35 protein-coding genes and 1 riboswitch are annotated in these 45,686 nt (G+C 58.0%); of the genes, 16 read left to right on the top strand and 19 right to left on the bottom strand.

Annotated elements, in window-relative coordinates:
• Nucleotides 1–1,037: 1,037 nt before the first annotated feature.
• The 5 genes from EKL30_RS17835 to EKL30_RS17815 all read left to right on the top strand — a co-directional run bounded on the left by EKL30_RS17835 (nucleotide 1,038) and on the right by EKL30_RS17815 (nucleotide 6,639).
• The gene (locus tag EKL30_RS17835) at nucleotides 1,038–2,336 is read left to right on the top strand and encodes a CaiB/BaiF CoA-transferase family protein (protein WP_126708608.1); all 1,299 of its coding nucleotides are present in this window, start codon (nucleotides 1,038–1,040) and stop codon (nucleotides 2,334–2,336) included.
• Nucleotides 2,336–2,557 (top strand): acetyl-CoA carboxylase biotin carboxyl carrier protein subunit, encoded by a 222-nt coding sequence (locus EKL30_RS17830; RefSeq protein WP_126708607.1) that lies wholly within the window; start codon nucleotides 2,336–2,338, stop codon nucleotides 2,555–2,557. The genes EKL30_RS17835 and EKL30_RS17830 overlap by 1 nt, the downstream gene beginning before the upstream one ends.
• Entirely contained in the window at nucleotides 2,554–4,170 is a 1,617-nt protein-coding gene (locus tag EKL30_RS17825; RefSeq protein WP_126708606.1) for an acyl-CoA carboxylase subunit beta, read from the top strand. The genes EKL30_RS17830 and EKL30_RS17825 overlap by 4 nt, the downstream gene beginning before the upstream one ends.
• 23 nt (nucleotides 4,171–4,193) lie before the next feature.
• Complete coding sequence (locus tag EKL30_RS17820) at nucleotides 4,194–5,567, top strand: acetyl/propionyl/methylcrotonyl-CoA carboxylase subunit alpha (protein ID WP_126708605.1); 1,374 nt, start codon at nucleotides 4,194–4,196, stop codon at nucleotides 5,565–5,567.
• An 88-nt stretch (nucleotides 5,568–5,655) separates the two neighbouring features.
• The gene (locus tag EKL30_RS17815; protein ID WP_158618439.1) at nucleotides 5,656–6,639 is read left to right on the top strand and encodes a tripartite tricarboxylate transporter substrate binding protein; all 984 of its coding nucleotides are present in this window, start codon (nucleotides 5,656–5,658) and stop codon (nucleotides 6,637–6,639) included.
• A 47-nt stretch (nucleotides 6,640–6,686) separates the two neighbouring features.
• Here the strand turns inward: EKL30_RS17815 and EKL30_RS17810 are convergent, their stop codons facing one another.
• Nucleotides 6,687–7,379: a GntR family transcriptional regulator gene (locus EKL30_RS17810; protein ID WP_126708603.1), complete on the bottom strand. Its 693-nt coding sequence runs from the start codon at nucleotides 7,377–7,379 to the stop codon at nucleotides 6,687–6,689.
• Between the two features lie 789 nt (nucleotides 7,380–8,168).
• Between EKL30_RS17810 and EKL30_RS17805 the strand changes: the two genes are divergently transcribed.
• Nucleotides 8,169–9,035, top strand: a complete 867-nt coding sequence (locus EKL30_RS17805) for a DUF2971 domain-containing protein (protein WP_126708602.1) — start codon at nucleotides 8,169–8,171, stop codon at nucleotides 9,033–9,035.
• A gap of 405 nt (nucleotides 9,036–9,440) precedes the next feature.
• On the opposite strand, the gene EKL30_RS17800 is transcribed toward EKL30_RS17805, so the two are convergent.
• Together EKL30_RS17800 and EKL30_RS17795 are read right to left on the bottom strand one after the other, a co-directional pair.
• On the bottom strand, nucleotides 9,441–13,382 hold the full coding sequence (locus EKL30_RS17800; protein WP_126708601.1) for a DUF3683 domain-containing protein: 3,942 nt from the start codon (nucleotides 13,380–13,382) through the stop codon (nucleotides 9,441–9,443).
• 100 nt (nucleotides 13,383–13,482) lie between these two features.
• Nucleotides 13,483–14,004, bottom strand: a complete 522-nt coding sequence (locus tag EKL30_RS17795; protein ID WP_126708600.1) for a YqaA family protein — start codon at nucleotides 14,002–14,004, stop codon at nucleotides 13,483–13,485.
• A 100-nt stretch (nucleotides 14,005–14,104) separates the two neighbouring features.
• On the opposite strand from EKL30_RS17795, the gene ilvA reads away from it, so the two are divergent.
• Nucleotides 14,105–15,613, top strand: a complete 1,509-nt coding sequence (gene ilvA, locus EKL30_RS17790) for a threonine ammonia-lyase, biosynthetic (protein WP_126708599.1) — start codon at nucleotides 14,105–14,107, stop codon at nucleotides 15,611–15,613.
• 21 nt (nucleotides 15,614–15,634) lie between these two features.
• Nucleotides 15,635–17,182 carry a hypothetical protein gene (locus tag EKL30_RS17785; RefSeq protein ID WP_370246286.1) on the top strand — a complete coding sequence of 516 codons (1,548 nt, stop codon included), beginning with the start codon at nucleotides 15,635–15,637 and terminating at the stop codon, nucleotides 17,180–17,182.
• A 6-nt stretch (nucleotides 17,183–17,188) separates the two neighbouring features.
• On the opposite strand, the gene EKL30_RS17780 is transcribed toward EKL30_RS17785, so the two are convergent.
• Together EKL30_RS17780 and EKL30_RS17775 are read right to left on the bottom strand one after the other, a co-directional pair.
• Nucleotides 17,189–18,367: an ABC transporter substrate binding protein gene (locus EKL30_RS17780; protein ID WP_126708597.1), complete on the bottom strand. Its 1,179-nt coding sequence runs from the start codon at nucleotides 18,365–18,367 to the stop codon at nucleotides 17,189–17,191.
• On the bottom strand, nucleotides 18,364–20,400 hold the full coding sequence (locus tag EKL30_RS17775; protein WP_126708596.1) for a SpoIIE family protein phosphatase: 2,037 nt from the start codon (nucleotides 20,398–20,400) through the stop codon (nucleotides 18,364–18,366). The genes EKL30_RS17780 and EKL30_RS17775 overlap by 4 nt, the downstream gene beginning before the upstream one ends.
• 176 nt (nucleotides 20,401–20,576) lie before the next feature.
• Here EKL30_RS17775 and EKL30_RS17770 point away from each other — a divergent pair, with 176 nt between their 5' ends.
• The gene (locus EKL30_RS17770; protein ID WP_126708595.1) at nucleotides 20,577–23,051 is read left to right on the top strand and encodes an MFS transporter; all 2,475 of its coding nucleotides are present in this window, start codon (nucleotides 20,577–20,579) and stop codon (nucleotides 23,049–23,051) included.
• On the opposite strand, the gene alr is transcribed toward EKL30_RS17770, so the two are convergent.
• From alr to EKL30_RS17755, 3 genes are read right to left on the bottom strand one after another with little or no spacing between them, the layout of a single operon-like run.
• On the bottom strand, nucleotides 23,011–24,135 hold the full coding sequence (alr, locus tag EKL30_RS17765; RefSeq protein WP_126708594.1) for an alanine racemase: 1,125 nt from the start codon (nucleotides 24,133–24,135) through the stop codon (nucleotides 23,011–23,013). The two genes, EKL30_RS17770 and alr, sit on opposite strands and share 41 nt — an antisense overlap.
• 4 nt (nucleotides 24,136–24,139) lie before the next feature.
• Nucleotides 24,140–24,577 carry an ATP-binding protein gene (locus tag EKL30_RS17760; protein ID WP_126708593.1) on the bottom strand — a complete coding sequence of 146 codons (438 nt, stop codon included), beginning with the start codon at nucleotides 24,575–24,577 and terminating at the stop codon, nucleotides 24,140–24,142.
• Between the two features lie 18 nt (nucleotides 24,578–24,595).
• Nucleotides 24,596–26,371 (bottom strand): uracil-xanthine permease family protein, encoded by a 1,776-nt coding sequence (locus EKL30_RS17755; RefSeq protein ID WP_126708592.1) that lies wholly within the window; start codon nucleotides 26,369–26,371, stop codon nucleotides 24,596–24,598.
• A gap of 119 nt (nucleotides 26,372–26,490) precedes the next feature.
• On the opposite strand from EKL30_RS17755, the gene EKL30_RS17750 reads away from it, so the two are divergent.
• Entirely contained in the window at nucleotides 26,491–26,823 is a 333-nt protein-coding gene (locus tag EKL30_RS17750) for an STAS domain-containing protein (protein ID WP_126708591.1), read from the top strand.
• Here the strand turns inward: EKL30_RS17750 and EKL30_RS17745 are convergent.
• From EKL30_RS17745 to phoB, 5 genes are all read right to left on the bottom strand, one after another.
• Complete coding sequence (locus EKL30_RS17745; RefSeq protein WP_126708590.1) at nucleotides 26,809–27,798, bottom strand: biotin-dependent carboxyltransferase family protein; 990 nt, start codon at nucleotides 27,796–27,798, stop codon at nucleotides 26,809–26,811. The two genes, EKL30_RS17750 and EKL30_RS17745, sit on opposite strands and share 15 nt — an antisense overlap.
• Complete coding sequence (gene pxpB / locus EKL30_RS17740) at nucleotides 27,795–28,526, bottom strand: 5-oxoprolinase subunit PxpB (RefSeq protein ID WP_126708589.1); 732 nt, start codon at nucleotides 28,524–28,526, stop codon at nucleotides 27,795–27,797. The genes EKL30_RS17745 and pxpB overlap by 4 nt, the downstream gene beginning before the upstream one ends.
• Before the next feature lie 15 nt (nucleotides 28,527–28,541).
• Nucleotides 28,542–28,973, bottom strand: a complete 432-nt coding sequence (locus tag EKL30_RS17735) for a VOC family protein (RefSeq protein WP_126708588.1) — start codon at nucleotides 28,971–28,973, stop codon at nucleotides 28,542–28,544.
• Between the two features lie 226 nt (nucleotides 28,974–29,199).
• Nucleotides 29,200–30,495, bottom strand: a complete 1,296-nt coding sequence (phoR, locus tag EKL30_RS17730) for a phosphate regulon sensor histidine kinase PhoR (protein WP_126708587.1) — start codon at nucleotides 30,493–30,495, stop codon at nucleotides 29,200–29,202.
• A gap of 37 nt (nucleotides 30,496–30,532) precedes the next feature.
• On the bottom strand, nucleotides 30,533–31,234 hold the full coding sequence (gene phoB, locus EKL30_RS17725) for a phosphate regulon transcriptional regulator PhoB (protein WP_126708586.1): 702 nt from the start codon (nucleotides 31,232–31,234) through the stop codon (nucleotides 30,533–30,535).
• 281 nt (nucleotides 31,235–31,515) lie between these two features.
• Between phoB and ubiE the strand changes: the two genes are divergently transcribed.
• The 6 genes from ubiE (at nucleotide 31,516) to EKL30_RS17695 (ending at nucleotide 37,242) form a co-directional block, all read left to right on the top strand.
• Complete coding sequence (gene ubiE / locus EKL30_RS17720; RefSeq protein ID WP_126708585.1) at nucleotides 31,516–32,316, top strand: bifunctional demethylmenaquinone methyltransferase/2-methoxy-6-polyprenyl-1,4-benzoquinol methylase UbiE; 801 nt, start codon at nucleotides 31,516–31,518, stop codon at nucleotides 32,314–32,316.
• A 204-nt stretch (nucleotides 32,317–32,520) separates the two neighbouring features.
• On the top strand, nucleotides 32,521–33,513 hold the full coding sequence (locus tag EKL30_RS17715) for a Tim44 domain-containing protein (RefSeq protein WP_126708584.1): 993 nt from the start codon (nucleotides 32,521–32,523) through the stop codon (nucleotides 33,511–33,513).
• Nucleotides 33,514–33,694: 181 nt separating this feature from the next.
• A complete protein-coding gene (locus EKL30_RS17710) occupies nucleotides 33,695–34,333 on the top strand; it encodes an SCP2 domain-containing protein (protein ID WP_126708583.1) in 639 nt (212 codons plus the stop codon).
• A gap of 2 nt (nucleotides 34,334–34,335) precedes the next feature.
• Nucleotides 34,336–35,895 (top strand): ubiquinone biosynthesis regulatory protein kinase UbiB, encoded by a 1,560-nt coding sequence (ubiB, locus tag EKL30_RS17705; RefSeq protein WP_126708582.1) that lies wholly within the window; start codon nucleotides 34,336–34,338, stop codon nucleotides 35,893–35,895.
• Between the two features lie 11 nt (nucleotides 35,896–35,906).
• A complete protein-coding gene (locus EKL30_RS17700; protein WP_126708581.1) occupies nucleotides 35,907–36,758 on the top strand; it encodes a ferritin-like domain-containing protein in 852 nt (283 codons plus the stop codon).
• Between the two features lies 1 nt (nucleotide 36,759).
• On the top strand, nucleotides 36,760–37,242 hold the full coding sequence (locus EKL30_RS17695; protein WP_126708580.1) for an adenylyltransferase/cytidyltransferase family protein: 483 nt from the start codon (nucleotides 36,760–36,762) through the stop codon (nucleotides 37,240–37,242).
• 770 nt (nucleotides 37,243–38,012) lie between these two features.
• On the opposite strand, the gene EKL30_RS17690 is transcribed toward EKL30_RS17695, so the two are convergent.
• From EKL30_RS17690 to EKL30_RS17665, 6 genes are all read right to left on the bottom strand, one after another.
• Complete coding sequence (locus tag EKL30_RS17690) at nucleotides 38,013–39,362, bottom strand: TolC family outer membrane protein (protein ID WP_126708579.1); 1,350 nt, start codon at nucleotides 39,360–39,362, stop codon at nucleotides 38,013–38,015.
• Nucleotides 39,363–40,043 (bottom strand): protein-L-isoaspartate O-methyltransferase, encoded by a 681-nt coding sequence (locus EKL30_RS17685; protein ID WP_126708578.1) that lies wholly within the window; start codon nucleotides 40,041–40,043, stop codon nucleotides 39,363–39,365.
• 130 nt (nucleotides 40,044–40,173) lie between these two features.
• A complete protein-coding gene (gene thiD / locus EKL30_RS17680) occupies nucleotides 40,174–40,995 on the bottom strand; it encodes a bifunctional hydroxymethylpyrimidine kinase/phosphomethylpyrimidine kinase (RefSeq protein WP_126708577.1) in 822 nt (273 codons plus the stop codon).
• 8 nt (nucleotides 40,996–41,003) lie between these two features.
• Nucleotides 41,004–41,801: a thiazole synthase gene (locus EKL30_RS17675; protein ID WP_126708576.1), complete on the bottom strand. Its 798-nt coding sequence runs from the start codon at nucleotides 41,799–41,801 to the stop codon at nucleotides 41,004–41,006.
• A gap of 155 nt (nucleotides 41,802–41,956) precedes the next feature.
• A complete protein-coding gene (locus tag EKL30_RS17670; protein WP_126708575.1) occupies nucleotides 41,957–42,877 on the bottom strand; it encodes a cobalamin-binding protein in 921 nt (306 codons plus the stop codon).
• A 7-nt stretch (nucleotides 42,878–42,884) separates the two neighbouring features.
• Entirely contained in the window at nucleotides 42,885–44,774 is a 1,890-nt protein-coding gene (locus EKL30_RS17665; RefSeq protein ID WP_126708574.1) for a TonB-dependent receptor domain-containing protein, read from the bottom strand.
• 108 nt (nucleotides 44,775–44,882) lie between these two features.
• Nucleotides 44,883–45,051, bottom strand: a riboswitch (cobalamin riboswitch).
• Nucleotides 45,052–45,686: the final 635 nt, after the last annotated feature.

Raw genomic sequence — 45,686 nt, 5'->3', positions numbered from 1 at the left:
GGCGCTCGCGGGCAGCTTGCCCTTAGGGACCCCTATCGGTTCTTTCTTCTGGTCTCGTGCCATGGCTTGTCTCCTTTAAGACAATCATAGACCCGAACACAAAATTTCCGACACTCTCCGTGCTTCGCCGGGCTACCCGGCCGTTCCGTTGTCCTCGGGGCGGGCGAAGAACTCGTGGGGTCAACAGCCCAAGGGACTGTTGACAAGCGCCCCACTCAGACAGCTTCGCCCTTTTTTCCCCGATGCCAACGGCCCGCCCGGCTTGCTCAACCTTTCGCCCAGCCCCCGCGGACCCTCTGCACCTGGGGGCAATGATCATTGGACGAACCCGGTCATCGGCGTGAGGGCCGGGGATCCAGTGGCAGGGTGGGGGAGGCTCGGCGGCGTCTGGGCTTGCCCTAGCCAGTGTGGTCGGGCACGCGTCTCCATCTTGTGGCCAGGATTATGGGTCGAACTCACTTGTCAGCCCTCGGACGGGATGATGCCGCGGCGTGAATCTCGAATCCAGTGTCAGTGCTTCGGGGCAGGCGAACTAAGCGGTCGCCAGGGCTGGGATCTTGGACCTGGGAGCCCCGGCAACGAGACCGCAAACGCCTTGAGCAGCCCCGGCGCCAAGCATAGGTACCGGTTAAGGACTCAGAAGGCATATCGCGAGATATCTACGGTTCTCGCTCTCGTCTTCCCTTTGCTCTCCCGCACCTCAGCGGCGACGCTTTCTGTCGCGGCATCTTAAGTAATCTTTCTTTCATTGACGACACCGTGTCCGGTGCATCGTTGGACAGCTCGTTCGCCTCGTTTAACGCTATCCCTGCCTGATGGATACGCCGGGCGCTTCAACGCGAAGCGTGGCAGCGCTTTGACGCCCATCGCGGCGCCACGTTTGGCGCCCGTTCCGTCCTCTTTCTCCCAAATAAAAGTTTGTCACAACTTAATAGCAAAAATGTATACAGTTTCGTTGACACTATTTGTTCGGTGATTGTAGACTCAGCGAAAAGACGCAAAGTTAATTGTGACTGTCACGCGGGTGGAACAGAGACATGAATAAGCAAGGAAGCGATAGCGGCGAAGGGCGCAACGGGCCGTTGTCGGGCTATCGGGTGATTGAGCTGGGGTCGACGGTGGCGGGGCCGTTTTGTGCGCGGCTGATGGCTGACTTCGGGGCTGAGGTGATCAAGGTCGAACAAAAGCAGGGCGATGCCGTCCGTTATATGGGTAACCAGAAAGACGGCCGCTCGCTGTATGGGGCTTCGATACTGCGCAACAAGAAGATCATCTCGGTGGACCTGCATCAGGAGAAAGGCCGCGAGATAGTTCGCAAGTTGTGCGAGAAGGCGGATATTGTTATCGAGAACTTCAAGCCTGGCACGCTGGAACGCTGGGGCATGGGTTATGAAACGCTATCGGCGGGGAACCCTGGCTTGATTCTCGTGCGTATCAGCGGTTATGGACAAGATGGTCCTTACAGCCAGCGTCCGGGCTATGGCGTGGTGTGTGAGGCCTTCAGCGGGGTGCGCGAGGTCACGGGTGATCCGGATCGTCCGCCGGCGCGGGTCGCGGTATCCATGACGGATTACATCACCGGTTTGTATGGTGCCTTCGGTGCAGTGATGGCCGTATTAGAGCGCCAGCGTACGGGCCGCGGGCAGGTCATTGATTCTGCGCTCTACGAGGCCGCATTCAGCTTTATGGAGCCACACATCCCGGCCTTTCAACAGTTGGGCTTGATTGCCCGGCGTTGTGGATCGCGCCTGCCGGGTCACACGCCGAACACCTTGTTCCCGACGTCGGATGGGCGCTACATCCATATTACGGCCGGTTCCCAGAGCATTTTCAAGCGTTTGGTCGCGGTCATGGGCATGACCGAACTGCTGGACGACCCGCGCTACGCCTCGCCGACTGCGCGCGCACAGAATGAAGACGCGACGGAAGCCATTGTCAGCGAATGGACCTCGGCGCGCACGCTTGAGGAACTGGAACGGCTTCTTGGCGAGGCCGGTGTGCCGGCTTCGCGAATTTTCAATATGGAGGACATCTTTGCGGATCCTCACTATCAGGCCCGCAACATGATTGTCACGCCCGAGGATCCCGAGCTTGGGCCGGTGGCCATGGCGAACGTTGTGCCGCGAATGTCGAGTACGCCAGGAGCGGTTCGCTGGGCCGGGCGCGACATCGGTCAGGACACCGATTCGGTCTTGGCCGAGCTGCTGGGACTGACGCCTGAAACGCTCGACGCCCTGGCAGCGCAAGAAATTATTTACAGAGCAGACGAAACCGAACAGGTCGAGTCCCAACAAGGCTACGCCGCCATTCGGCAGGCAGTCAAGGAGACGCAGTAATGCCACAAATCGAAATTATTTCGCCCGTCACGGGAACCGTCTGGAAGATCGAGCGGGCCGTGGGCGATACCGTCAGCGAAGGCGACGTCATCATGATATTGGAATCCATGAAGATGGAGATCCCCGTCGAAGCCCCCGAGTCGGGTGTGCTGACATCGTTGAGCGTAGAGCCGGGTAACAGTGTCGATGAAGATCAAGTGTTAGGTAGGGTAGAAGCATGAAATATTCCCATGAATCGGTAGCGGCGCCTTCCTTGGGGTCGCAAGCGCCCACGCCAGACGAAAAGTTTGCCGAACTCAAGTTCCGCCGCGCGGAGTCAATGAAGATGGGTGGCCATGCTGCCATCGAACGTCAGCACCACGCTGGCCGGCTTACCGTTCGCGAGCGCATCGAAAAACTGGTTGATGCAAGCAGTTTCCGCGAGGTCGGCACCTTGGCCGGCACAGGCACCTATGACGAAAGCAAACGCCTGGTCTCGGTCACGCCGGCTCCCTATGTCGCCGGGCTGGCCAAGATCGATGGCCGCGCCGTCGCGATTGGGGGCGAAGACTTCACTGTCCGGGGCGGAACGACCTTTGGCAGCGCTCGTCGCAAAGGTGGCCAGGGTGGCTTCATTGAAGATTTGGCGCATCACTACCGCATCCCGCTGGTAAATTTGATCGACGGCGCCGGTGGCAGTGTCACGTCGCTGAAGCGGCGCGGCCATAGCGTGTTTCCGGGCGTACATGGTTTCGAGCAATCGGTGCAGCTGCTTGGCGAAGTCCCGGTCGCGTCGGCTGTGCTGGGAACTGCCGCAGGGGGACCGGCCGGGCGCGCAATTCTGTCGCACTTCTCGGTCATGGTGCGGGGCACTAGCCAGATTTTCGCTGCCGGCCCTCCGGTAGTGAAACGGTCATTGGGCCAAACCATAGACAAAAATGATCTGGGCGGCACCAAGGTGGCCGTCGATATAGGCGGCACCATCCATAACGCAGCGGATTCCGAAGATGAAGCGCTTGAGCAGATTCGACGTTTTCTAAGCTTTATGCCCAGTAATGTATGGGAATTGCCGCCCGTCACCGAGTGCAACGATCCGGTCGACCGCATGGACGAGCGCTTGGCGTCCATCGTGCCCGAGAAACGCACCCAGGCCTACAACATGCACCGTCTGGTGCGGATGGTGTGTGACGAGGAGTCCAGCTTCGAGATCCAGCCGAGTTACGGTAAGTCGGTGATCACCATGCTGGCCCGATTGAACGGGCGCCCGGTGGGGTTCATCGCCAATAATCCCATGGTCTACGGCGGCGCCATGGACGTGCACTCGGCACGCAAGCAGATTCATTTCATGGAATTGTGCGACACCTTCCACATTCCACTGGTGTTCTTCGTGGATGTACCAGGTTTCATGGTCGGATTGAAAGCCGAGCAAGAAGGCACCCTGCGCGAAGGTATGCGCGCGGTTTATGTTGCCGGTCAGCTGCGTATACCGACCATCACCCTGGTGATTCGCAAGTGCTACGGTATGGCGGGCATGGCCACTTGCAACAAAAACGACGTCGACCTCAAGCTGGCCTGGCCTTCGGCCGAGTGGGGTTCCCTGCCGGTTGAAGGAGGGGTGGCCGCGGCTTTCCGTAAAGACATCATGGCGGCGCCCGATCCTGCCGCGCGCGAAAAGGAGATCGAGGCCGAGTTCAAACCCTATGCGTCCCCGTTCAGGACCGCGGAAGCGTTCGCCGTCGAAGAAATAATCGACCCACGTGAGACGCGTCCCGTGCTGTGCGAGTTTATCGAATTGGCAGAAAAAAGGCTGCGCTCCGACGTCGGTCGCAAAGCGCGTTATGGCGTGCAGCCCTGAGCGTTTCTTGCAAGGATATCAACATGGCAGATAAATTACTGATCGCTAACCGAGGCGAAATTGCGTGTCGCATCATTCAAAGCTGTAAGCGCTTGGGGATACAAACCGTCGCGGTTTACTCCGAGGCTGACAGCAGTGCGCGACATGTGGAGCTGGCCGATGAATCCGTCGCCATTGGCCCGGCGGCGGCGCGCGAAAGCTACCTTAAAGTAGACGCCATCCTGGAGGCCGCACGCCGTTGCGGGGCCACCGCGGTGCATCCTGGCTATGGTTTCCTGTCGGAAAACGCCGAGTTTGCCTCGGCGGTCATGCAAGCCGGGATGGTTTGGGTGGGGCCTTCGCCCCAGAATATTATCGATATGGGTGACAAGGAGCGCGCTCGCGCCATTGCCAAGGCCGCCGGCGTGCCGGTACTGCCGGGAAGCACCCGCTTTTATCCCGACGCGATGGACAGTTTGGCCGAGGCCGGCGAGGAAGTCGGCTTTCCGTTGCTGGTCAAGGCGGCCGCCGGCGGAGGCGGTATTGGCATGCGACAGGTAGATAGCCCTGACGTTCTTGACGCTGTGGTGAGATCTACGCAGTCTATGGCAGGCAAGGCCTTTGGCGACGCAGGCGTATATTTGGAACGCTTCGTACCCCATGCGCGGCACATCGAAGTCCAGGTGTTTGGATTCGGCGACGGCACCGCCATCCATTTGCACGACCGGGAATGCTCCGTGCAGCGACGCTTTCAAAAAATTATCGAAGAAGCGCCGGCCCCCGAGCTGCCCGACGCGGTGCGTTCCGAACTGCATCGCGCCGCCGTCTCGCTTGCGTGCACGCAAAAGTACAGTGGCGCGGGCACGGTTGAATTCATCTACGACCGCGACCGCGAGACCGCCTACTTTCTCGAAATGAACACTCGCATCCAGGTCGAGCATCCGACCACCGAGATGGTCACTGGTATCGATATCGTCGCCTGGCAGCTCTTGCATGCGCTTGGCAGACTCGACAAGATTTCTCAGGATGACATCACCATCAAGGGGCATGCCGTCGAGTGCCGTTTGTACGCAGAAAGGCCGGAGAAAAACTTCTTGCCTTCGCCGGGTCTCATCACCGCGCTGAATTGGCCGGAAACCGATGCATCGTTGCGCATCGATTCAGGGGTGCGGGTAGGAGACCGCATTACAAGCTTCTACGACCCAATGATCGCCAAGCTTATCGCCCACGGCCAAGTTCGCCAGCAGGCGATCGAGCGTTTGATCGCTGCGTTCGAGGGTCTGGTGGTCGAAGGTCCCGGGACCAATGCAAATTTCCTTGCGGAGGTAATGAAAGATGCGCGCTTCCAAGCGGCCGATGTCACGACCGGCTACGTCGATCAGTACTTTATGAAGCGCAAGGCGCTGGCGGCAAACTAAGCGTTCAGCGTCAGGCGCGATGAACGGCTCTTCAAGCTGGCGTCCGACGAAGTACAAAACGCAAAATTTATAGATCATGGAGACAAAAATGTTCAAGAATCTAAGTAAGCTGGCGCTCGCTATCAGCCTGTCGGTGATGGGCGCAAGCGGCGCGGTGGCCGCCGATGCGACCGCGGACTACCCCTCCAAGCCGATCAAGATGTATATCGGCTTCTCGGCCGGCAGCGCCACCGACATAGTCGGACGCGTCATCGCCGAAGGCTTAGCTAAACGGTTGAATCAACCAGTCGTTGTCGAGAACAAGGTCGGGGCGGGCGGCTCTATTGCGGCCCAGGATACCGCAAGGGCCCCTCGGGACGGCTACACCCTTCTTACTGTATCGAGCGCCATCGCCGTGAATCCGGCTGTGTACCTGAGCGCGGGCGACGTGATCGACAAGTTGCAGCCCATTGCCTTGATCGGCTACCTGCCCACCGTGCTTATGGCTTCAAGCAAACTGCCCGTTAATACGGCGCAAGAATTCATTGCCTACGCAAAGAAAAATCCTGGCATCGTGAACTTCGGTAGCTCTGGGATCGGCGGGTCGACGCATATGGCGATGGAGGCTCTTTCTAGCGCTACCGGGACAAAGTTGGTGCATATTCCCTATAAGGGAAACGGCCAGGCGAGCGCTGCACTGCTGGGAAACCAAATCGATGCAATGATAGAAACCATTCTGCTTGCGGCGCCGGTTATCACGTCGAATCGGGCCAAAGGCCTGGCTATCTCCGGCAAGAAGCGTTCACCGCTCATTCCGAACGTGCCCACCTTTAGCGAGGCCGGCATACCTGAATACGACCGCAGCCTGTTTTTCGGAGTGATGGCGCCTGCCGGTCTGCCCGCTGGCTTGGTCGAAAAACTCAATAAAGAAATCAACCTGGTCTTGAAGGATCCGGCGATTCGCGAGCGGCTAACACAGGCCGGCGGCCTGACGCTTCAGGAAGGTAGTGCGGAAGACTTCAAGAAGACGTTGGAAGAGGAAGTTGCATTGTGGAAGCGTGTTGCGGCTGGCGCTGGCATTAAACCGCAATGAAGATTACCGGCGGCGAGCGGCGCAGCGGTCTGTTTTTTTTGCGCCGTTCAAATCAGGAAGCTACGGTAGTGGATAAACGTTTCTCGTGAGCTCCGAATATTATTGCGTTTAAGACGCTCTGCCTGTTCGGCGTCGCCGGCCACCATGGCTTGCAGGATTTCCTGATGCTGCTGTCTGCCGGCTTCGGCACGGCCGGGAACGAGTACCAGGCGCCGGATCAACACTCGGGTGCGGTCGAACAGGCTTTCCATTTGGGCAGCCAGCACGGCGTTGTCTGCCGCGGCAATGGCTGTTTCGCGGAATGAGTTCACGCATTCGACATAGAAGTCCAGGTTTCCCGCTTCGATCGCGTGTTTTGCCGGATGTCCAAAATTCTTGGATAGCTCGTCCCATGCGCCAGGCTGTGCTTTCTCGGTGGCGAGCCGTACGGCGAGTGCCTCGAGGACTTCTCGCACTTCGAAAAGCGAGAGTATTTCTTTTTCTTCGAGGCGGCTGACGACTGCGCCGCGGTTGGGGATGCGTTCGATTAGCCCACGGTCTTCGAGCACACCGAAGGCCTCGCGGATGCGGGGCCTGGATACTTTGAATTCGTCGGTGAGCATGGCTTCGCTGAGTTTGAAGCCGGGCGGGAGTTCTTGGTTGACGATGCGGGTGCGAAGAACTTCGACTATGTCTTCCATGCTGACGTTAGAAGCGTTGCTGCGGACTTTGACTGGCGCGCCGGTTTTGGTTTCTGCCATATACTTCCTTCAGGATAACAACAGTTTTATATACAATATTGTATACAAATATGCCGCTATGTGGTAAAGGAAGTTTCACTTCGTTGTCGTTCTTGCAACGGTTTGGGTTTCTGCCGTCGGTATTGCCGCTATGGGAAGTGGTCTTTTCTGCATAGGCTTTGCTTGTTTGCGAGGTCGTCTTTCTACATCGGTTTTGCGTCTTTGCGCCGGTGCAGAGGGTTTGCGGGGGCTGGGCTCAAGCTCGCTGCGGCCCGCGCTACGCCGGGCTTCCCGGCCGCGCCATTGTCCTCGGGGCGGGCGAGGAACTCGTGGGGTCAACAGTCCACAGGACTGTTGACAAGCGCCCACTCAAACAGCTTCGCCCTTTTTTCCCCGATGCCAACGGCGCGGCCGGCTTGCTCAACCTTTCGCCCAGCCCCCGCAAACCCGCTGCACCTGGGGGCAATAATCATTGGACGGCTCGGTAATCTGCGTGAGGACCGGGTATGCCGCGGCATGTTCGGTGAGTCGCGGCGCCGTCAGTGCATGCGGAGGACATTGTAGGCGGCGCAGCTCTCTGCACGCTTGAGCTTTGCCTCGGCCCTGGCGATGCCAAGAGGACATAAAGCAATTTCGCCTCGCAATTTCTTTTAGGTGAAAAATCTCGATGCGAAGCGGTGGCCACTTGGTACGATGAAATAAGTTAAAGCTGCCACGCTGCTAGACTTCAGAAATTGGATAGGCGCAGGGCGTTCTACGGCCTCGCTCATACTAACGTTCGTTCTGTGCAATATAAGAGATTACTGAATAATGAATTCGCTGGACGTTGCAATAGAACCGTTGACGTGCTTCAAATACCGAAGTGGGGAGGCAGCCTTACGCTGTTTAGAAGAGGGTTCTCTATATTTCGCCAGACCGGATTCGTTGAATGACACCCTAGAGGCCAAGTTCGATTACGCTGAACCAGAGGAGTTCCAACGCGTGTTCGGACAGACTATGTCAGAAATTAGTCAGCGGCGCGGCGGTTCAGCTTTGTTTTATGACCCAGATGTGCTCCCAGAAATGAGCCAGGCTAATGCAACTGAGAACCAGCGGCTTCGTACGTTCTGTGATGGAATGGGAGTTTTTTCAGCTGCCCGCCGTCCTGACCACCAAGCCATGTGGGCCTATTACGCGGAGAATGGGCGAGGCGTGTGCTTTGAGCTGGCTTGGACCCATGAGTTAATGGATAAATACCAATTATGGCCGGTTGATGTGCTTTATAGCGGACAGCCTCGTCTACACAATCGTGCGCACGATTGGAGAAAAGCCTTTCTTGAACTTGCAGAGGAGCATCCGGGCGCTACCTTGGATGAACTGCGTCAACTTTCCCTAGAGGAAAATGCGCGACGAAAATGGGGTATTGCAACCGCGGCGCGAGCAGTATCCACCAAGCATACAGACTGGGCACATGAGAACGAAGTACGTCTGCTGGCGCCAAAATTTGGAGCTATCCCGCTACTTGCCGAGGTGTTGAAGTGCGTACACTACGTTCGTACCGACGGTGGCGAGTGGGGTCCGATCATGCAGCAGCTGTACACTAATTATCCGGCAGTCGAACATGTATATTGGCAATTCAGCCACGGCGCGCTAAACGCAACTGCAACCCCGATGGAGTTTCGGCTGATTCCCGTCTAGGATGAAACGGCCGGCTCAGCCATATGCAGTTTTCTGCCTCGGTTTGTTGGGCGTTCTGACGATCGGCGTGAGAACGGGTTTATGCCGTGGCATGAGTCTTAAATGGAGGTGTCTGTGCTTGGCGCCGGGGCAGGCGAAGTAAGCGTGCGCCGGGCACAGGTTCCAGGCCGGGAGACAAGACCGCGCTGTGTGAGCAGCACGCTTGCAGACAGTCCAGTGGACTGTCTGCGCTGCGAGTTCGCGGTCGCCCGGGCTGGGGCCTGGGACCGGGGAGTCCCGGTATCGGGACCGCAAACGCGTTGAGCTAGCCCCGGCGCCAAGCATAGACACCGGTTAAGAACCCAGAAAGCGGTTAAGGGACCCACCAGGCATAAAGGCAAGCCCCTATGCCTGGGTGAACACTCCTTACACGAGTACGCGCTCGATCCCACCCGCGTTAGCATCTCGCACGTAGTCCTGCATCCAATCGGCGCCTAGAATATGTCGCGCCATCTCCACAACTATGTAGTCCGCCTCCATCGCCGTGTCGCCTTCGAAACGGGATAGGCCCTGCAGGCAGGAAGGACATGACGTCAGTATCTTGACTTCACCGTCAAAGCCATCGGCACGGATCGCCGTCGAATTCTTCGCGAGCTCTTCTTCCTTCCGGAAGCGGATCTGGGTCGAAATGTCGGGGCGGGACACCGCCAGCGTGCCCGATTCACCGCAACACTTGTCGGCCTTGATCGTCGTATCGCCCACCAGAGCCTTGACCGTCTTCATCGGCTCCTGCAGCTTCATCGGCGAGTGGCAAGGGTCGTGATACATGTAACGTACCCCTTGCACCCCGTGAATTTCGATGCCTTTTTCCAGCAGGTACTCGTGGATATCGATCAACCGGCATCCAGGGAAAATCTTTTCGAATTCGTAGCCGGCAAGCTGGTCGTAGCAGGTACCGCAGCTGACTACCACCGTCTTGATATCCAGGTAGTTCAGTGTGGTCGCCATACGGTGGAACAGGACCCGATTGTCGGTGATGATTTTCTCGGCCTTGTCCGTCATGCCGTTGCCGCGTTGCGGGTAGCCGCAGCATAGATAGCCTGGGGGCAGAACGGTTTGCACGCCGGCATGCCACAGCATGGCTTGGGTTGCCAGGCCGACCTGCGAGAACAGGCGTTCCGAGCCGCAGCCGGGGAAGTAGAACACGGCCTCGGATTCGGGCGTGGTGGCGGTCGGGTTGCGGATGATGGGGACGTAGTTGGCGTCTTCGATATCCAGCAGCTTGCGCGCGGTTTGCTTGGGCAGGCCGCCAGGCATCTTCTTATTGATGAAGTGGATGACCTGTTCGCGCATGGGTGCTTTGCCCACTGTTGCTGGGGGCGCGGCGACCTGTTTCTTCGCCGGGGCGGCAAGGAAATCGTGGGCCAGGCGCTGGACTTTGTAGCCAACATCAACCATGGCCGTGCGAGTCGCCTTGATAACGCGTGGGTCTTTGGCGTTAAGGAAGAACATCGCCGCGGTGGTGCCGGGATTAAACGATTTTTTGCCCATGCCGCGCAGCAGCGAGCGCATTTCCATGGAAACGTCGCCAAAGTCGATGTCCACCGGACAGGGGTTGTAGCACTTGTGGCAGACGGTGCAATGGTCGGCGACGTCTTCGAACTCTTCCCAGTGCTTAAGGCTGACGCCGCGCCGGGTTTGTTCTTCGTACAGGAAGGCTTCGATCAGCAACGATGTCGCAAGGATCTTGTTGCGAGGCGAATACAGCAGGTTGGCGCGCGGCACGTGGGTGGCGCATACCGGTTTGCATTTGCCGCAACGCAGGCAGTCTTTGATGGCGTTGGAAATCGAGCCGATTTCGCTGCGCTGCATGATCAGCGATTCGTGGCCCAGCAAATTGAAGCTGGGGGTCCAGGCATGACGCAGGTCGGCGCCGGGCATCAGCTTGCCTTTGTTGAATCGGCCTTGCGGATCGATGCGCTCTTTGTAGTCTTGGAAGGGCTGAAGTTCGGCCTGGGTCAGGTATTCATATTTGGTCAGGCCTATGCCGTGTTCGCCCGAGATCACACCATCGAGATTGCGCGCGATTTGCATGATGCGTGCGACGGCTTCGTTGGCCTCGCGCAGCATTTCGTAGTCGTCGGAGTTGACCGGGATATTGGTATGGACGTTGCCGTCGCCGGCGTGCATGTGCAGGGCCACAAATACACGGCCTTTCAGGACGCGATCGTGAATGGCTTGTATTTCGGCCAGAACGGCGGCGCAGTCTGCGCCGGCGAAGTAGCGCTCCATCAGGGCGCGCACTTCAGTTTTCCAGGAAATGCGGATGCTATGGTCCTGAACGACGTCGAACACGCGGGCATCGGCTTGACGGGCAAGTCGCTGGGCAAGGACAGGCCCTAGCTCATCGAGCCCCAAGCTGCTTAACGCGTCCAGGCTTTGGGCCAGCGGCGCATCCAGGTTTTCCAACAGCCATGACCAGCGTTGGCGCACGGCCTGCAGGGTTTGCACGGCGTCTTTGGTACGGCTGGCCAGAACTTCTTCACGGGTGTGGTCCGCGTCTTCATGGTCCAGGATTTTGCCGATGGGCAGGTCGCCTTGCAGGAACGCTTCCAGCTGATCGAGCAAACGCAGCTTGTTGCGTGTGGACAGTTCGATATTGATGCGTTCGATGGCGTCGGTGTATTCGCCCATGCGGTTCAATGGGATGACGACATCTTCATTGATCTTGAAGGCGTTGGTGTGGCGTGCAATGGCGGCGGTGCGGGCGCGGTCGAGCCAGAATTTTTTGCGGGCTTCAGCGCTTACCGCCACGAAGCCTTCGCCGTGGCGTGTGTTGGCGATGCGTACGACTTCGCTTGCGGCGATGGCCACTGCGTCGGCGTCATCGCCCACGATGTCGCCAATCAGGACCATTTTGGGCAGGCCGCCGCGTTTGCTTTTGGTGGCGTAGCCGACGGCGCGCAAATAGCGCTCGTCAAGGTGTTCAAGCCCTGCCAGCAAGGCGCCGCGCGCGCGCCCCGGGCCATCGAGGTAGTCTTTGACTTCGACGATGGACGGCACGGCATCACGTGCCTGGCCAAAGAATTCCATACAGACGGTACGGGTGTGCGCCGGCATGCGATGCAGAATCCATCGCGCCGAGGTGATCAGGCCATCGCAGCCTTCTTTTTGTACGCCGGGCAAGCCGGAAAGGAATTTGTCGGTGACGTCTTTGCCCAGGCCCGCCTTGCGAAACCGTGAGCCTTCAATGACCAGTGTTTCGCTGCGCAGTGGCAACGAACCGGGCAGCGATTTGCCGTCGGACCATTCCAGCAGGAAGCGCGCTTCGGCCGCGTCGTGGATTTTGCCGAGGTTGTGATCCAGACGAGTGACATCCAGCCAGTTGCCCTGTGGGTCGACCATGCGCCAGCTGGCCAGGTTGTCGAGTGCCGTGCCCCATAGAACGGCTTTCTTGCCGCCGGCGTTCATGGCGACATTGCCGCCCGCACAGGAGGCGTCGGCTGAGGTGGGGTCGACGGCAAACACGTAACCGGCGTCCTCGGCGGCTTCGGCAATGCGGCGGGTGACAACACCGGCTCCGGTGTGCACGGTGCGCACGGGTTCGCTTACGCCAGGCAGCTGGCTGACTTCAACGGCGCCCAGATTGTCGAGCTTTTCGGTATTGATGACCGCCGAGCGCCACGTAAGCGGAATGGCACCGCCCGTATAGCCGGTGCCGCCTCCGCGCGGGATGATGGTCAGTTCAAGTTCGATACAGGCGCGCACCAGCGCAGCCATTTCGTTTTCAGTGTCGGGGGTGAGCACGACAAAGGGGTATTCGACGCGCCAGTCGGTTGCGTCGGTGACATGCGATACACGCGACAGCCCGTCAAACTTGACGTTGTCTTTGGCGGTGATGCGCGACAGGGTGCGTATTACCTTTTTGCGCAAGTCGCGGGTGCGGGCGAATTCGCTTTCGAAGTCAGCAACGGCAGAGCGGGCGGCAGTCAGCAGGCGGGCGACTTTGCTGTCGCGGGTCGCCACGCTGGTGTCGCGCCGGTTATCAACTTCGCCCAATCGGTGGTTCAGTGCCTGGATAAGTAGCTGCTGACGTTTGGGGTTGTCGAGCAGGTCGTCCATCAGGTAGGGGTTGCGTCGCACCACCCAGATATCGCCCAGCACTTCGAATAGCATGCGCGCGGAGCGCCCTGTGCGGCGTTCGCCGCGCAGCTCGGAGAGCATTTGCCACGCTTCTTGCCCCAGCAGGCGCAGAACGATCTCGCGGTCTGAGTAAGACGTGTAGTTATAAGGAATTTCACGCAAACGAGGCGTAGCGGCAAGGGGAGCCTTGGCGGCAAGCAAATGACTGGCGAGGGGGGCGTTCATGTCGTGGAAAAAAGGAGGGCCCTTAAAGACATAGTGTAAGGGAGAACGTGGAGTTTAATCCAATCGGCCTATAGGCGGCGCCACTTATGGCTCAATTCGACTAATGGGCGGCCGGAAAAAACCACAGCAGGGCGGCTGTCATAAGGGCGTAACGCAGGAATTTGCCGATTGCCATGTAGGCAACGCTGGGCCAGAACGGTAGCCGCAGCCAACCGGCCACGGCGCAAAGCAGGTCGCCTATGACGGGGACCCAGGAAAAGAACAAGGCGGGAGGGCCGATGCGGTGCAGCCAGTAACTGATGTAGTCGTGCCAGCGCCCGCCAGCCTTCTTGTAGACCTTTTCCGGATGGTTCAGGCGCCAATGCTCGTACGCTTTTTCAGCGCCGAGGCCCATGCCATAACTGATCGCCCCGCCGGTGGTATTGCCGAGTGTTGCAACCAGGATCGCGGCCCAGAACATGTGCGGGGCAATTTTTATGAAGCCGAATACGGCCGGTTCGGACCCCAGCGGTAGCAAGGTCGCCGACACGAGGCTGACGATGAAAATCGCGCTCAGGCCTACGCTTGGCAAGGCCAAGGTAAGAAGTAACCAGGCTATCGACGAATGCATCCATGCTTCCATAGCGCGCTAGTGTATCGCTGAAATCGCCGGATGGGAGCCGCTTTTATGCACTATCACTATGGTATTCTGCTCAATTACCCTTTATTACCTATCTTCAACCATGTCAGCAGACTATCTGAAACGTATCCTCAATTCGAAGGTATACGACGTTGCTATCGAGTCACCTCTAGATTTTGCCCCGCAAATTTCGGCTCGAATTAATAACAAGGTGCTGCTCAAACGTGAAGATACCCAGGCTGTTTTCAGTTTCAAGCTGCGCGGCGCCTATAACAAAATGGCGAACCTCAGCCAAGCCGACCTGAAGCGCGGCGTTATTGCCGCGTCGGCTGGCAACCATGCCCAGGGCGTGGCGCTGTCGGCCAAACGGCTGGGCTGCCGTGCCGTCATCGTCATGCCGGTCACCACGCCGCAAGTCAAAATCGACGCGGTGCGTCTGCTGGGCAGTGAGGTCGTGCTATTCGGCGATAGCTTTTCCGATGCCGCCGAACACGCCCGGGAACTGGAAAAGAAAGAGAAGCTGACTTTCGTGCATCCATTCGATGATCCGGACGTGATCGCCGGGCAAGGCACAGTCGCCATGGAAATTTTGCGTCAGCATACGGGTCCCATTGATGCCATTTTTGTGGCAATTGGTGGGGGCGGCCTGATCTCCGGCGTTGCCGCCTATGTAAAGCAGTTGCGCCCGGAAATTAAAATTATTGGTGTGCAAACGGTGGATTCCGACGCCATGGCGCGCAGCGTCAAGGCGGGCAGGCGTATCACCTTGCACGATGTCGGCTTGTTCTCGGACGGTACGGCGGTTAAGCAGGTGGGTGTTGAAACCTTTAGGCTTACCAAAAAATATGTCGACGATTTCGTGCTGGTGGACACCGACGCGATTTGCGCGGGCATAAAGGATGTGTTCCAGGATACCCGCAGTGTGCTCGAGCCCGCCGGAGCCCTTGCCTTGGCGGGTGCCAAGCGCTATGCCGCCGAACACAAATGGAAGGGCAAAACCTTGGTCGCCATTACGTGCGGCGCCAACATGAATTTTGACCGCCTGCGTTTTGTGGCCGAGCGCGCCGACGTCGGCGAAGCACGCGAAGCCTTGTTTGCGCTGACGTTGCCCGAGAAACGTGGCAGCTTCTTGCGCCTGTGTGAAGCGATAGGCAATCGCAGCGTAACTGAATTCAACTATCGTATTTCGGATCCGGAACAGGCCCATGTGTTTGTGGGTTTGCAGATAAATTCTGCGGCAGAGCCCGATAAGCTTGCTAGCAGTTTCAAGAAGAAAGGCTTTCCCACGCTGGACCTGACCGGCAATGAAATGGCCAAGACGCATTTGCGTTATATGGTCGGCGGCCGCTCAGCGCTGGCCGAACACGAATTGCTGTTCAGGTTTGAGTTCCCCGAGCGCCCCGGCGCGCTGATCAAGTTCCTGGGCGCCATGAGCCCGGACTGGAACATCAGTCTTTTCCATTACCGCAACCAAGGCGACGATTACGGCCGCATCTTGGTCGGCATACAGGTTCCGCCGTCCGACAAGAAAGCATTCAAAGCCTTTCTTGACGGGCTGGGCTATCCGTACTGGAACGAGTCCGAAAACCCGGCTTATCAGTTGTTCCTGTAAGGCGAGGGCGGCGTGACCGATATGCGTCAGGTCGCCGATGTCGCCGCCAACAGTACGCTCGCCGTCCACGACGCTTGCGCCGCCCTTGCTTATCGCGCTCGTCTGGGCCTTGAAATGGAAATGGTGGTGGCGCATGCCGGGACGGGTGTCAGTCATCCGGTCGAATCCTACTTTGACGCCTTAAGCCGTGTTAAACAAGACCGCGGCGATGCCTGTCGTGCCGAATGGCTGTCAGGCCGGTGCGTGGGGATCGAGACGCCGACGGCCCATTGCGGACTCGATAATGGTTTCAATCTTCTCGAAACTGCGACCGCGCCAGTCGATGCCGGCCCCTTGAGCCTGGAGCGCTTGGATGCGCAGGCGCACCAGGAACTTGCCGATACGCTGGACGCCTTGCAGCATGAGCAGGCGTGTGTGCTGAACGTAGCGCAACATCCGGATTGTCCCCGCGACCCCGACTGGTATGCGCGAGTGTGCGTGCCGCGTCCTATTTATCAGGAATTGGTGTCGTATCGAGGTTGGCATCACTGGGTAGGCATTGATGCCAAAGCGCAAAACGGACCCAATACGTCGGCGCCTGTTTTACATGCCGCGCAGTCGCTTAATGTGGTGCTAGGCCTGGCCGCCGCCAGTATTGCCTTATTTGGCAATAGCCCGCTGGAGTCGGGGTCAGCCACAGGCCTGAAGGAAAACCGCCTTACCATCTGGCCGCGCGTATTCAAGCCCGCTCGTTTTGCCGGTGACGCGTTATTAACAGAATATCCCTCGCGGCCATTCCGCGATCTGGGGGATTATTTTCGGTGGATGTTCCAGCCCGGTACCGTAACGCGCAGCTTGCCGCTGGACCATCGCTATGACTACAAGTCGGCGCCCACGGTGATTCCGGATCGGGACCCCAGCCTGACAGAAGTTTTGCACGCTGCACGTTGGCCAGGACGTCGCAGCGATAATGGGCAGGAAGCGGTGCTGATTCCGCACGCCATGCATTTCGAGCACTCGCAGATTGCGCAATTCCTGGATGCGCGATGGCGCTATCGTCTGCATACTCTGCCTGCCATGCCTGAGCTGCTCGCGGCGTGGCGCGAAGAAGGTGGGCTGGAGTCGCTCTTTGCCGCTTGCGGTGTCGACGGATACATTGAGGGCCGGGCGGCGGGGGCGGGATTCGCCGACGCCTGCCTGATTCGTGAAGCAGGCGCCGCGGTTGCGCGCCATGTGCTGATAGGTCCATCTGCCTTGCAACTGGGCATTTTGGGCAACCTGGAAGAGGCTACGCAATTGGTGCAAGACTGGGGCTGGCAAACCTTGGGAATGTTGCGTCAAGCGGCGATGCAGCACGGCATGGCCGATGCCCGGGTGCGAGCGCTATGTTCAGATGTACTGGCGGTTGCCCATGCCGGCTTGCCGGCGCATTCCAGGCAGCATTTGGCTTACGCCGACCACGTTTTGGAGTCTGGACGCAGTGCTGCCGACCGATTGCTTGACACCTGGAACAGCGTATCGCAATACGAAGACCGCTTGCAGCGCCTATTACCCCACCATGCTGCCCTGCACCCGAGTCTATTTATCTGACGACCATTATGGCGAGGTCTCATAGACTTCGTCGGCGGCAAGCAAGATATCCACGGGCGGGTCAAAGCCTATGATGCGCGCCGTAGCCAGATTAAGCGCGATTTTAGGCGGGTCTATCCAAAGCTGACTAAGCTGGCGCGGTTTGGCACCGTGAAATATTCGGGCCATGGTTTCAGCGTGAAACAGGCCGACATACGAGACGTCTGCCTGCGCCAGGCTCAACAAGATGCCTTGTTCGACGTCTTTGGACCCACCCATCGAAAAACTGGGGATCTTGGCATGTTCGAGCGTGTCGCCAATCGCGACGATTGAACTTCGCGTGACGCCGCGATGCGAGGTGACATAAACGGCGTCGACATGCTGCCTGGCCAAGTCCTGGTAACAATGCAACGCGTTTGCGATGGCTGTTTCGGTCGATACGCTGCTGGATGGCGCCAGGCAGTGCACCACCTTGAAGTCCAGTTCCCGGCTTACCTGTTCAACCGCTGAAACCGCCGCGTAGGTGCGTCCGGCTTGACTGTCTTCGTACACAATGCCCAGCGTCTTAAACGGCACGATTTCGTGGAATAGCCGCAATTGCCGTTCGTAGCGCTCAGGTTCGATGCGCGCGTGCAGATTATCGCGGCCACTGTCTTGGGCGTTATCGGAAATTCCTGCGCCTATGGCGTCGCTGGTCGAGCCCACTATCGTGGGAACCAGGGGTCCGAGGCTGCGCATATCCTGTCCGGCCCAGGTGCCCATGGCGATGGTCAGGTCAATGTCGGCTCGTTGCTGGATGCGTTTTGCGTAGGCCGCCCGCATGGGTTCGCGCTTTTCTGCGTCGAAGTTGCCCGGCTGCCAATAGGCGTCTTCCACGAATTGCAGATGCGGACTATCGGTATTGCTGGCCAGCCATTTCCATAAATCCGCGCCGGACAGGTTTTGCGGTCGATTTCCTTCGAAGCGCAGCCATCCCAGGCTTTGCAGGCCATCGGCGATTTCGCCCAGCGTCAGCGGGTAGTCGGCGTAGTCGCCGCTTTCTACATAAGCAATGCGCCAGCGCGTCCCATCGGGCTTGCTGACCGGAGTGGTCGGGAAGACCTGAGAGTGGGCCGCGGCCGATGCGACGGTCGATTGGGCCTGCGACGCGGGCGCGAGCAACTGACTTGTCGCGATGAGAAGTACAAGCGTAAGGATGTGAATCATGGCGAAGACCTTTTTACGGCGATCAGGGTGATGTCGTCAGACTGCTCGGTTTGCTGGACGAACTGCTGCACGTCTTGCAAGACGCCGTCAGCCAGTTCCTTAGCGCCGCTATGGTGCACGTCTTTGAGTTGCCGGAATAATCGTTGTTCTTCATAAAGGCTGCCGTCCGGCCCTACCGCTTCGGTGATGCCGTCGGTATAGCCCAGGAGAGTTTCCCCGGGTTCCAGTCGTGTCGAGAATGTGCGATAGGTTAATCCGTCTTGTACGCCGCAGGCAGGGCCGCTGCGTCCTTCAAGCAGTCGCAGTTCGCCATGGCTTGTGACGACGCACAAGGGCGGGTGTCCACCGTTGGCCCACTCCAGGTCGCCGGTGGCCAGGTCCAGAACCGCAAGCACCAGGGTCACAAACATGACGTTGGGATTGTTTTCAGACAGGCGGTTATTGACGCGTTCCATGAGTCGCGCGGGGTCGCTTTCGTCTTCGGCGGACGCCCTGATCAGGGTGCGGGTGACGGCCATGAACAGGGCGGCAGGAACGCCCTTGTCGGAGACATCGCCAATGGCAAAGCAAAGGCGGCCGTCGGCCAGGAGGAAATAATCGTACAGGTCGCCGCCGACTTCCTTGGCGGGAATCATGGTGGCGTACAGGTCGATCTTTTCCAGTACTGTTGAAGCCAGCGGGATAGGCAGCAAACCCATCTGGATATCGCGCGCAATATTCAGCTCGCTTTCAAAGCGCTCGCGACTGGAGGTCTCGCGCAGCAGGCTCACGATTTTCTCGCGTAGCTGCTGGTCCATGAATATAAAGGTTGCAGCCAGGCGCCCGACTTCGTCTGGCTGCATGGCAGGCAAGCGCTTGATATGCTCGGGAATTGGGCTGGCGGTGCTCAGGTCTTGTTCGGGCAAGGCGCGTGCGAAGTCGCTAAGCTGTTGCAGTGGCCGAGTCAGGCGGACTGAAAGCGCCCAGGCGACGCCCAGCGACGCGAGCAGCACCAGCAAGAACACCCAGCCCAGACGGTTACGCAGATCTGTCGCCGCGCGCGTCAAGTCTTCGGCCGGCACGGCGGCGATGATGGTCCAGCCCAGCGGCTTGAAGTGGGCTGCACTGATCTGCCATGGTTTCGGGTCGCCCGCTGGATCAAAGTGCAACGAGAGGATTTGGCCGTCGGCGGGGGCGGCGGCCAGTAACTGGCGCAAGGTTTTTCCGTTTGTCGCGTCCTGCGCGTCAAGTAGTCCGGTCTGGGCAGCGGGCAATGGGGAAAGCAAAGTGTCATCGGCCTTTACGATGAAGGCGAAGCCCGACTCTGCCAGGCGCAGGGAATTCATGACTTCGCTGATGGATGCCTCCATCTCTTTGCGCCGCAAGTCGAACTGAGTGACGATCGCTTGCGCATCGTCCGTAACGGCGAAAATCCAGTCCCAGGGTTCGAAGTGGCCGAAATAGGCATAGCGCAGTTGGCTTTTGCCCGGCTCTTCTTTGCCGGCGTCGCCCGACGTGGCCAGGCGATAGATGCCAAAGCTCTGACCCGTGGTGCGCGCCTCTTGGTAGGCCGTTGCGGCGAGCGCGTTGCCCTTGAAATCCTTGATATTCGACAGATTCACGCCCCGCATATCGGGGTTGGCGCTGGCTATCGCCGTCAGCTTGCTGTCGAATACGAAGCTGTAGCGTTGCTTGTGAACCCCTTGACGATCGATCCAGTCGCGGGCCAGATCCTGCGCGGCCGACTGGCTGAGTGTGCCGCTTTCGACTTGGCGGGCATACATACTGAGTACCGACTCCAAGGTCGCGCCTAACTGCACCAGGTGTTCGCGGCCGTTACGAACCGTGGAAATTTTGTCGCTAAGCAAGCTGCCCCAGCGGGCTTCGCTGTCTTTCATCAGAAGGTTCAAGACGTTGCGTACGGCGACTTCTTCACTGGCGACTACCGTGCTGGTCACGTCGCGCTGGGTTACCAGCATGACGACCGCCGCGCCCGCCAAGAGGGTGATGCCGACGAGTAAGAAGATTTTGCTGCGCAGCGAGGTCAAACGCATAGTGGGAACGCTTTATTGAACAGGTGTCGTGCCCGGAAAGGCGCAGGTGGTTTGGCAAGCCGTCGTCGATTCGCCCACGCAACATAAGGAGCGTACATTTGCATGGAATTGTAAATTACTATTGCGGCTATCGTTCATAAAAGGGCGGGCCTAGTAATCCGCAACTGTCACGCAACATGAATAAGAAAATAATGACGCCGGCATCCAGGCGCCGCCCGGTGCGCGACATTATGCTGGCATGCCTGCTGGTGCTACTACTGGCCCAAGGGTTGATCGGATCGCTCAGCCTGTCGGCACTGAATAGTCTGATTGCCGATAACACGGCGGCCCGCGTCGAATTGATGGCGCGGCAGACGTCGGCGCAGATCCAGAGGGGACTCGATGTAGGCAAGCCGCTGGGCCAATTTTTTGGCCTGGACCGGTTGCTGGGCGAGTTGGAGACCACCGTTCCGGATTTGCTCGGTGCCAGCGTTGTGCTGGCCGATGGCCGGGTTCTGGCATCCAGGGGCCAACCGCCAACCGCCAAACCGTTGTTGTCTACCTTGCATGCAAGCGACGGTCAGGATCAGCAAGAGGGTATACGCCCGTCGTCCGGCACGGCCCAGCGACGCGATGGCAACCGTTTGCAATTTGCTGTGCCACTGGAGCAACGCGGCAGCACGGTGAGCGGCGCCCTGATTCTTCAAGTGCAGCCCCAGGCCATGCAGCAGCGTGCCGTACTTAAGGGCAATCTTGAAATGCTGCTTGTCACGACGCTGGGCGCTGCCGCAATTTTGCTGCTGATCTTTCGTTTCGCATTGCCATTGCAGGCGCTCGCGACTGCGGGCAAGGCCAGAATGGTGGCGCCGCTGCTCGTTCTACTGCTTGCCCAAGGCGTGTATGCCATGCACACGATTCATACCTTCCGCGAGGTATGGGTGGGCGTAACGCGGGATAATTCGCAGATGCTGGGCGAGGGTTTGCAGCGCGACCTGAACCGGGTGCTGGGGTACGGCATAGCGCCAGAGCAGTTGCGGGGTGTCGAACGGCCTATGGCACGCCTGGCGAGCTCTTTCCCGGTCGTCAAGGAATTGCATATCCTCGATGCGCATGGCGGGCTATTGGTTCGCGCTAACGCGCACGGCTTATTGGCAAACCCAGCCGGCGCGCCGCCGCCCAGGCAAGAAGAATTGATCTTCCCCTTGCACGCAAAGGCGGAGGGGCCTGTACTGGCCCGCCTGGTTCTGGTCCTTGATGAAAGCATCATCGCGGCGGGCGTGCGCGCTCGTGTCATGGATGCCGGCACGGTGACCGTGGTGGCGCTGGTTGCCGCGATCGAACTTTTATTATTGCTGACCTTGCTGATGGACAGGGCTTTTTCGGTGCGCAAGCAAACCTCAACCGGAGAACCGCTGGGCCTGGACGATCAGTCGGATATGGGCAAAATCGTCAGGCCGGTCATGTTCGGTTTCCTGTTTGCGCTGGCGCTGCCGCTCAGCTTTTTGCCGATTTTCGCTCGAACCTTGCTGCATGGGGGGGCCGCTGCAGCGGGTGCTGAATTTTTGATGGCCGTGCCCATCGCGGCGGAGATGGGCTGCGGATTGCTTACCGCTCTGTTGGCGGGGCGCCTGACAGACCGCCGTGGCTGGCAAACTCCTGTCTTGGCGGGTCTGCTGGTATCGATGCTGGGAAACCTTGCGTGTGCCGGGGCCGATAGCTTGATGTCTTTCTCGCTGGCGCGCGGACTCGTAGGCTTGGGATATGGATTGACGTGGATGGGGTTGCAGGGCTTTATCGTGACACGCAGCCCAGCGGCTTATCGAGGCCGCAATATGGCCACAGTGATTGCCGGATTGTTTGCTGGACATTTATCGGGTGCTGCCGTGGGTGCCATGCTGATGCAGCAGTCGGGGTTCGAGACGGTCTTTGTGGTCGCCGCTGGCTTGTTGTGCTTGCCGGCCATCGGCGTACTGACACTGATGTGGCCTTATCGCCAGACGGGCGCGGGTTCGCGGAAGGCTTCAGCTCCAGCTGTCGGAGCGCAAACGTCTTGGGCAGAACTACGCGGACTGCTGTTCTCACGAGGCTTTGGCATGTTGCTCCTGGGCTGCGTGGTACCTTTTTCTATCGCGCAGGTGGGTTTGTTGACGTACGCGCTTCCTATTTATCTGGAGGCCCACGGCGCCACGGCAGCCAGCGTTGGACGCATCTTGATGCTGTATGGCTTGTTTGTCATTTACGTGGGGCCTTATATGGGCAGGCTTGCCGACCAAAGCACCAGCAAAAAACAATGGATTGTTGCTGGCGGCCTGATCGGTAGCGCCGGCATGTTAAGCCTTTATTTTGCGAGCGGTATCCTGGCGGCCGCCGTGGCCGTGGTGATGCTGGCGCTTGCCAGCTGTTTCGCAGGCGGCGCCCAGACCGCTTATATGCTGGGGCTGGACAACGTGCAACGGTACGGGGCTGCTGGTGCAACCAGTGTGATGCGCGCCGCTGACAAGTTCGGGCAGATGCTGGGCCCGTTATTGGTCGGCGGCCTTTTTGCGTCAATGGGCATATCAGGTGGTCTGGTCCTTACTGGCGCGATTTACCTGCTTGCCACCGTGGCGTTCCTGCTGCTGGCACCAGGGTTCAGCCGCCGCTCGCAGACCGACGCGCTACCTGGGCAGTAAGGCCAGTCAGCAATTGGGCGGCAATGGTGCCCGCCGCAAGGGCGATCTCTTCCACCGGAAGTGCGCCGCTTCCCCATAAGGTGACGTGGTCTCCGGGCCTGACTTCGGGTAATTCGGTTAAATCTATCGTCAGCGTATCCATGGATACGCGGCCAACGATACGCGTTTTGCGGCCTCGCACCAGTACCGGGCAGCCGTCGCGCACGGCACGTGGGTAGCCATCGGCATAGCCGCAACGTACCAGCCCTATGCGCAGGCGCCGGCCGCTTCGAAAAGCCCCGCCGTAGCCAATAGGCTCGCCAGCCTGTACATCCTGCAGTGCGAAAATGGGCGCCTGCAAGGACATGGCGGGCTTGAGCCCCCAGGCCGAAGCGCAATTTCCGGAGAAAGGGCTGACACCATAAAGCGCGATACCCGTGCGCAGCCATTGCGTTTGCGCCGCAATTGCTGGCGAGGCCAGAAGCGCCGCCGAGTTCTCGGTACAGTGGTGGCCGGCCAGGCCCGCCGTTAATTCGGTAAAGGCATGGCGCTCGAGGGCGAGCTGTTTTGCATCGTCAGCCCGAGCGTAGTGTTGCAGATGACCAATGCCCGCGACCCGAGCGGCGATGAATAAAGCGTGCAGCCGCGCATAGGCTGCGGGGTAGTCGCAAGCAGTGAAGCCCGCATGATTCAACTTGCCTGCAAAGCGCAACCACACGTGTGGGATTGACGCACCCGAGAAACGTTCCAGTTGCTCCAGCTGCCAGGCGTCCTGCACCACCAGATGGAGGGGGTAAAGCACAGGATCGTTCAGATCTGCCGCTGTCAGGCGGTCGCCCATCAGAAGTATGGGTTTGGTCCATCCCTGAGCGCGACAGCGATAGGCATCAGCCACGCTGGTCATGGCCAACCCATCGGCAGCCAGCACGCCAGGCAAGGCATGATCCAATCCGTGACCATAAGCATCGGCTTTCACCACTGCCCAGAATGAAGGGCCAGTTCCGCCTACACCCTTGCCTGCGTATTCGCGCAAGCGTCGCAGATTGTGAGCTATGGCAAGCGGATCAATGTGCGCGCAAGCGCCATGGACGTAGCGTGCCGTCATGGGCTTACGAGGCAACCGGATCAGACGTGGCCATCAGGCGCAAGCGGTTTTTCCCGTTGGCACGTTGGTATTGGATGTCTTGCAGGTAGTGCCTCATCAAGCGTAGCCCATGGCCACCGACGCGGGCCTCGTCCAGCGAGCCTGCCAATTCGGGCGACGGCATCTGTGTCGGGTCGAAAGCGGTACCGTTATCAATTATTTCCAAAGCGAGCAAGGGGCCTTCGGCCTGCACAGAAAGGTCGATATTGGCGTCTTGAGCGTTATCTGCATTGCAGAAACTATGCATGACGATGTTGGTGAGCGCCTCGTCCAGACATAAGCCCAACTTGAATGCTGTGCGGGGAGCCCATTGCTGTTGATCTGCAACCGATTCAAGCCAGGCAAGTGCCTGCGGCACGGCTTGCGGACCGGGGGTCAGCGACAGGGTGGCGAGTGTCGACATGGCAGACAACGTGATAGGTTAATGGTCAAAGTGTAACCGGAGGTAGGAATGGCCGTCCCGCGTTCCGCTGCTTAATCTGTCGGCGAGTCGCTTGAGCAAGGTGTGGGACACCCCCGACAAGGCCTGTTCCAGCGCCGCGCCGAAAGCCTCATCGTCGACGTCCAGAAGATTGGCGGGTGTTGCCGCGCGCGCGGCGTCAAGCACTAGCGGTGCTCCCTGATGCAACAATTCGAAATCCAGATTGAATTCATCAAAGCTGCCGCGCACTTCGAAAATTTGACGATCGCTTCCTGCAGACTGAATCGCTTCGGCGGCTTCCAGCGCCGCTTGCGCAGCGCGCCGGACAGCATCACGGCGTGCGCTCCAGCCCGCCCCCTTGCTTTCTACAAAATCAATAATTTGCTGTGTCAGCGGCACGCTGCCCACGCCGAAATCCAGCGCCAGGGTTGCGCGCTGCGAGGTGCCCAGCCGGAAGATCAGGTTCAGCGCAATCGCGGTAAGCCCTGCGACGATGATGCCGTTCTTGGCCAGAAACTGCACCGAAACGGGCGCCATCTGAGCAATGCCCGGCAGAAACATGATTCCGATGCCTGCCACGAAGGACAGCCCCACCATGAAAATTCCGCGCGAGTCCATGGCCCGCGAGGCGATGAGTTCGATGCCTGAAACAACCAGATAGGCCGCGGCGTAGACTTCGACGGCGCCGATGACAGGGGTGGGAATCAGCGTAAGCGCCAGGGACACTTGCGGTAAGAAAGCAAATGCCATCAGCAGCGCAGCGCTTGCCAGGCCAATATAGCGAGACGTCGAACGGCTGATATGACATAGGGCGATATTGGCTGACGACGTGGCGTTGGGGTAGGCGCCCAGCCAGGACGCCAGCAGATTGGCCAGCGCATTGGCTCGGATACCGCCGCCCACCATCTGCATATTGGGCCGCCTCCAGTCGCTATCGTCCATTTTTTGCATCAGGACCACGCTGCCAAATGTGTCTAGCTGGGTCATCACCGCCAGTATTCCAATCGCCAGCAACATTCCTGGATCGACGCTGAAGACCGGCGTGGGCACCCGGGGCAGTCCAAACACCGGCGTCGTGGTCAGGGCGTCCAAGCCGTGAAGCTGGCCCAGTGTGGCGGCGAGTATGACACCCGTCGTCAGGCCTGCAAGAAGCGCAAAAAGCTTGACGCGTTTACTTCCCCAGATGGAAAGCGCCATGATCACCAGTAGTGTCGTGATTCCGATCAGCGCATCATTGGGATTCAAGATGCCCGACGGGCTCAAGCCCGTTGTGTGCGTGACGGCCGGAGCAATCAGCGACAAGCCTGCCACGCAGATGACCACCCCTGCAACGGTAGGTGGCAATATGGATCGCAATCGGGGGAAGAGATAACTGGCGCCCAACGCCATGATGCCGTTTACCAGGCCCACCGCTACCAGGCCGCCGATGCCATACTGGGCCGCGACCATACCCGACAGCACCACGAGCAAAGGATCGGGAATGTGGACCAGCAGAGTGCCTGAACCCAGACGGCCCCCCCAGGACTGCAGGAAAGTGGCCAGCGCCATTCCCATGATGGTGGCGGTCACCATGCTGCGGGTGGCGTCGCCGCTTAGACCAGAAATCTTGGCGGTGGCCAGAACATAAGCGATGAGCGCCAATGCGGTGGCCGCATGCTGCAGGGCGAGACCTATAAGAGCAATGCCGGGAGGTTGCTCAATAGCAGCATAGGCCAGGTCGGAAGGACGCCTGGTGGACGGGACAGGGGGCAGTTTTATTTTTGAAAAAATAGCCATGCAAGTCGATACGGCATCCGCTGATGTGCGTTTTTCTATATTTGTCGCGTATTATATAAAGTAGATACTAATTGATTACGCTTGGTAATAGCACCTTTCTTCATTAATACGGTCGTCCCATGAGCCTTTCTCAAGAAAAAATCGGCAACGTACTGGTAGTTTCTACCGCCGGCCAAATCAATAGTGCGAATGCCGCACAGCTCGAAAGCCAACTTCTGGCCATCGTCGAACAAGGCGAGCACCAATGGGTGCTCGATATGGGTCAGCTGGACTATATTTCCAGCGCAGGGTTGCGAGTCGTGCTGCTGCTGGCTAAAAGGCTGAAGCAGAGTGCTGGCCGTCTTGTTTTGTGCAACCTGCAACCCCATGTGCACGAGGTATTCGATATCAGCGGTTTCTTGTCTATTCTTACCGTGGTCGACAGCCGCGCTACGGCACTAGCTTTCGAATAGTTGCCGTAACGGCCTTAATGTCTGGCACAATCGGTCGAAGGCCTCTTCACGCTGGCTGTCCAGCTGTTGCGCTTGAGCCAATGTGGTCTCGGTGAATCGCAGCGTTTCGCCCGGCATGCATTGCGCAATAACCGGAAGGTCGACCGTGGCAACGTGGGCGATTTTGGCGTAGCCGCCGGTTGTCTGGCGGTCGGCCATCAAAACAATAGGGTTGCCGTCGGGGGGCACCTGTATGCTGCCGAAACTTGTCGCTTCCGACAGCAACTGCTTACTGCTTTTCATCAATAGCCGCGCGCCTTCGAGGCGGTATCCCATACGTTCGGATTGCGGGCCAATACGATACCCGGTCGTAAGAAAGTCGTTGATCGACGCATCGGTAAACAAGGGCGTATGCGCACCCCGCATGACGCGGATGTCCGATCGCGGAATAAGGCCCAGAATAGCCGGCAGATAAACCTTGATCTTCCAGAGTTCCTGTTCCAGTTCGTCGAGCCTGGCGCTGTCGGGGCTGCGGCGCAGGACCAGGACATCGCCCGCCTTTAACGCGCGGCCCTGATAGCCGCCGAAACCGCCGCGCAGATAGGTGCTGCGGCTAGACAGCACCGACGGCAGTTCTATGCCGCCGTTCCAGGCGATATAGGCCCGTAAACCCGCCGCCCGCGCACCGAAAGCCAATACGTCGCCCGTCCGCACAATCAGGGGGCGGTTATTCGGGATAGGTTCCTTGTTTAACGTGGGGTTCAGATGCGCACCGCTGATGGCTATGCAGGCGGGCGCGTCGAAGCGCAGTGACGGCCCCGCCAGAGTAACTTCCAGGGTCGCTTGTTTTTCGGAGTTGCCGGCCAATAGATTGGCCAGCCGATGGGCCCGGCTGTCCATCGCACCGCCGACCGGTACGCCCAGATGTTGGTGGCCAAAGCGGCCAAGATCCTGAAAGCTGGACAGCAAGCCTGGCTTGAGTACGGTGATGCTCATGTTCGCTGGCCCCGTAACGCCACAAATTGGTCGGCGCTGATCGGAACAAATCTGACTGTGTCGTCAGGCGAAAGCAGCGTCGGTGGTTCCTGGAACGGATCGAACAAGACCAGCGGCGTGGCACCGATGATATGCCAGCCGCCGGGAGAGGTATTGGGATAAATCATGGTCTGCAGATTCGCGATGGCTACCGACCCTGCCGGAACATCGGTACGCGGGGTACTGCGCCTTCCGATGGCAAGCTTTTCGTCGTGCATGCCGATGTACGGCGCGCCCGGAGCAAACCCCAGCATGAATACGTAGGCTGGATTGTGGCTATGCAGCTCGATGACCTCGTCCTGCGAGAGGCGGCAGTGTTCTGCCACCGAGGCCAGGTCGGGGCCGTAAGCACCGCCATAACAAACGGGAATATCTATTTGGCGAGATGGCGCCGGGGGAGCATCTTGATCGAAGGCATTGGCAAGTACGTTATCGATTTCGCCCGCCAGCTGCCTGAAACCGGTGCTGGCGCCTAAGAGCATGGGCTGGTAATGCAGGGCGACCGAATTGAATGTCGGGACGATATCGCTGATTCCCTTGATATTGGCCGCCCGCAATGCGGCTGCCGCCCTGGTGCATTGCTGCCCTATCTTGATATTGATTTCATCGCCAAAGATTAGCAGCGCGCCGCGGTCGCCTTGCGGCACGATTTTCCAGGGCGCTGAGCTATCTTTGGGAGAGCGGGACATGCGTTGGGAACGGCTTTATTTGGCGAACAATGAATCGATATTCTTGAACGACTTGAATTCGAGGGCATTACCCGACGGATCAAGGAAGAACATCGTAGCCTGTTCGCCCACTTCGCCCTTGAACCGTACATAAGGTTCGATAATGAATTTGGTACCGGCGTCTTGCAGTTTTTTCGCCAATGCTTCCCAGGCGCCCATTTCAAGCACCGCTCCGAAGTGGCGTACGGGTACGCTGTGGTCGTCGACGTTGTTGGTCTGGGTGCTGCCGCACTCGTCGGGCGACAAATGGGTAACGATTTGGTGTCCGTAGAAATTGAAGTCCACCCACTCGTTCGACGAGCGGCCTTCAGGACAGCCTAACAGTTCGCCGTAAAAAGCCCGGGCTTCAGCCAGGTCACGAACTGGGAAGGCCAGGTGAAACGGGGGAATGGTGCTTTGCAAAGACATTTGGTGCTCCGTGTTGGTAGGCAGGCGTCGTGCAGGGAGGTCCCGAACAAGCCGGAATTCGTTCCCCCGCCGTAGCGGGAGTTCACGTGAGCGACCATTCTAATAGTAAATTGCCAAGGGGAGAAATATTCCAGTTCTCTATCGAACGTGCACGTTAGCGACCTCGCCTGCCCTGCCGTAATGTCTGGGCGTGGCCTTTGCGTTCACGTTTGACCTGGAAAGGAAATTATTCGGCGATGCTGATGCGGGCGGGCGGAAATATCAACGAAAACAGGCTGCCGGCGCCGAAGCGGCTATGGATGGACAGCTCTGCATTGTGGCGCATGGCGACGTGCTTCGTAATGGCAAGGCCCAGGCCGGTTCCGCCGGTGGCGCGCGAACGTCCGCGGTCTACCCGGTAGAACCGTTCGGTCAGGCGTGGAATGTCTTGCGAAGCGATACCTATGCCCGTGTCCTGCACCGAATAGCAAGCGTGGCCGCTTTCGGTCAAATACCAGCTAACGGTAATGGTGCCGTCTTTGGGGGTATAGCGGATGGCATTGGTCAGCAGGTTGGACACTGCCGAAGCCAGTTCGGATTCTATCCCTTTGACGCATAGGTCTTCGGCGATATTTTCGACGAAAACATGCTGATTGTTGGACAGGATGCGTCCTTGTTCCAAGGCCTTGTGGATGATGTTGCTGATGCGGACGGTATCGCCGTTAGCGGTAGGAGACGATTCCAGTGTCGACAGCGTAAGCAAATCAGCCACGATCGCCTGCATCCGGTGCGCCTGTTCCAGCATTAAGTCCTGATAGCGTTCTTTCTGTTCACGGCTTAACGATTCGTCGGGCATGTCGCGCAAGGTCTCCAGGAATCCCGACAGCACGGTAAGCGGCGTGCGTAATTCATGCGACACATTGGCCACAAAGTCTTTGCGGGTGGTTTCCAACTTTTCAACCTGCGTAACGTCGCGGGTAACGATCAGGAATTGACCCACGCCATAGGGCGTCAATTGCACCAATAACGATTTTTCCTGGCCTTCGGACTGCAAATGCAGCATTACTGGACCGGGCCAGCCGTTTTGTTTTGCATAGTGGGCGAATTCGGGCGCACGCAGTATGTTGAAAATACTGTGATTGCGGTCGGTTTCCAGATTCAGGCCGATATGTTCGCTAGCCGTTTGATTGCACCACGTTAACTGCATGGCTTCGTTCAATGTAATGGCGCCGTCTGGCAGGGCTTCTGCGGCGAGCATGATGCCATCAACATGGCGGTTAAGCGTTTCGATTTCCTGCTTATCCTTACGCAAGTGGCGATAGACAGGGGCCAGCACTTCGTCCCATGGGCCAACGGACGGAGGGGGCGGCGCATCGATATTCTTCACCCACCGCTTGATAAGCGTCAATTGAAAGGCACTGACGAATATCATCAAGAGCAGGCCAAACGAGAACACGGCCCATCCGGCATGGGTACCGAACCATGACGTCGACAACCGTCCCAAAAATGCCCACAAAACTATTGTAATCAGCGTTTTAATCATTTTTGCATCGATTCATGGGGCAATGTCTGGGAGACGACTAAGCATACTTGGGAGGTTGAGCGGTAAATCGGTACCCCGCTCCTCGCACGGTCTCGACGTGATTTTCGTGGCTGCTTGGCTCAAGAGCCTTGCGTAAGCGACGAATATGTACGTCTACCGTGCGCTCTTCGACAAAAACATGATCGCCCCACACCTGATCAAGCAGTTGGGCGCGCGAAAACACGCGTTCGGTATGCGTCATGAAAAAGTGTAGCAGGCGAAACTCGGTAGGGCCGAGGGTCAATGCCGTATCGCCGCCCGATACGCGGTGAGTGGTGGGATCGAGCCGCAACGTGCCGATCTGAATAATGTCGTCGGTGAGTTGCGGCGCGCGCCGTCGCAATACGGCTTTGATGCGGGCAATCAGTTCTTTGGGCGAGAATGGTTTGGTAATGTAATCGTCGGCACCCGCCTCAAGGCCGTCGATCTTGTCTTGCTCGGCGCCTTTCGCCGTGAGCATGATGACGGGCACTTGGCGTGTGCGCTCGTCGGACCGCAATTTTTTGGCTAGCGTTATGCCGGAAGCGCCGGGCAGCATCCAGTCCAATAAAATAAGGTCAGGTAATTCTGCGCGTATTAGCGTTTGGGCTTGTTCGGCGTCAAACGCCCGCAACACCTTGTGGCCAGCGAATGATAAGTTCACCGAGATAAGTTCCTGGATAGCGGGCTCATCTTCGACAACGAGTATGGTAGTGCTCATAAGACCTGATATAAATTAAGGTAAATCGTGATCGGGACAGCGTATGTTACCGATCATATGGCTTAAATATTTCAGGTTTGTGAAAACTCGCAAGAGTTTCAAGTTTCATCAAAACGACGAAGGAGTTTCAAGTTTGATCAAAACTCGCAAGAGTTTCAAGTTTCATTAGAACTACGAAGAAGTTGAGTTTCATCAAAACTGCGAAGGAGTTCAAGTTTCATCAAAACGACGAAGGAGTTTCAAGTTTTATCAAATCGCCTGTAATGTTGTACGATTATCTAATGACGCAAAAAACTACCTCCTCCACTACAGAAACCGGCTCTTATACCAAGGCCTCGCCTTCGGCTGAGGCAAGCACTCATTTCGGGTTCAAGACGGTAGGTGAAGACGAAAAGGCAGGCAAGGTAGCCGAGGTCTTTCATTCGGTGGCCAGCCGTTACGACGTCATGAATGACCTGATGTCGGTAGGGCTCCATCGTGTCTGGAAGGCCTTTACTATAGGGCGCGCCGATGTGCGCCCAGGCATGAAGGTGCTTGACATCGCTGGTGGCACAGGCGATTTGGCCAAGGCGTTTGCCAAGCGCGCCGGTCCTTCCGGTGAAGTGTGGCTAACCGATATCAACGATTCCATGCTCAGGGTCGGGCGCGATCGCCTGACTGACAGCGGTTTACTTCTTCCCACGGCGGTATGCGATGCCGAAAAGCTACCGTTTCCCAGTGGCTATTTCGATCGGGTAAGCGTGGCCTTCGGATTGCGCAATATGACGCACAAAGAGCGCGCACTTGCCGAGATGCGGCGCGTGCTGAAACCGGGCGGCAAGTTACTGGTGCTGGAGTTTTCCCGTGTAGCCAAACCGCTTGCGCCCGCGTACGATTGGTATTCCTTCAATATATTGCCCTGGTTGGGGAAAAAAGTAGCGGGTGACGAAGAAAGCTATCGCTATCTGGCCGAATCCATACGTATGCACCCCGATCAAGCCACGCTGGCCGCAATGCTGGAAGCCGCAGGTCTTTCGCGCGTGCGGTATTTCAATCTTAGTGCCGGTATGGTTGCCTTGCACGAAGGCGTTAATCTAGGCTGACGGCAGGGCGATGTTGTAGCAACGAGGTTAGGCCTATTGCTTGCTTGCTCTAAATATTTAATCAAGCCTCGAACTTTTTTTCTATCACGCCGTCTTACTTTATGCTAATGTTCAGCTTCCAGTAAGATTTCTTACGACTGAATTCGTCAAGCGAAATAACAATTTCGGCGGTGCCCCTAGCGCGCCGCAACACAGGAGCACTAAATGTCCCAACGTTTTTCTCGGCTTATCGCCATCGCCATGCTGGTGGTTTCAGCAGGTGCGATGCTTTCGGTGTCGTTCGACGCCGAAGCGCGCCGCGCGGGCGGCGGCAAGAGCTTTGGCCGCCAATCTTCCAATGTCACCCAACAGCGCCAAGCGGTTACTCCCCCGGCAGCTGCTAACAATACCGCTCGTTCGGCTGCGCCTGCTGCGGCCGGTGCTGCGGCGGCGGGTACGGCTGCGAAAAGCGGCATGTCGCGCTGGCTCGGCCCTATTGCGGGTATAGCCGCCGGTTTGGGTATCGCCGCATTGCTTTCAAGCATGGGCTTGTCGGGTGCTTTCCTTGAAGCAATGTCCAGCATGTTGCTTATCGGTTTGCTGATCTTCGCGGTCATATTCATCGTTCGCAAGTTCCGCGGCGGTTCTGCCCGTCCGGCCATGCAACAGGCTGGTGGCAATGCCCCAATGCAACGTCATAATGCCTCGCAGTCGCACGGGGCTCAGTCGCAAAACACGTGGCGCGAAGCAAGTCAGCCAGTGTCCGCCGCTACCAATGCCGCAACCGCTGCTACGCTGGCATCTGTGCCCGCCGCTCCGGTAGACGACAAATGGTTTATTCCGGGCGACTTCGACACGTCTTCGTTCCTGGCAAACGCCAAGTCGCAGTTCATTGAAATCCAGGCTGTATGGGATAGCGGTGACCTGGACAAGTTGCGCGAATACATGACTGACGACCTTATCGCCGAAGTCAAGCCTGAAATTCTGGCGCGCGGCGAAGGCACACAGACTGACGTCGTCCTGCTGAACGCAGAATTGCTTGGTATCGAAGCTGTCTCGGGCGGTCACTTGGCCAGCGTCCGCTATTCCGGAATGTTGCGGGAAGCCAAAGATGCTGAAGCCTTCCGTTTCGAAGAAGTCTGGAATCTGTACAAAGGCGACGGTGCCGGCTGGTTGTTAGCTGGCATACAACAAATCCCCGTTGAGTACGCCAGCTAAGCTTGTGGCTGCTGCTACCTAACGCAAAGGGCACCTCATGGGTGCCCTTTGTAATTCATTCATGCACGCGCGACTTACCCTTGATGAATCGGCTATCGCGGTATTTCCGCGTAAAACCGTTAAACTTGAACTCTTGCCCTAAGCGCTTACATGAATCCGGCCTTGCCGCACAATCTTGAACATGCTCCCTTTGCCTACATTTCTGACTCCGACTGCGACGTATGCACGCTTGCTCAACAAGCTGTTGCAGCGCGAGGCCTGGGCGCGTGAACGATTAAGCCGCCATTCCGGCAAAACCGCGCGCTTCAATGTGGGCGGCTTTAAAGCCAGCCTTACTGTACAGGCGGGAGGCCTTACGCAGGCGTCCGATCCCGCCATTGTGCCCGACGTCATTCTTACCATTCCCGCCGGGAAACTTGCCGAGTTGCCAGCCGTACTTCGTGCGCGAGACCCCGCACTGATCGCCAGTTTGATGCATATCGAAGGCGACGCCGCACTGGCGCAGCTGGTCTCCGACCTGGCCCGGGATCTACGCTGGGACGTCGAAGACGACCTATCGGGCTTGTTGGGCGACGTGGCGGCGCGTCGTCTCATGCAGACAGGCAGGGCGCTCTCAGGTGGCGTGCAAGCGGCGGCCATGCGTCTGACCGGAAACGTAAGCGAATTCATATCCGAAGAAAGCGGCATGGTGGCAAGCCGCCCGGCTTTCGACGACTTTGCCGCAAGGGTACAGAAGCTGCGCGAAAGTCTGGACAGCCTCGACGTGCGCGTAAGCCAGCTTACGACGGTCGGCGCCCGTAGCCCGGCCCGGAAAGGCTGACCATGTTTACCTTCTTTCGCCTGTTTCATATTATTGTTATTGCGCTGCGCTTTCGTCTTGACGAACTTGTGCTGTCGGGGATCAAGCACCCGGTCGCGTACGGCTTGCTGCGAGTGGTGCGGCTGGGCCGGCCGCCGAAGATGGCGCGCGGAGTCAGGCTGCGTGTAGCGCTTGAATCGCTTGGTCCTATTTTCGTCAAATTCGGGCAGGTGCTTTCGACCCGGCGCGACTTGATTCCGCTTGATATCGCGATAGAGCTTGCTTTGTTGCAAGACCAAGTGCCGCCATTCCCTTCGGATCAATCTGCCGCCCTGATCGAAGCCGCTTTAGGGGCATCGCCTCATACCCTCTTCAAGCAGTTCGATGCGGATCCTGTTGCATCGGCCTCGATCGCACAAGTGCACTTCGCCGTCTTGCACGACGGGCGCGAGGTGGCCGTCAAAGTGCTGCGTCCGGGAATGCGCGAGATCATTGAAAAAGATCTGACTCTGCTGCGTGCCCTGGCCGGTCTGGTAGAGCGTCTGGCCGCTGACGCCCGGCGGCTCAAGCCGCGCCAGGTCGTCGCCGAATTCGACATTTATCTGCACGACGAGCTGGACCTGATTCGCGAAGCTTCCAACTGCAGCCAGTTGCGGCGCAACTTCGGGCCGGAAACCGGGCGGGGCGATTTGTTGATGGTGCCCGAAGTGGTGTGGGAATATTGCGCGACTACGGTCTTCACCATGGAGCGCATGCGTGGCATACCCGTGAGCCGCATCGAGGAACTGAAGGCCGCCAATATTGACATCAAGAGTCTGGCGCGCACCGGTGTCGAAATATTTTTTACACAGGTATTTACTGACGGCTTCTTCCACGCGGATATGCACCCGGGTAATATTTACGTATCTGATGACCCCGAAACGCTGGGGCGTTATATTGCGCTCGATTTCGGCATCGTCGGGTCGTTATCTGAATTCGATAAAAACTATCTGGCTCAGAATTTCCTGGCATTTTTCCAACGTGATTACCGCCGGGTCGCGCAGTTGCATATTGAATCTGGCTGGGTTCCTGCCCATACGCGTGAGGAGGACCTTGAAGGCGCTGTACGCGCCGTTTGTGAGCCGTATTTTGACAGGCCGTTGTCCGAAATTTCCCTGGGGCAGGTGTTGCTCCGGTTATTTCAGACGTCCCGTCGATTCAATGTTGAAATCCAGCCGCAACTGGTATTACTGCAGAAAACCCTGCTGAATGTGGAAGGAATGGGACGCGAGCTCGATCCCGGACTGGATTTATGGAAAACCGCCAAGCCGTATCTTGAGAAATGGATGCATGAACGCGTAGGCCTCGTCGGCCTGAAGAAGCGTCTGGATAAAGAAGCGAGTCAGTGGGCTCAGATTTTGCCCCAAATTCCGCGGCTGGTTTATTCAAACCTTAACAGGCCTGACACGGGGCCTGGGTTAAACTTGGAGCTTGAACGCTTGCGTCGTGCCTATCAACAGACCAACCGGCTGCTGATGGTGCTATCTGCCATTCTGGCAGTGGCTGTAGGTGTAGCTCTATGGGCGCTCACGCGTCACACTTAAGAGAGATTTTTATGCTTTATCCTGAATTGTTCAAATCGATGGAAGCGGTGCGCTGGAACATGGGCACCGATATTCCCTGGGATGAATACGACGCCAGCAAGCTGACTGACGACCAGGCCTATACGATTAAAATGAACGCCATTACCGAATGGGCGGCATTGCCGGCAACAGAAATGTTCCTGCGCGATAACCGCGACGACAGCGACTTTTGCGCGTTTATGTCGGTATGGTTTTTCGAAGAACAAAAGCATTCGCTGGCCCTGATTGAATACTTGCGTCGTTTTCGCCCTGAACTGGTCCCGACCGAAGAAGAGCTGCACAAAGTGCGCTTTGAATTCGATCCCGCCCCGGCAATGGAAACGTTGATGCTGCATTTCTGCGGTGAAGTGCGCCTGAACCACTGGTATCGTCGGGCAGCCGATTGGCATACCGAGCCGGTCATCAAGGCCATTTATAAAATTATTGCGCAAGACGAAGCGCGCCATGCAGGCGCCTATTTGCGCTATATGAAGCGCGCGCTGATGAATCAACGTCAGGATCTGGGCAAGAGCGCGCGCCTGGCGTTCGCAAAAATCGGCGTCTTGATGGCCTCTGCGCATCGCACTCCGCAAGCATTGCACCCCACCAATCTGCACGTGAACAAGGATATGTACCCGGAAGACACGGTGCAGTCCAAGTTGCCTTCGCCGGGTTGGCTCGAGAACTGGCTGGATAACCAGATTCAGTTCGATAAGGAATGGGAAGGCAAGGTCAGTTCGCGCATTTTGCATAATATGTCGCTGTTGATGGAAACGAGTTTCGCGACAGTGCAGGACTTGAATCGCTATCGTAAGACGTTGATCAAGGACATTGCTCCGGCCTGATATGGCAGCGCGTTTCGAGTCTAAAATTTTCTCGCGCGAGGACTGCGTCGCCGCAGCGCAGGCCGACGCCTTCCCTCGCCCGTTGATTTTCACAAACGGCGTCTTCGATATTTTGCATCGGGGTCACGCAACGTACCTTGATGCGGCGGCGCAGTTGGGCGCGACGCTGGTGGTCGCAGTCAATACGGATGCGTCGGTGCGACGCCTGGGTAAGGGGGATGATCGCCCTTTGAATACGTCGGCGGATCGGGCTGCTTTGCTTGCCGCGCTGGGGTGTGTGTCGGTGGTGACGGAGTTCGACGAGGATACGCCGCAGGCGTTGATCGAGCAGTTACGGCCGGACGTGATTGTGAAGGGCGGCGATTACGATATGGAGTTGTTGCCAGAGACGGCGAGTGTCAAGAGCTGGGGAGGGACGGCAGTGGCGATTCCTTTTGAGTTCGAGCGTTCGACGACGCGGTTATTGAAGAAGATTCGCGGCTGAATTGCCGTGTGGTTTTCGGCTGTGTAGGTGGTTGGATTTTTTTTAGCTTTCTATCTTTCTGCGCATACAGCACGGTTTTATTTCGTTTTCTTGGCCATTTGATCGTTTGGCCGTTTTTCGGTGTTCCTATCTTTCCTTCATCGATCCCGCATTTCTCTCGCTATCTCGCATTTCTCTCGCTATCTCGCATTTCTCTGGATATCTCGGTTCTTGCGATGGTGCAGAGGGTTTGCGGGGGCTGGGCTCAAGATCGCTGCGGCCCGCGCTTCGCCGGGCTTCCCGACCGGTCCGTTGTCATCGGGGCGGGCGAAGAACTCGCGGGGTCAACCGTCCACAGGACTGTTGACCCCACTCAGACAGCTTCGCCCTTTTTTCCCGATGACAGCGGACCGGTCGGCTTGCTCAACCTTTCGCCCAGCCCCCGCAAACCCTCTGCACCTCGGGGCAGTGACAATTAGGCGAGTCGGTTAATCTGCGCTAGAACGGGTCTAGGCCGTGGCCTGATTCGTAAGCCGAGGTGTTTGCGCTTGGCGCCGGGGTAGGCGAAGTAAGCGTGCGCCGGACCTGAACTGCTTGCCCGGGAAGTCCCAACGGGACCGCAAACGCATTGAGCGGGCCCCGGCGCCAAGTGCAAACACCGGTAAAGAACCCAGTAAGCATAAACTGGAAACACCGGTTAAGAGCCCAATAAGCACGGACAAAAGCCGTACAGACCGGTCAAGAACCCAATAACGTCCACTTAAGCGACTGCTACGACGACGGCGAAAGACTTATCGCTTCTGTGTCAGTAGTTGGTTGATCGCGACGATGTCCTTGTCGCTCAGGATGCCGCTGCTGGCCTTGAGTCTAAGACTGTTCATGAGGGTATCGTAGCGGGCCCGTAAAAGACTGCGCTGGGTCTCGAACAGCTGTTGCTGGGCGTTAAGGACGTCGATGTTGATGCGCACACCCACTTCATAGCCGGTTTTGTTCGCTTGGAGCGAAGCCAGGCTGGATTTTTCGGCGGCTTGCAGGGCTTCGATTTGAGCGAGGCCTGAGGTTACGCCCGAGAAATATTGTTGAGTGGACTGCACCGCGGCGCGCTTGGCGTCTTCGAGTTGGTAGCGGGCTTGCTGCAGCCGCGAGGTTTGTTCCCGTACGATGGACGAGATTTCGCCGCCGGTAAATATTGGGATGGAGACCTGTAGGCCTATGATGCTTTCCAGTGCGCGTGGGCCGCTGCTGCCCCCGCCAGTATTATTGCTGACCAGGCCTCGATCAGAGGCGCTGCCGGTTAGCGCCCGCAGGTGCAGGGTCGGGTAGTGCTCGCTCTTGGCGATGTCGATCTGCTTTTCGACAATTTTGGCAGTCAGGTCTGCTTGCGCTACGGACAGGTTGGCGTGCGAGGACTGCGCCGTCCAGTCTGTCAGCCGGTTGGGCGATGGGCCGGGCAGCACGGTGCCGGGGGCCAGCTCGGCCAGTGATGACGGACGTTCGTTGATAATTTTTGCCAGCAGGTCTTGGCTTACCTGCAGGACGTTCTGCGCTTGCAGTTCGCTGGCGTTCAGCAAGTCCAGACGGGCCTGGGCCTCGTAGGTGTCAGCAATGGTAGTGCTACCCAATTCGAAACCTTTTTGCGCCGCCCGCAATTGGGTCTGCACGGCTTCTTTTTGTGCCTGAAGGGCACGTAGGGTGTCCTGGGCTGCCAAGACGTCGAAATAGGCTTGCGACACCCGCAATACCAGGTCTTGGTAGGCTGCGGCCTGCACGACATCGGCCGATTTCGCAATATAACCGGAGCGTTTAAGTTCCCGCCATGCACTGACGTCGACGATAGGCTGGGTCAACGCCAGAGTCCATAGAGCCCGGCGTTCGCTTGAGCTATTGTTCAGGCCGCCAAGGCGTCGGATATCATCGACTTCGGCGATGGCATCAGCAGTAACAAAGGGCAATAACTTCGCCCGTGCCTGAGGGATTCGTTCCTGCTCAGCGTTTCGTCCCGCCCGGCTTGCCGCGAAAATGGGGTCGCGCTGCAGCGCCATCTGCCACGTTTGAAGGAGGTCCTGGGCGCAGGCTTGTGCAACACCGCCCACCATGATCAGGGCTACAGAAAGCCTCGCAGACCAGGGGGCGCGAGCCATTTAGAACTTGAACTGGGAAATGGTCGCACCGCGCAATGGTTTTATTACGGTGTCGAAAAGCGTTTTGGTATCGAAGCTGGCGGCGCTGGTGCGGGTGATGCGGCAGGCCGTCATGACCGGGTTTTGGCCGACGACAACGACCAGGCGCCCACCGACCCGCAATTGGTATTTGAGGGCGTCGGGCACAACAGGCACGGAACCCGTTACCAGAATGGCATCGTATTCGGTGGTGCCCCAGCCTGAGTGCGCATCGCCGACTTCCACCTTCACGTTGTCGACATGGTTGCGTTGCAGGTTCTGTACGGCAAATGCCGCCAGCCGGCTGTCGACCTCGACGCTGGTGACTTGCTGGGCAAGTTTGGCGAGCAGTGCGGCCTGGTAGCCTGAGCCTGTGCCGATCTCGAGTATGCAGTCGGTGTGCTTGAGCTGCATTTCCTGCGCGAGGCGCGCTTCGACCTTAGGCGAAAGCATGGTTTCGCGCGTATCGACCGAATTGATGATGAGCGGCAATTCGACATCGGAAAATGCCAGGCTTTGCATGGCCGGCGGTACATAACGTTCACGCTGGACGTCAAAAAGAGCCTGGAGGACTGTCTGGTCAAGCACTTCCCAGGGGCGAATTTGCTGCTCGACCATATTGAATCGGGCTTGTTCGATTTCTGAAAGCGCGGTGACGTTCATAGCTTCTACAAAAGTAAGGTTGGGTGGTACATGTTGCCCCAGGTAAATAATTGGGGCAAAGCATATCTACTATAGCTTATTTGCCGGCCAGAGTGGCGGCCGATATGACTGTGCGCGGCTTGCACGACGCTTAGGAACGCGACGGCCACCACGCATGAAAGTGCTGCACTGGCCCGTGGCCCTTGCCAACGCTAAGCTCTCCGGAATGGGTGATCGCCGCGACCAGGTAAGCCTTGGCTCGAGTGGCGGCCTCCGGGACATCGTTGACCTGAGGCAGCAGCGCGGCAAGCGCTGCCGACAGGGTACAACCGGTGCCATGCGTATTGGGCGTGTCGATGCGTCGTCCGGGCAGCTCGATCATGCGGTCGCCGTCATGCAGGATATCAATTGTGTCATTGCCGGGCAAATGACCGCCCTTCAAAAACACCCAGCGTTCGCCCTGATCGGCCAGGAGGCGCCGCAGCTTCTCGGCGACCCGCCGCATTTCCCTGATGGAATCGACGGCGCTGGACCCCAGCAGCACGCCGGCTTCCGGCAGGTTCGGCGTCAGCATCGTTGCAAGGGGCAAAAGGTTTTCACGTAGCTCTTCTATCGCGGAGGCTTCGAGCAGGTGATCGCCGCTTTTTGCAACCATGACGGGATCCAGCACCAGATGGGCCGGTTTCCAGTAGGCCAAGCGCTCGGCGACCGCTCGGGTTACCAGCTTTTGACCAAGCATGCCGATTTTTACAGCGTCGATACGGACATCGGCGAACAAGGTGTCAATCTGAGCGGCTACGAATTCGGGCGGTATGGGAGAGATAGCCGTGACTGCCTGGGTGTTTTGTGCCGTCAGCGCAGCGACCACTGCAGTCCCATAAGCGCCGAGAGCACTCATGGTCTTGATGTCGGCCAGTATGCCGGCACCGCCCGACGGATCAACGCCGGCGATCGTAAGGGTATTGGGGATCATTTCAGGTGTCACGCCTTGGATTGGATCAAGCCTTCGGTAGGCGAACTAGGGTCGGCGCTGTAAAACTTGCGCGGGACGCGGCCCGCCAGGAAGGCTTCACGCCCGGCTTGCACAGCTTTATTCATCGCACTGGCCATGAGGATGGGATTACGGGCGCCGGCAATTGCCGTGTTCATCAATATGGCGTCGCAACCAAGCTCCATGGCGACGGCGGCGTCGGACGCGGTGCCCACTCCGGCATCGACCAGGACCGGAACATGAGACTGGTCAATAATCAGACGCAAGTTCCAGGGGTTCAGAATGCCCATGCCGGAACCGATAAGCGAGGCCAACGGCATGATCGCAACGCAGCCCATGTCTTCGAGCATGCGGCATTGTATGGGGTCGTCGGTGCAATAGACCATTACCTTGAAGCCTTCGCTGACCAGCGTCTTGGCGGCTTCCAGCGTGGCGGGCATGTTGGGGAAAAGGTTATCTTTATCGCCCAGCACTTCTAGTTTCACCAGATCGTGGCCGTCGAGAAGCTCGCGCGCCAGGCGCAGCGTGCGTACCGCGTCTTCGGCATTGAAACAGCCAGCGGTGTTAGGCAAAATGGTGAACTTGGAAGGTGGCAGAAAATCGAGCAGGTTCGGTTCACCCGCATTCTGCCCAATGTTGGTGCGGCGTATGGCCACAGTAACGATTTCTGCGCCGCTGGCGTCAATCGCCAGCCGGGTCTCTTCGAAATTCTTGTATTTGCCTGTGCCAACGAGTAGGCGAGAGGAATAACTGCGGCCTGCTAGGGTGAAAGTGTCTGCTTGATTCATGGTTTATGCGGCTATAGGTAAGCGTCAACGAGAAAGGCGCGGCGTTGGCTACGTTTTGCATGTCCGGTGCGGAAGTCGACGTGGACACGAACGATGTAAAAGCATAATCCATTTGAGGGCCTTATGTTGGACCCTTTACGGACGAATAGTAGCGCCTAACGTGCAAGGTCCAGGTATTGGCATAGTTTTTCCGTGGCGTCGATCAGGCGCGGGCCGGGTCGGAAGAGCTCATCAGGGTTTATGCCGTAGACATGTCCGTCCAGTGCAGCGGGCAGCTTCAACTCCGTCCACCTTTTTTGCGAGTCCGCTAAACGTGCCGTGTTAGAGGCAGCCGCTAAGACGACATCGGGCTGCGTGAGCAACACGCTTTCGATGGTGACCTGCGGTGCGGCGATCGCGGCGTTCGCGTACACATTGACGCCTGCGCAAATCCGCAAGGCATCGTTGAGCAATGGATCATTTCCGATTGTGTACAAAGGCGCTGTGCCCACTTCGATGAAGACGGAAACGGGCTTGCGGTGAGCGTATCGGCTGTTAATTGCTTCAAGGCGATCTGCGAAGTGCTGGGCAGCAGGGCCAGCGATGGCCTGGGTACTGAATAGTGCTCCGAAACGAACGATTTCTGTCTTGACCTCATCCAGCGTGCGCGGTGCGGAATAAAGCAATGGTATATCCAGTTGGGATAGGATCGGAGCCAGGGTTACGGCCGCGCCCGAAGGCTGCCACGCGATAACCAGGTCAGGGCGTACGGCAAGCGCTTTCTCCACGCTGATATTCAAGCCATCGCCAATTCGCGGTATGGCCAGCGCAGCGCGGGGGTAGTCGCTGCTGGTCACGGTGGCGACGATCTTCTCGCCAGCGCCGGCCGCGAAAACGAGCTCGGTGATGTGGGGCGCCAATGTGATGACGCGTGCGGCAGGCGGCATTGACTCTGCCACCTGTGCCGCATCTGGAAGTAGGCTGACTTCAGCGGTCTGTGCTCGCGTATGGAACACACAGGTGGCCAGCAACCCTAGAATTACCAGGCTGCGAGCGGCTATTCCGACAGGGTTCCAGCGCGAACACATTCCTGACATGTTGGCCCTACATCCGGAAGGAAAGGTTCACGAACACATTGGAACCTGGCATGTTGTAACCATAGACGTTGGTGTAGTCCTTATTCAGAAGATTATTCCAACGGACCTGGACGCCAACGTTTTTGCTGAAATCGTAAGCAGCAGTCAGATTAAGCAGGCTGTAGCCTCCCATTACCCTGGTGTTGGCGACGTCGTCGTAGCGCTTGCCGATAAATTGATACTCGGCACCTACCGTCAGCGCGTCGATGCGATGATCGACACCCAAAAGATAGACTTGCTTGGCCCGGCGAACGAGAACGGATCCTTCGCCTTCACGCGGTTGATCGTTGCGAGGGTCCATAAAATCGGCGCTGGCTCGTACGGTCGTTTTGCCGAAATCTTTCTGTGCAGTGAGCGTCACGCCGCGGATCGTGGCGCGGTCCGTATTGTTGGCCGTGCAATCAAAGTTGAAATCGCAAACATAACCGTTGATCAGATCGCGGATTTTGTTTTGATAGACGACCAGGCCTAAGCGCGTCGTGTCGTCTTCATATCGTAGCCGCGCTTCGATGTTGCGCGATTTCTCCGGTTTCAGATTGGGATTGCCCTGAAAGCTGCCGCTGGGCCAGCCATCGTAGTAATACTGCTCGAACGGGTAATACAAGTCTGCAAAGGTCGGGGCGCGGAAGCCTGTATTTCCGGCCACGCCTACGGTCCATTGATCATTCAAGTCGAAGTCGTATCCCAGACCTCCGGTCACTTGATTGCCGTAATTGGAAATATTGTCATTGCGTATGCTGGCTTGGACATGATGGGCATCGAAATCGCCCCGGTAGATCAGCCCAGCGGAATTGGTATCGCGGCGATTCGTCGTGTAGCTCGAAAATGAAGCGGGCCGTTCTTCCAATCGTTCCAGAATGACCGAGACATTCTGATTGTCTGAGAATTTCAGATTGTTTTGCCATGAATACGAGCGCTGCAAGGAGCCGAACGAGAATGAACCGCCGTAACTCCTGCTTTCGTTGCTTTCTTTGGATAGTCCAAATCTGAGCACGCTCTGCCAGTAGTCGGTAATGTCATCGGTGCTGGTCAGCGTATAGGCTTGCTGGCGGGTGATGGCGTGCGCGACACGAGGATCGGATCCACTATCGAAGTCCCCGTCTATATAACCGTTAAAGGCCGTCAGGCCGATATGGTGCCCTGGCTTCCAGCGGTATCCCAGAGACCCCGACAGTGCATGCTGACTGTAGCCGTCGGCGTCTCGGTTAAAGCTTCCCGACACGGGGCTGCTGGCGTTGAAACCATTGCTTTCAGCCATGCTGGTGGACAGCGCATAGTCCCACCCATCCTGAGCGCCAGATAGGCCCACGCTGGATTTGAATGTGCTGTAGGTGCCGATGCCGATGTTTGCCCAAGCGGCTGGCGCCCGGTCTTCACCCGATTTCTTGGTGATGATGTTGATGACGCCGCCAATGGCGTCGGATCCGTACAGGCTGCTGGCCGCGCCGCGAACAATTTCGATACGTTCGATGACGGCAGGATCGATGGCACCCCAGCTCGTGGCCCCGGAAGTGATACTGTTGATACGTATCCCATCGACCAGGACTAGCGTCTGGGCCGGGCTCGTGCCGCGAAGGAACACACCTGTGGTTGTCTGGGGTCCACCGTTGTTATAGAACTGTACACCCGGCTGGCGGGCAAGGGTCTCGGCGATGCTGTCCTGGCCAGCCTTCTGCAGCTCCTTCTTATCGATGACGGTTACGTCGCCGATTACGTCTTTTTGCAGTTGAGCCATTCGGCTGGCCGTAACGACGATTTGATCGAGCTCGGGAACGGCACTGGGAGCCTGCGCCGATGCGGCCGCGGAAACGAAACAGGAGAGTACGGCAAGTGCTTGCCGGTTAAATGTGAAAGGCATGATGAACCCGAAAAACGCGCGTCCCCGCACGTTGTAAGCAAGAAAAACATTCCTGGCCGGGATGGCGAGTCGGTGATGTCGCAATCGTGAAACTTCGTGGCCAGGAAATGGACTGGGGATGATCAAGGCCGGTGTCGGGCTGGCATGATGGTCATGCTTACCGTTGCGGGGGCAGCACAGTTTGGCGTGTGGCTTTTGCCTGAGGGCAATGGCGCGTCTGTTTCCCGTTTAACTTTCGCCGTGTGGCCAGCATGAAGCTTTGGCCGCTTTATTTACTACGAAAGCACCTTTGTCGGAGCGAAATATATCATAGCCGTTCAAAATTCTCGTGCCGTTCTGTGTAAGGCGCATATGAGGGAGTATTGGGCTGGCGCCGAGTAGGCGGTCTGGCTGAGCTGCGGCTTGTGCTTAGCGATATCTGGCTGCCGGATCGTTCAGTGACTACGTACATGTCTGGTTTTGTCTCAAACCGGCGCAGGGGACCCGGGCAGGCCTGTCTCAAGATCGCTGCGGTCCCTATCGGGACTACCCGTGCCTGGACCCGGATCACGGCGGGCGAGAACTCGTGGGGCCAACAGTCCACTGGACTGTTGGCAAGCGTCCCACTTCAAACAGGCTCGCCCTTGATTCCGTGATCCGGCCCCAGGCACGGCGCGCTCAACCTTTCGCCCGGCCTGCCCGGGTCCCCTGCGCCTCGGCATTTGCGTCGACCGTACCTCCGAGGACTTTGGCTGGAGAGTGAATAGGGTACTTGCTCCTTGTCTCGGGGGGGTGGGGTGTCGTCATATTGCGGGGGAGTGTCAGAATTTTTGTGTTTGGGCGGTTTTGATAAATCATTGATCCGCCTGTTTTCCGTACAACTGAGAGTCTAGCTGGCCATAGCCTTGCGTGAATCGATCCTCGTATAGGATA

The sequence above is a fragment of the Candidimonas sp. SYP-B2681 genome, from assembly GCF_003971065.1.
GTDB lineage: Bacteria > Pseudomonadota > Gammaproteobacteria > Burkholderiales > Burkholderiaceae_B > Pollutimonas.
Note: the sequence above shows the minus strand (reverse complement) of the source record. Positions and strands in the feature narration are given on the sequence as shown.

What these genes read in the sequence shown, in the direction of transcription:
- EKL30_RS17780 (WP_126708597.1), bottom strand. Translation starts at nt 18,367, where the DNA reads ATGATTCACATCCTTACGCTTGTACTTCTCATCGCGACAAGTCAGTTG.
- pxpB (WP_126708589.1), bottom strand. Translation starts at nt 28,526, where the DNA reads ATGTCCCGCTCTCCCAAAGATAGCTCAGCGCCCTGGAAAATCGTGCCG.
- ubiB (WP_126708582.1), top strand. Translation starts at nt 34,336, where the DNA reads ATGTTTACCTTCTTTCGCCTGTTTCATATTATTGTTATTGCGCTGCGC.
- alr (WP_126708594.1), bottom strand. Translation starts at nt 24,135, where the DNA reads ATGACGGCACGCTACGTCCATGGCGCTTGCGCGCACATTGATCCGCTT.
- EKL30_RS17800 (WP_126708601.1), bottom strand. Translation starts at nt 13,382, where the DNA reads ATGAACGCCCCCCTCGCCAGTCATTTGCTTGCCGCCAAGGCTCCCCTT.
- EKL30_RS17665 (WP_126708574.1), bottom strand. Translation starts at nt 44,774, where the DNA reads ATGCCTTTCACATTTAACCGGCAAGCACTTGCCGTACTCTCCTGTTTC.
- EKL30_RS17830 (WP_126708607.1), top strand. Translation starts at nt 2,336, where the DNA reads ATGCCACAAATCGAAATTATTTCGCCCGTCACGGGAACCGTCTGGAAG.
- EKL30_RS17770 (WP_126708595.1), top strand. Translation starts at nt 20,577, where the DNA reads ATGAATAAGAAAATAATGACGCCGGCATCCAGGCGCCGCCCGGTGCGC.
- EKL30_RS17710 (WP_126708583.1), top strand. Translation starts at nt 33,695, where the DNA reads ATGCTCCCTTTGCCTACATTTCTGACTCCGACTGCGACGTATGCACGC.
- EKL30_RS17755 (WP_126708592.1), bottom strand. Translation starts at nt 26,371, where the DNA reads ATGGCTATTTTTTCAAAAATAAAACTGCCCCCTGTCCCGTCCACCAGG.
- phoR (WP_126708587.1), bottom strand. Translation starts at nt 30,495, where the DNA reads ATGATTAAAACGCTGATTACAATAGTTTTGTGGGCATTTTTGGGACGG.
- EKL30_RS17700 (WP_126708581.1), top strand. Translation starts at nt 35,907, where the DNA reads ATGCTTTATCCTGAATTGTTCAAATCGATGGAAGCGGTGCGCTGGAAC.
- EKL30_RS17805 (WP_126708602.1), top strand. Translation starts at nt 8,169, where the DNA reads ATGAATTCGCTGGACGTTGCAATAGAACCGTTGACGTGCTTCAAATAC.
- EKL30_RS17795 (WP_126708600.1), bottom strand. Translation starts at nt 14,004, where the DNA reads ATGGAAGCATGGATGCATTCGTCGATAGCCTGGTTACTTCTTACCTTG.
- EKL30_RS17675 (WP_126708576.1), bottom strand. Translation starts at nt 41,801, where the DNA reads ATGAATCAAGCAGACACTTTCACCCTAGCAGGCCGCAGTTATTCCTCT.
- EKL30_RS17825 (WP_126708606.1), top strand. Translation starts at nt 2,554, where the DNA reads ATGAAATATTCCCATGAATCGGTAGCGGCGCCTTCCTTGGGGTCGCAA.
- ubiE (WP_126708585.1), top strand. Translation starts at nt 31,516, where the DNA reads ATGACGCAAAAAACTACCTCCTCCACTACAGAAACCGGCTCTTATACC.
- EKL30_RS17820 (WP_126708605.1), top strand. Translation starts at nt 4,194, where the DNA reads ATGGCAGATAAATTACTGATCGCTAACCGAGGCGAAATTGCGTGTCGC.
- EKL30_RS17690 (WP_126708579.1), bottom strand. Translation starts at nt 39,362, where the DNA reads ATGGCTCGCGCCCCCTGGTCTGCGAGGCTTTCTGTAGCCCTGATCATG.
- thiD (WP_126708577.1), bottom strand. Translation starts at nt 40,995, where the DNA reads ATGATCCCCAATACCCTTACGATCGCCGGCGTTGATCCGTCGGGCGGT.
- EKL30_RS17670 (WP_126708575.1), bottom strand. Translation starts at nt 42,877, where the DNA reads ATGTCAGGAATGTGTTCGCGCTGGAACCCTGTCGGAATAGCCGCTCGC.
- EKL30_RS17750 (WP_126708591.1), top strand. Translation starts at nt 26,491, where the DNA reads ATGAGCCTTTCTCAAGAAAAAATCGGCAACGTACTGGTAGTTTCTACC.
- EKL30_RS17775 (WP_126708596.1), bottom strand. Translation starts at nt 20,400, where the DNA reads ATGCGTTTGACCTCGCTGCGCAGCAAAATCTTCTTACTCGTCGGCATC.
- EKL30_RS17685 (WP_126708578.1), bottom strand. Translation starts at nt 40,043, where the DNA reads ATGAACGTCACCGCGCTTTCAGAAATCGAACAAGCCCGATTCAATATG.
- EKL30_RS17835 (WP_126708608.1), top strand. Translation starts at nt 1,038, where the DNA reads ATGAATAAGCAAGGAAGCGATAGCGGCGAAGGGCGCAACGGGCCGTTG.
- ilvA (WP_126708599.1), top strand. Translation starts at nt 14,105, where the DNA reads ATGTCAGCAGACTATCTGAAACGTATCCTCAATTCGAAGGTATACGAC.
- EKL30_RS17785 (WP_370246286.1), top strand. Translation starts at nt 15,635, where the DNA reads ATGCGTCAGGTCGCCGATGTCGCCGCCAACAGTACGCTCGCCGTCCAC.
- EKL30_RS17695 (WP_126708580.1), top strand. Translation starts at nt 36,760, where the DNA reads ATGGCAGCGCGTTTCGAGTCTAAAATTTTCTCGCGCGAGGACTGCGTC.
- EKL30_RS17735 (WP_126708588.1), bottom strand. Translation starts at nt 28,973, where the DNA reads ATGTCTTTGCAAAGCACCATTCCCCCGTTTCACCTGGCCTTCCCAGTT.
- EKL30_RS17745 (WP_126708590.1), bottom strand. Translation starts at nt 27,798, where the DNA reads ATGAGCATCACCGTACTCAAGCCAGGCTTGCTGTCCAGCTTTCAGGAT.
- EKL30_RS17815 (WP_158618439.1), top strand. Translation starts at nt 5,656, where the DNA reads ATGTTCAAGAATCTAAGTAAGCTGGCGCTCGCTATCAGCCTGTCGGTG.
- phoB (WP_126708586.1), bottom strand. Translation starts at nt 31,234, where the DNA reads ATGAGCACTACCATACTCGTTGTCGAAGATGAGCCCGCTATCCAGGAA.
- EKL30_RS17810 (WP_126708603.1), bottom strand. Translation starts at nt 7,379, where the DNA reads ATGGCAGAAACCAAAACCGGCGCGCCAGTCAAAGTCCGCAGCAACGCT.
- EKL30_RS17715 (WP_126708584.1), top strand. Translation starts at nt 32,521, where the DNA reads ATGTCCCAACGTTTTTCTCGGCTTATCGCCATCGCCATGCTGGTGGTT.
- EKL30_RS17760 (WP_126708593.1), bottom strand. Translation starts at nt 24,577, where the DNA reads ATGTCGACACTCGCCACCCTGTCGCTGACCCCCGGTCCGCAAGCCGTG.